This window comes from Chitinophaga sp. 01L420 (assembly GCF_056399985.1).
Map to the genome: position 1 here is coordinate 1 of NZ_JBFTSK010000054.1, position 55,157 is coordinate 55,157.

The following is a 55,157-nucleotide window of genomic DNA, read 5'->3' on the forward strand; positions in this document are numbered from 1 at the left end:
GTCCTTGTCCTACGACGCCGAATCCGAAAATGCCTAAATTGATGGTCTTGTTTTCCATACTTTTTTTTGAGCTTGCACCCTCAGCAATTAGTCTTTGGCAATTCAGAGATGATCAGTTTCTGAAGGCCAAAGTGGTGTGCTAACCACTAAGGGCTTTATTGTAAAACAGTAATTTGCTTGCCGGCCGGATGATTTAATTTATCCAGCGCCTGTTTCAGGTCGTTGATCAGATCTTCGGCATCTTCAATACCCACTGATAAACGGATACAGGAATCCTGTAAACCTGTTTTTTTCCGGAACTCTTCCGGTATGTTACGATGTGTCATGGTGGCCGGATGGGCCAGCATACTTTTCACGCCGCCGAAACTCTCAGCCAGTTTAAATAGTTTGGTAGCGTTTACAATGCGGATGGCATTTTTGATATTGTCGCTTTTCAGGGAAAAGCTCACCAGTGCGCCATAATTTTTCTGTTGTTTACGGGCAATATGATGATTTTTATGAGTAGCCAGTCCGGGATAATATACCTTATCGATAGCGGGGTGGGCGGCCAGCCAGTTAGCGATAGCGGTGGCATTGCTGCATTGTTTTTCCAGGCGCAGGTACAGTGTTTCAATACCGCGGATGGTCAGCCATGCTTCAAAAGGACTGAGGATGCTACCGGAAATATTCTGATTATAGCGGATCTGGTCTGCCAGTATTTTGCTGTTAACGACTACCAGTCCGGCAATCACATCACTGTGACCGGAAAGATATTTGGAAGCGCTGTGGATAACGATATCCGCGCCCAGTGTTAAGGGTTGTTGCAGTAAAGGCGTACTGAAAGTATTGTCTACTACCAGCAGGATATTATGTTGTTTGGCGATTTTGCTGATAGATTTGATATCAGAAATGCGCAATGTTGGATTGGTAGGGGATTCCAGCCAGATGATTTTTGTATTGGGCGTAATGGCGGCCAGTACTTTATCGATGTTGCTGGTATCTACGAAATTAACTTTGATACCGAAGCGTTCAAACATGTGGTTAAATATCTGGAAGATGCCACCGTAGGTATCTTCCACCGCCATGATCTCATCGCCGGTCTTTAACAGCTTCAGTACCGCATCTATGGCCGACATACCACTGGCAAACCCAAATCCGGCAAACCCTTCTTCCAGGTTGCAGATCAGGTCTTCCAGCACTTTTCTTGTGGGATTGTTTGCCCTCGAGAACTCAAAGCCTTTATTTATGCCGGGTGATTCCTGCACAAAGGTGGATGTTTGATAGATAGGCACAGAAATAGCGCCTGTCAGTTCGTCTATCGGAATGCTATGAATCAGTTGTGTAGCTGTTTTCATGTTATTAAGTATTTTTAATGATGTTCAATGTGCACAATTATCTGCTGCAACTTTATCATTAAAGATCAACTTAAACAACAACAAATCCATGAAAGGTGAGTGGGGAGGGCATAAAAAAAGCTCTCCCATGGTGTTGGAAGAGCTCCTTTAGAAAGTTATATATATCTGTGAAGTATTATCTCTGCCAACTTATCTTTCCCCGATTTGCACCGGGGCAGGAATTAGCACCTTTTTCCTGATCGTAAAATCAGGAAAGGTTGCTAAGGCATCGCAGGGCCAAGTCCCTCCGCCTTTCTGGATAAGTGATGTGTAAGAACTGGCGCAAAGGTAATATCACTTTGATCAGATTTCCAAATTGAATCGGGAATTTATTTATTAAACGATGTTTTATTACCTTTAGCTGATATTATTTTACACCCAACCATGTCTTTATGTTTGTTAACCCGCTGCTCTCTGAGGAGCTATTCCAGCACATCTGGGCGTTCCGGCTATTTAAGCAGGACCATCTTACCACTACCAGTGGAGAACCCGTTCAGATCTTATATCCAGGACTTCATAATCATCACAGTGGACCTGATTTTTCGGCTGCAAAAATCAGGATCGGCACTACTTTATGGGTAGGGCAGGTAGAGCTGCATCTGAGAACTTCCGACTGGTTCCGGCATGGGCATCAACATAACCTGCAGTATGGGCGTATCATTCTGCATGTAGTGTTTGTACATGATATGCCGGCCGATCGTATTCCGGGAGTGCCCTGCCTGGAGTTACAGCAGTATATTCCCAAATTGTTGCTGCAGCGTTATGAGCAGTTGCGGGAGCTGACACCTTTTGTGCCCTGTGCGCCACATGCCGCGCTGGTACCACAACTGACCTGGCTTAGCTGGAAAGAGCGGCTGCTGGCAGAGCGCTGGGAGCGCAAGATGGGAGCCCTGCGCGCCTGGCTGCAAAGCAACCATTTTAACTGGGAAGAAGTCTGTTACTGGGCAGTGGCGCAGAGTTACGGCATGCCCATTAATGCCCTGCCCTTGCTGCAGGTGGCACAATCGCTGCCACATGTAGTGCTCATGCGGCACCGGCACCAGGGAATGCAGTTGGAAGCCCTGTTATTCGGACAGGCAGGGATGCTGGAGGAGCCGCATGCCGACGTATATGCTTTGCAGTTGCAGGAGATCTATTTTCACCTGCGCCACAAGTATAAGCTTTGTCCTATGCCGCCCCACACCTGGAACTGGCTGCGGATGCGCCCGGCAGCGTTTCCTAMTATGCGGCTGGCAGCTTTTGCGGCGTTGCTGCAGCACACCACCCACTTGTTTTCCAGGATACTGGAAGCCACAGAGGTAACGGCGCTGGAACAATTGTTTTTCGTACAGCCGTCTGCTTACTGGCATACCCATTACCGGTTTGGGCAGCAGGTGCTGCAGACGCACCGTCCGGGGAAACAGGCGGTGCACGGTATACTTATCAATACGGTATTACCGCTCCTGTTCCTGTACGGACAGCAAAAGAACCTTAAATATTACCAGGAGAAAGCCCTTCATTTCCTGCAACAATTGCCGGCAGAAAAAAACAGGATTACCAATAGCTGGGCGGAGTTGGGGGTAATACCCGAAAGTGCGATGGAATCACAGGCACTGTTACAATTAAAGCAGTATTACTGTGATGAGAAGCGGTGTTTGCATTGTGCAATCGGGGTGAAGATCCTGAGTAGCTGTTAGCTGTTAGCTTTTAGCTTTTAGGAAATGCAGCGAAGATCAGCATAATATGTTCTCCGCTGCATTTCCTAAAAGCTAAAAGCTAACGGCTAAAAGCTAAAAGCTAAAAGCTGTTTCACCAGTTAAAGGTAACATCCTGCACCAAATCAGGGTGTACACTTTTAGCTACCGGACAGGTATGGGCAGCTCTTTCAAGTATAGTTCTTTCCTTTTCGCCCAGGTTATGGCCTGCAGGGAAGTCGAATACGATGGTAACGCCGGTGATACGACGGGGTTCTGTGCCCATAATTTTCAGGACACTTACTTTGGTGCCTTCAATCGCCCAGTTGTTTTCCATCGCCTTGATCCCCATAATAGAGAGCATGCAGGAGCCCAGTGCGGTAGCCACCAGGTCAGTAGGAGAAAACCGTTCTCCCTTGCCTTTGTTATCTACAGGTGCGTCTGTTTCAATCACAGTGCCTGACCGTAAATGTGTGGCGGTGGTCCGCAGTTCCCCGTTATAGATGATAGATGCCGTTTGCATATTGTTTCTTTTTATGATCTAACCGTAAAAATAAATGTATTTTCAGTATAAGTGCAACATGGAAAGTGGGTGGGCTGTTAAACTAAAAAAAAATTAGCTACGTTTGTAATATATACATAACAATACCTTTGTTCAAGCGTTTATTTATTATAATAATAGCCCACTGTGAAAAAAATATACTTAATCCTGTTTTTGGCAATGATATCCGGCGGCTTGTTTGCGCAAACCACTAATACCACCAACACGACTACGCAAAAAAGCAAAAAAAGCGATAAGGAGCAGCGTAAGCTGAAGAAGATCTCTATTTTCCGTGAACAGGAAGAGGGGGAGAATGTGTTCCAGCGTGATTTTTCGGTGGGCGGCAGGATCACTACCGATGGCTGGGGTGGATTTGTGGAAATGGGGTATCGCAAGAGCAGAAAGAAAGTCAACTACTTCCAGTTTGAGTTTGGGGAGAAGAAAAGCGATAAAGAAGTAAAGAAAAGTGGTGGTTTTTCTTATACCCAGCGCCCGTTCATATATGGTAAACGGAATAATTTTTACCAGGCCAAGCTGGGCGTGGGGCAGCRCTATCTGATAGGTGGCAAAGCCAATAAAAACGGGGTAGAGGTGGACTTGATCTACTATGGAGGCATATCTCTGGGGCTGCTGAAGCCTTATTACCTGAATATGGTTACCGCAACCGGTGAGAATAAAGACGTAAAATATGACCCTTCTGATCCGGAAGCTTTCCTGAAGCTCGCCGACATCAACGGAGCCGGTGGATTTGGGAAGGGCTGGGATAACCTCAGTGTGGTACCGGGTTTACACGCCAAAGTGGGTATGCGCTTCGACTGGGCCCACTTTAACGAGGTGGTAAGTGCCCTTGAAGTAGGGGTAAATGGGGAAATGTATACTAAAAAGATCCCAATTATGGTGGTGTCGGAAGGTGTAGACTATAACAAACAGTTCTTTTTTGGTGGATATGTAAGCATCCAATTCGGGAAGCGCTGGAATAAGAGATAAGTGTTAACTTTGCTTTTCTAAAGAAAGGAATAAGCGATGCAAGAACTACCCGTAATAGCCGCCGAACCGGCTACAACAAGAGTAAAAAAGCCTGATTGGCTGCGCGTTAAATTACCGATAGGCGAGAACTATAAACAGGTGAGAAGCCTGGTAGATACCCATAAATTACATACGATCTGTGAAAGTGGTAACTGCCCTAATATGGGTGAGTGCTGGGGAGCTGGTACTGCTACCTTCATGATCCTGGGAAATATCTGTACCCGCAGTTGCGGTTTTTGTGCCGTAGCTACCGGCCGCCCGGAAGCAGTAGATTTTGACGAGCCTCAGCGCGTGGCGGAAGCCATTTACCTGATGAAAGTAAAACATGCCGTTATCACCTCTGTAGACAGAGATGAGCTGAAAGACGGTGGTTCTATCATCTGGGCCAATACCATCAATGCAGTCAGGGCTTTAAATCCTAACACCACCATGGAAACGCTGATCCCGGATTTCCGCGGTCAGTGGGAAAACCTCCAGCGCATCATCGATGTGGCGCCTGAAATAGTATCTCATAATCTGGAAACAGTAGAACGTTTAACCAAACAGGTGAGGATACAGGCAAAATATCACCGCAGCCTGGAAGTGATCCGCCGCCTGAAAGAAGGTGGAATGCGTACCAAAAGCGGTATTATGCTGGGTTTGGGTGAAACCAAAGAAGAAGTAGTACAAGCCATGCAGGATCTGTACGACAACGGTTGTGATGTCATCACGCTGGGTCAGTACCTGCAGCCTACGCCTAAGCACCTGCCGGTAGTACGCTTCGTACATCCCGATGAATTTGCCGAACTGCGCGAGATAGGTTACAACATGGGACTGGACTACGTAGAGTCCGGACCGTTAGTAAGATCGTCTTATCATGCAGAAAAACATATTGTCAGCGGTCGTAATAAAGGATAACCGGAACTGACTTTCACTTAATTGTTAAAATCCACCCAAAAGGGTGGATTTTTGTTTTCATAACATTATCTTAGCGCCCGAATTGATTTTACCTAACAACAAAATGTTTGTTGTCTAACCTACTTCTCTGTTATACGTTGTGTTCAAAAATTTGGAACCACACCTGGAAACCGTGCTGCTAATGTTTCAGACGATTTTGAATAAGCAACTCTCTAATCAACCTGCCTGTTTGCTGTAGCGATTACGGCTTAACATGTTTTTGCGGTAATTAATACTGTTATAACGCCTATGGCTATATAACAAATAAAGAATAATGATGCAATGCCGGTAAAAGGCGTTTAGCGCCTAGCTTTTAGCTGTTAGTCAAATGCAGCGAAGAAGATAAAAAGCCAACTCCTTTTTTGTGCAGGCATTATTTTCTTTCGATTGGTACAATGATGAACTGAATGTCAAAAGCCTTTTATGAAAAGAGCATTTTATTTGTTAGCTGTGTCCTGCGGATTGTTTATTTCCCCGCAGCTATTTGCACAGCAATCTACTGACTCCCTGTTAACCAGCGCTACCCTGCAGGAATGTATCCGGTATGCCATCTCACACCAGCCGGTCATACGCCAGTCGCTTATTGATGAAGCGATTACCGACAGAACAGTGAAGAGTAAGCTGGCCGACTGGTATCCACAGATCAATCTGGACTATAATATCCAGCATTACCTGAAGATACCCACCACTATCTTTAATGGTAGTCCTGTGCAGCAGGGCGTGGCGAACTCCTCTGCCGCGCTGTTTGGGTTAAATCAAAACATCTTTACCCGGGATCTGTTGCTGGCCACAAATACGGCCAGGGATGTACGAAAACAGAGCCAGCAAACTACTGCGCGCAATCAGATAGACCTGGTGGCCAGTGTGAGCAAAGCCTATTATGATGTGCTGCTGACCGCAGAACAAATAAAGGTGCTGAGCGAAGACATTACCCGCCTGGAACGCAGTCTGAAAGATGCGAATAACCAATATGCGAGTGGTGTGGTGGATAAAACAGATGCCAAGCGTGCCACCATTTCCCTGAATAATGCCCGTGCCCAACAGAAGGCTGCCCGCGAGCTGCTGACAGCCAAGCAGGCTTATCTGAAGGAATTGATGGGATACCCAACTAATGCCGGCGATGTACCACTGACATCCGATTCTTCCGCGGTAGCATCGCAGGTAACTGGTGAGGATACCTTGCTGACGGCAGACTATAAAAGCCGCATAGAGTACCAGTTACTCCAAACACAAGAAAGCTTGTTGCAGGCCAACCTGAAGTACAACAAATGGAGTTATCTGCCTACTGTATCTGCATTTATCAACTATTCCTTTGCTTACCAGAGTCCTGACTTCAATAAACTGTATAGTCATGATTATCCGAACTCTTTAATGGGGCTCAAATTATCGCTGCCTATTTTCCAGGGAGGAAAACGGGTGCATAATATCCGGATGGCGGAACTGCAGTTGCAGCGTACACAATGGGATTATGCAGCTTTGAGAAGCCAGATTAATTCGCAGTATGCGCAGGCCATGGCTACTTACAAGAGTAATTACAACGACTATCTCACACTAAAAGAAAATGTGCAGATGGCAAAGGATGTATATGATATGTTGCAGCTGCAGTATAAAGAAGGTATTAAAACGTACCTCGATGTACTGGTGTCTGAAACAGAGCTGCGCTCTGCACAACTGAATTTTTATAATTCCATGTACCAGGTACTGTCCAGCAGGATAGATCTGCAAAAAGCATTAGGAACCTTAACAGCTAATTATTAAATGGTAACCGGAACGGATATGAAAAAAATGAACAACATTGTCTTAATCAGCGCTGCCAGTATCCTGGGCTTATCTGCCTGCAGTGGTCCTGCTAAGAAAACGGCGCCTGTAATTCCCCCTACACCGGTAAATATTACAGCAGCATCTGTAGCACCGGCCGTTTATTACGATAAATACCCTGCCTCTGTAGTAGCGTTGAACCAGGTGGAACTGCGTTCTCAGGTAGGCGGATTTATTACCGGTATTTTCTTTAAAGAAGGGGAAGTTGTGCAGAAAGGAAAAACCCTGTATGAAATAGATCGTCGTAAATATGAAGCGGCTTACTTACAGGCACAGGCCAATGTAGCCAGTGCAAAAGCCAGCTTTGAAAGAGCGAGGAAAGATGACGACCGTTACCAGCGCCTGGCCGACCAGGACGCGGTTGCCCGTCAGATCCTGGATAACGCGAAAGCTACCCTGGAAACTTCCCGTAGCCAGCTCGCGGCGGCAGAAGCCAGTCTGGCCTCTGTGCGTACTGACCTCGACTATTCCCTCATCAAAGCACCGTTTACCGGACGCATTGGTATTTCCCAGGTGAAACTGGGCGCTCAGGTGAGTCCCGGCACTACCCTGTTGAATACCATCTCCAGTGAAAATCCGATAGCAGTGGATTTTGTGGTAACAGAAAATGATATTCCCCGCTTTGCTGCCATGCAGGGCAAGGGTGACGCCAACGATAGTACGTTCCGCCTGCAGTTATCTGACGGTACAGCATATGTACATACCGGTAAAATACTTGCGATTGACCGTGGTGTGGATAACCAAACCGGTACTATCCGCGTGCGTATTGAATTCAATAACCCCGATGATAAGCTGAAAGATGGTATGAGCTGCGTGCTGCGTGTACTGAATGAACAATCCGGCGACAGGCTGATCATTCCTTACAAAGCCATCACAGAGCAGATGGGCGAATACTTTGTATTTATTGCAAAAGATTCGGTAGCTGCCCAGCAGAAAGTACACCTGGGGCCTAAACTCGGCGACAAAATAGTGATCATGGACGGCATCCAGGCGGGTGATCAGGTCATTATTGAAGGTTTCCAGCGTTTACGTGATGGTGGAAAAATACAGATTGGAATACCAGCCGCACCACAAGGCGCGCCTGCGAAGAAATAGTTTATCAGTAGAATCAACAGCGAAGATCATGATTGCAGATACTTTTATAAAACGACCCGTAACGGCAATAGTGATATCTATTGTACTGGTACTGGTGGGGATATTGGCGATGATGAACCTGGCCATTGGCCAGTATCCGGAGATTTCACCCCCTACCGTACAGGTAACAGGTACCTATACCGGCGCGGATGCACAAACGGTGGAGCAAACAGTTGCTACCCCCGTGGAAGTGCAGGTGAATGGTACGCCGGGCATGACCTATATCAACACCAACAATACCAGTAGCGGACAAATGAGTATGACGGTAAACTTTGAAGTAGGTACCGACATCAATATTGCTGCCCTGGATGTGCAGAACCGTGTGGGTATTGCACAACCTACCCTGCCACAGGAAGTACAGCGTTTAGGCTTAACCGTTAGGAAGCGTAACCCCAGCATCCTCATGCTGGTAGCCCTGTATTCTCCCAAAGGCACACACGACATTACCTTCCTGGRTAACTATACCAACGTATACGTAAAAGATGCGTTGCTGAGAGCAAAAGGAGTAGGTGATATCTTTACCCGTGCAGATGATTTCAGTATGCGTATCTGGCTGAAACCCGATAAGCTGGCCGAAATGGGCGTTACCGCCGATGACATCCGCGCTGCTCTGGCAGAACAGAACGCGCAGATCACTGCGGGTTCTGTAGGTGCGCCACCACAGCAAACCGGGCAAACATTTGAATACAACATCTTCACCAAAGGCCGTTTATCTACGCCGGAGGAATTTGGAAATATCATCGTGAAAACCCGCCCTGCGGATGGAACACTGGTATACCTGAAAGATGTAGCCCGCGTGCAGCTGGGTAAATTTAACTATGCTGGTAACAACTACGTAGATGGTAAACGTGCCGCTTATCTGCTCGTATACCAGGCGCCTGGTAGCAATGCGCTGGAAACAGCTGCCAATGTAACCGCCGCGATGGAAGAGCTGAAAAAGCAATTCCCGCAGGATGTGGATTATGTAGTACCGTTTGAATCTGTATCAGTAGTAAAAGTATCTATTGAAGAGGTAGTACATACCCTGGTGGAAGCCCTGATACTGGTGGTGATTGTAGTGTTCCTGTTCCTGCAGAGCTGGCGCGCTACTTTGATTCCTATCCTGGCCATCCCGGTATCTATTATCGCCACCTTTATCTTCTTTATACCACTTGGATTTACCATTAACACTTTAACGCTGTTCGGTTTCGTACTGGCTATCGGTATTGTGGTGGATGATGCCATTGTGGTGGTGGAAGCGGTGCAACATAATATTGATCATGAGAAAATGACGCCGAAAGATGCGACCACACAGGCCATGAAAGAAATTTCCGGACCTGTTATTGCGATTGCATTGATCCTGGCAGCGGTGTTTGTACCGGTAGGATTTATACCTGGTATCGTAGGTCGTTTATACCAGCAGTTTGCGATCACCATCGCCATCTCTGTAATGATCTCCGCTTTTGTGGCGTTGTCATTAACACCGGCGTTGTGTATCCTGTTGCTGAAGCCGATGCACCTGGACAAGGATTCAAAAGGGCTGAACAAGTTCTTCTTTAAATTTAACCGTTGGTTCGGACATACTACTTCCCGCTATTCTATGGGGGTGAAGAAAAGTATTCGTTACTTCCGTTTTGCTATGGTAATCCTGGTCTGCATTTTCGTAGGTACGATGATGTTATTCAAGGCGAAGCCTACCGGGTTTATTCCTACGGAAGATGAAGGCCGTTTGATCATCACTTTTGACTTACCGGAATCTTCTTCTACGGAACGTACCGTAAACGTAATGTCGCAGATGATGAAAGACCTGGAAAAGATACCGGGTATTGCGCACTATGCGGCATTAGGTGGTTTGAATGCGGTGAGCTTCGCTACCAAATCCAACAGTGCCACGATTTTCTGTTCACTGAAGCCATGGGCGGAACGTAAAGCGGATTCGCTGCAGATCACCGGTATGGTGGCTAAAGTAAGGAAAACGTTGAGTAAGTATAAAGAAGCGAATGTGGTGGTAATTCAACCGCCGGCTATTCCAGGTCTGGGACAAACTGCCGGTTTCTCCTTTGTATTACAGCAAAGAGGAGCAGGTGAAATCAAGGCCTTTGAAGGGGTGTTACAGAAGTTCCTGGCCGCAGCTAATCAGCGTCCGGAAATAGCCCAGGCATTTTCCTTCTTTACCGCGCGTACGCCGGGTTATCAACTGGACATAGACCGGGAAAAGGCGAAGAAAATGGGTGTGAAAATATCCGATATCGCCTCTGCATTACAAACGTATATGGGTAGTGCGTATATCAATGACTTCACTATTTACGGCCGTAACTTCCGCGTGGTAACGCAGGCGGATTCTACCTACCGTGGTGATATCAAGAACCTGAATCAGTTGTTTGTACGCAATGCAGCCGGTTCTATGGTGCCGTTGAGTACACTGACTTCTTACAAGGTTATTGAAACCGCACCGGTGATTTCTCACTATAACCTGTTCCGTTCTGCGGAAATAAATGGTGGTCCTGCTCCGGGCTATAGTAGTGGTGATGCTATCAAGGCATTGAAAGAAGTGGCAGCAGAAACATTACCGGATGGATACGGGTATGAGTTTTCCGGTTTGAGTCGCGAAGAATTATTATCGGGGTCTAAGACGGTATATATCTTTGCCCTGTCAATCATCTTTGTGTTCCTGTTCCTGGCCGCTTTATACGAAAGCTGGTCCGTACCATTCTCAGTGCTGTTGGCAGTCCCTATTGGCGCCTTTGGTGCCATTACGGTGCTGACCTTCCTGCCCAAGCTGAGTAATAACGTATATGCACAGATCGGTTTGATTACCCTGATTGGTTTGTCGGCCAAGAATGCGATCCTGATCGTGGAATTTGCGAAAGAACGTGTGGATAGGGGCATGGACCTGGTAACAGCGGCAGTGGAAGCAGCGAAGCTGCGTTTACGTCCTATTATCATGACTTCCCTGGCCTTCCTGCTGGGTATCCTTCCGCTGGTGTTTTCTTCCGGTGCGGGTGCGGAAGCACGTAAAACCATGGGATGGACTGTATTAGGTGGTATGTTTACTGCTACCTTCCTGGCGATCTTTATTGTACCGGTGCTATACGTGGTGATAACACGTTTGGCATATGGTAAGGAAAAGCTTCGTAAAATGAAGGAAAGCTATCAGTCAGTACCTGAACATGATATACAGGGGAAACTGTAAGTGAAGCGGATGTTTTAAAAGTAGGGTTTATAATTACATATGCAGAGAGGCGTTGCGCAAGCAGCGCCTTCTTTGTTTTATTCGGGAAGAATACGTTTACCGTCTTTATCGAAATGCCGGGTTAACTGCCACTCTGTGTCTCCCACCATATACATGGTACCTGCTACTACTGCGCCTACGGTGATATAAAGGAACCAGTCAGACTGGCTTTCAAATATCAGCGCACAGGCGATGCCCGTCGCCAACAGGATGACACCTATCCGCCGGGAAATATAGGCCGCATATTCATTGGCGGAATGCCACATTTCGGGTGTTTTGGTAGAGAGGAAACTACGGTAACCATACCAGGATTTCGTGCTTTTAGGCGGAAAGCGGTGAATAATATATCCCATCAGAAAGAATATTACACCGGCGAAGATCGCAGCATTACAGTAGGTTGTATGGAGGAAACGCAACAACATGGTCCGGGGGTTTGGTTACCATAAGTTACGGAAAAATTGGGAATAACAGGATCAGGGTAAGAGATTTACGCGGAAGGGATCCGCGTAAATCTCTTTCAGCCTGTATTTAGTGTTTGGTAGTATCGGTGTTATTGGTTTTCTTCTTAAACAGTCCGTTCAGTGTGTTCTTTACAGATTCACCAGCTTGCTTGCCTACATTTTCCAGTGGTTTGCCGGTAGTTGTTGTAGAATCTTTTTTGCCGCTGAGTTGATTTTTCAATTCATTTTTCAGCGAATTCACTGCGGTGTTTTTGATCTGGTTAAGACTGTCTTTTACGGTCGATTTTACAGAATCTACTTTATTTTTCACCAGTTCAGCGGCCTGTGCTTTCAGGTTGTTGGCCGTTTCACGCAGATCTGTTTTTACACTTGGTTTGAGGATGTTACCCCCCATTAAAACCTGCAGGTGTACGCTATCTCCCAGGTTTACAGGGATGCCTTTACTTTGCGCCTGCGATGCCAGGTTATTCACCAGGGTGTTACCTGCGGAGCCCATCATACTGCGGGGCAATGCAAGTTGCAGGGTGTAATCGAGTGACTGGTCAAACCCATGTGAACCGCCAATATTCATTTTGATACCGGCTACTGTTACGTTGAAGGGATTGATTTTTACGCGACCATTTTCAAAAGCAAAGTAATTTTTAATATCGCGGAGGGAAAGATCTTTCAGCTGTGCCACATTCAGGGTGTTGGCCAGTTGGTCTACCGGTGCAAACTGTTTCAGAAAACCCTGTATCAACAGGAGGTTCCCGTCGCCAGTGAGTGTGCTCAGGTCGGGCGACATATCCTTCCCTAATTTGCCATGCATGGTTAGCTGGGAGGTAATTTTTCCGGAAAGGAATTTACCGATTGGCATTAACTTCTGTACGGTATTAAAGGTGTTGAATGTTTGTTGTACATCCAGGTTTTGCACATTGTACGCCAGGTTAATATCCGGATTGTTTTTGCTGGCTTTGGTGCTGTAGCTGCCGTTGATTTCCATAGTCCCCTGGAGTGCATTGGCTTTGAGCTGTTGCATGGTTACTGTTTCATCTTTCACCAGCAGGTTGCCGCCTACGTTAGTCAGATCAGCTTTATCGTAGTGTATTTTATTGACGTTGGCCTGTAAGCTCAGATTCAGATTGGCGGGAACGGCAAAAGGCGTAGCGGCGGCTGAGTCTTTTTTAGCAGTAGCCGGATCGGCAGCAGTAGGCGTAGTGCCCATCCACTTATCCAGGTTTATTTCATCTGCCTTGAAGTTGAGCTTACCATCGAGTGGTGCATTTTTAAACGTATAGGCGAGCAGGTTATTCACTTCTCCGTTTGCTTCGAAGTTAGTACCCAGGTATTGTCCGTTCAGGTCTTTTACCGTTACGTTTTTAGGGTTAAACTGTAAAGAAAGATTATTCACTTTTACGCCATCGGGGTAGTCTTTGCTTTTGTAGAGCATATTGCTCAGTTGCAGGGTGCCGGCGGCATAGAAGCGATCGTATTGTTGTTTTTCGATGGCACTCATATTGCCTTTGGCACTGATATCCGCATCCAGCAAACCGGATAGGTTGGTGCCGGCTTCCAGTTTTACGAACTGGGTGATTTTAGAGAGATCCAGTTTTCCTTTGGCGGCAGCATCCACATACAGATCAGATATCGGCGTTTTAACAAGTAAGCGGAGATCCAGTGGCGTGTTATCCATTTCCAGGTGACCGGTAGGCATATCTATTACCGTGTGATCAGGTACACCGTCCGGGTTACTGATCTTCATGGCTATCTGTATATTTTTTACTGGTTTTGGCAGATCAGGATATTGGAAGAAGCCATCTTTTACGGCCAGGTCCAGTCCGAAAGAAGGCATCTGTACAGGGGAGTAGTTGCCTTTTACGAATCCATCAAAAGCAGCAGTACCGCTGGTTTTTATCTTATCAAAATCTGTTTTGTATACGGCGGGTACTAATGATAACAGGTCTTTAAAATTAGTAGAAGGTGCTTTAAAGCTCATATCCATTCCATAGGTGGAATCATTTACCAGCTTGAAAAATCCTTGCAGTGCCAGTTCCAGGTTGTTGATAGATGCTTTACCGTCTTTAAACGTATAGGTGCTGCTGTTATTATCAACCTGGATAGCGGCATCCAGTTTGGTTTTAACCTGGGATAGGTAAGGGATCAGTCCATATCTGAAGGTGATGCCCTCTGCTACGGTGCTGGTTTGTAGGAGGAACTGGTCCTGTGTGAAGTCGCCTTTACCCTGATGGGTTAGGCCGGTGATGAGTAACGCCATGTTACCCTGCCGGTCATCGTAGCTGATCCAGGCGTCTTCAATTTTATATTGCTGCAGGCTGAGGGCAAATTTACTTTTGCTGGTATCAGCGGGCGTGGCGGCGGCGGTATCGGGTTTGGTAATATTCCAGTTGGCGGCGCCGTCTTTATTTACGATAGCGTGTATCCGTGGCTGTATAAGGGCGATGTTATAGATATCCATCTTATCTCCCTTAATTACACTCATGAGGTTAAGGGCTACATCGATCTGTTTTACTGCGAGGAGGGTATCCCCTGCAAATTCACCGATGCCTACTACCTGCAGGTCTTCCAGGCCAACAGCCAGGCGTGGGAAATGACGGAATAGACTGATATCCACATCTTTGAAATCCACTTTGGCATTGAGACGGTTGTTAAGCTCCGTTTTTACTTTTGCAATGATCTTGTCTTTAAAGAAATAGGGTATGGCTATAGCGGCCAGTATCAAGACCACCATTGTGATACCCACAATTTTCAGGATCTTTTTGAGCATAGGTTAATTTTAATTTGGGGGTGAAGATAAGCAGAAAGCTCAAAGCAAAAAGCAAAAAGCTATGGTAAAGGAGATTAGCTTTTTGCTTTCTGCTTTCCGCTTTTTGCTATTTTTGCGGTATGACACCAGAAAGAAAAGAAAGGTTACTGTCGGTATTAAACAAACGGCAAGCTAATTTAACAGTGGTGCTGGAGGATGTACAGGACCCGCATAATGTGGCTGCAGTAATGCGTACATGTGATGCCGTGGGTATACAGGATATTTATATTATCACCTCAAAGCCGCCCCGGATAAAGAACTGGGGACACCGGAGCAGTAGCAGTGCCAAGCAATGGCTGACCATACATGATTTTGATAATGCAGCGGATTGTTTTAAGGAACTGCGTAAACATTATGATAAGATACTGACCACACACCTGGCAGCGGATGCGGTAAGTTTATATGATATAGATTTCAGTGGCTCAGTGGCACTGGTTTTTGGTAATGAACAGAATGGTGTGAGTGATCACGTAAGAGCGATGGCCGATGGTAATTTTATTATTCCGCAGATGGGTATTATCCGGTCATTAAATATATCAGTGGCCTGTGCCGTGAGCATCTATGAGGCCATGCGCCAGAAAACGCTGGCAGGGCACTATGAGCAACAGGGATTGCCGGATGCACAATATAATACCCTGCTGACGGAGTGGGGCTTTAAAGCAGAAGATTTACAGGAAGACGAGATTTAATTTTTCTTTATGGCATTAACAGGTAAACGTTTTGAGGTGCAACCACCACTATCGGATATAGTGAAGCACTTTTATGTAATGCAAACAGCTGCAGATGAATTGCCTGTTATTCAACATCTTTCGCCTAATTATGAAATGATGCTGCTCTTCAATTTCGGCTCACCGGTGAGGATTTCTTTCGCCGGAGAACTGTTGGGAGCCATGCAGGTAGATAAGGTAGGTGTATTGGGGCCATTGAGAAAAATGTTGAATTACGAAATGTTGCCGGACGCCGATCTGCTGATAGTGATATTTAACCTGGATGGATTTTACCGGTTGTTCCAGGTGCCGGTAGATGAACTGGATGGAGAAAAACTGCATGCGCATATTATTACCTCCGGTTACGAGGAACTGTTGCAGATATTGAGCAAAACAGCTGTTATAGAAGAGCGGATAGAAATACTAAGTGATTATATCCGCACGTGCATGCATGACGCAGAAGATGCGGCCCGGCCGCTGCTGCAGGGAGCGGAATATTTTAAAGATCCGCTTATTCAGCCAGCTAAAGCGATTGCAGCAGATGCAGCATTAACAGAACGTTCCATACAGTTAAGATTTAAAAAGTATGTAGGATATTCTCCTAAAGAGATGTTGCGTTTTCTCCGTTTCAAACAGGTGATTAACAGTATAGAAAACAATTCGGGTACAGAGATCGACTGGTATGACCTGATCCATGATTTTGGGTATCATGACCAGAGTCATCTGATAAAAGACTTTCATCATTTCCTGGGTACCACACCGGAAATATTTATCAAACAGATAGCAGGTAAAGCGTTTTGCACCACCGGACCGGGAAGGCATTACTCCTGAAAAGGCAGCCCGGTTGACTGTTGCTACACGGAAAGAATAATTGTGTGAAACATTGGCATTTACTATATTAGCACAGATACAGGATTGATTAGTAATGTCTGCCTACCTACCATTTGATGAAATAGTATTGCTCCGGCAACTGTCCAATAACGACAGAAGAGCATTCGAAACAGTGTATAACTATTATTTTCTGCTGGTGTTCTCTTTTTCGCTGAAATTTGTGGAAGACAGGCAGGTTGCGGAAGACATAACGTTGGAAACGTTTGTGAAGCTATGGGATAAACGTAGTAATCTGACTACGTACTCCAATATCAGCCCATTATTATATACTATTGCCAGAAACGCATGTCTCAATCATCTGAGGGATGAAGATCGCATGAACCGTCGTCACCAGGAGTTAGCCAGACAACAATCAGATGAACAACTATCGCTGGAATCATTCAGTGATGTAAGGGAGGAAATCTACCGACACCTGTACCTGGARATCGAGAAACTGCCAGGAAAAATGGCCAATATCCTGCAATTGAGTCTTAAAGGGTTTAAAAATGCTGAAATTGCGGGCCAGACGGGGATTAGCGAAAAAACGGTCAGAAACCTTAAAACCGCGGCTATCAAACAATTACGCACGAAATTGTTAAAGAATGAATTATTGCATCTCCTTATTTTCCTATCTCACTAAAAAAAAGAAAAAAAACCGGGACAATTTAGCATCGGTGGTGTTTATCTAATACAACCAGTACTAAATCGCGCTCAATGTCGCCGGAACAGGAACAAATAACAGCTCTCCTCCTGAAATATCTTTCAGGGGAAATCACCGTTGAAGAACAGGTGCAATTGGATACATGGTTGAATGCCGATGTTGAAAACTATGCATTGATGGAGGAGTTTCGCAACGAAGCCGTTGTCAGGCAGGAGTTGCAGGACATCTATCATACCAAAACAAGGATATGGCAACAACTGCAGGAATATACAGTGACTAATGTTCGTTCGGTCCGTAACTACCGCAGGATAGCACTGTATGCCGCCAGCGTTTGTTTATTGGTGGCGGGAGCATCTGTTTACCTGGTTAATCGCTGGCGTACACCTACGCTAATACCGGTAGCCACCACCCGGAAAGAGCGCATAGACATTCCTTCTCCAGCCACCAGCAGGGCTTATGTAACGTTAAGCAATGGTAAAAGAGTGTACATAGACAGCTTGCAGACTGGTGCCGATATTGTACCGGGTGGTAACCTTGCACAGAAATTATCGCAGGATAAAATTGAATATGCGTACAATTCCCGGGCAGCTGCCCCGGAACTCAATACCATCACAGTTCCCAGGGGGAGTAAACCATTGCTCATTGCCCTGCCGGATGGCAGCCAGGTATGGGTAAACGTAGCATCCACCATTTCATTTCAGGTGCCTTTTGCCGGAAAGGAGCGACTGGTCAGCGTTTCCGGAGAGGCATACTTTGATGTAGCCGCTGCCGCAACTCAGCCTTTTATTGTAAAAAGTAAGGGCCAGGAGATTAAGGTGTTAGGAACGGCATTCAATATTAAATCATATGAAGATGAGTCAACCATAAAAACAACATTAGTAAAAGGAAAAATTCAGATCAGCCAACATAAATCAGGAACAATGAAAACGCTGACTGCCGGACAACAAGCCATTTCACCACCAGATGGCCAGTTATTAATAAACCAGGACGCTGACATGGAAGAAGCGCTTGCCTGGAAAACAAATGTATTTCAGTTCAGAAATGAAGACCTGAAATCTATTATGCAGCAACTGGGTCGATGGTATGATGTGGAAGTTGTATACCAGGGATCAGTACCTAACCGCTTCTTCACCGTAAAAATTTCACGAGACAAAAGCCTGACGGCTGTATTAAAAATTATGGAGCTATATGGGATAAATTTCCAGCTCGAAGGTAAAAAGCTGACGGTGCTGCCTTAGCATCCTGCCACAAAAACTGCTATGAATAAAAAAAGCCGGAAGTCCTGGTAAGACCTCCGGCCTGGTTCAGGCATGCGCAAACATTTTGATCGTAAACACGGCTTCCTGGTAAGAAGCTATTTTTTGACACGCCTAAAAACAAAAGTATGATTTTCTTGTATTCCTCTCAAAAAAGGGAATTCAGCCAATGGTCTTTACTAAAGAAGCTATTGATTATGAAACTGACAGTGTTATTCCTATTATCTGTCTGCCTGCAATTGTCAGCCAAAACGAGCGCTCAGAATGTGACAATTACCGCAGATAAAATTTCATTGGAGAAAGTCCTGCGGTCTATCACCAGGCAAACAGGCTACGATTTCTGGTTCGACAGCCACTTGTTGGAGCGCGCCAACAAAGTAGAACTTACCATCCGCGACATGCCGATGGAAAAGGCATTGGCCTTATGTTTCATCGGGCAGCCGTTTGATTATAAGATCTACGAAAAAACAATCGTGATCAAAGAGCGGGCAACACCTCCCCATGCTGCGGAAGTATTGGGTGATATCATTATCAGGGGGCGTATTACAGACGAGAAAGGTCAGGTACTTCCCGGAGCTACTGTATCGCTTAAAGGTACCAATAAGGGAACCGCCGCGGATGCCACGGGCTCCTTCACACTTCATATCCCCGACAAAGGAGGGACATTGGTCATCACCTTTGTAGGCTACGACCCTATGGAGATACCGGTGACAAAATCCGGTAATCTCGACATCGTGTTGAAACCGTCTGATAAAAAAATAGATGAGATTGTAGTGGTGGGATTTGGTACACAAAAGAAGACCAATCTTACCAGCTCTGTGAATACGGTTAAAATGGATGAATTGGCTGGTAACCGGCCTGCCAGTACTGCTGGTACACTTTTACAGGGTATTGTTCCTGGTTTGCAGGTTACCTCAGGTACCGGTGAGCCGGGCGGGAATTTTTCTTTCAATATCCGCGGTACCACCAGCATTAATGGTGGCAGCCCTTTGATTCTTGTAGACAATATCCCTTTCAGCGGACCTGTCAATATGCTGAACCCCAATGATATTGAAACCGTTACTGTATTGAAAGATGCTGGCTCCGCTGCCATCTATGGCGCACGCGCCGCTTTTGGCGTTATACTTATCACCACAAAAAAAGGATCAAAAAACAGTAAGGCAAGATTCGATTACAGCAACAACTTTACATTTTCCACCCCCAGTTCTATCCCTAAGGCAGCCAGTCCGCTGGCTACTGTACAAGCCTATAAAGACATGGGCTACGGCGCATACTGGACAGGTCAGAATGTGGATAAATGGCTGCAATTGCTCAATGATTATAAAGCAGATCCTTCCAAATTTCCACTGGGATATGCCACAGATGCAGGTGTAAGATACCAGCTGGCCCAGTCAGATGTTATCGGCCAGCTATTCGACAACGCAGGTATACAACAGATGCATGATTTCGCCGTAAGCGGAGGTTCAGAAAAAACAGCCTACCGCGTTTCTCTTGGTACTGTAAAAGAAGATGGTATCATGATTTCCAATGCCGACTCCTACAAACGTTATAACGTAAAGTCTTATCTCAGTACCGATGTTACAAAGTGGCTGACTACTCAACTGGATGCGAGTTACTACAACTCCGTTAAATCGGATCCCAACAGCGCCTGGTTGTGGGGAACCGCCAGCAACAGCCCTTCTTATGTACCAACGGTGGATACCATGACTATCGGGGGCGTGCTGTATCCAACCGGCACACCAAAGAATCTCCTGTTGAATTCAGTACCTACAAAAGACCGGTTTGACGATATCCGGTTAATGGGAAAGGTAATTGCCAAACCAATACAGGGGCTTACCATTACGGGTGAATACCTGTATGAAAATCTCCGGGAAACGGTTACCAGCTACAACAAGTCTTTTAACTACGCTGATATTTCTGAATTTGTGGTGAAAACAACGGTACCTCCCAACAATGCCGGTTTCTATAAGTCCAACCAATCAGACGATCGCCGCACATTGAATGTTTACGCGAACTATAATAAATCATTCAAGAACCACAACTTCACGGTGATGGCAGGTTATAATCAGGATGATTTTCATAGCGAAGCGCTTTGGGCAAACAAGACACAGATGATATCTGCCGATCTGCCTTCGATTTCTACTGCTGTGGGCAATCTTACAGCCGATGACAATTATCTGGAATGGAGTGTACAAGGGTTCTTTGGGCGTATTAACTACGATTATAAGGGAAAATATCTGCTGGAAGTAAACGGTAGAACGGATGGATCTTCCAAATTCCCTACCAGCCGCAGATGGGGTTTCTTTCCTTCTGCTTCCGCCGGATGGCGCGTATCAGAAGAAAATTTCATGCGCCGCCTCAAGCCTGTATTATCGGAGCTGAAATTAAGGGCTTCACTGGGTGAAGTGGGTAACCAGGATATTGCGCCCTATCGCTTCCTGGATGCGATGAATCCGGCATTGACTGGCTGGATGGTGGGCGGTAGCCGGCCTACCACCTTAAGTACGCCGGGACTGATCAGCCCTAATTTTACCTGGGAAACTGTCAGAACGCTGAACTTCGGTATCAATGCTGGTTTCCTGGATAACCGCCTGAATTTGTCGGCCGACTGGTATAAGAGACAGACATTGAATATGCTTACCAGCGCTATTCAATTGCCGGCAGTATTAGGAACCGGTGCTCCGCTGCAAAATGCTGCCAACCTGCAATCACAGGGGTATGAACTGTTGTTGGAATGGAGAGATAAGGTGGGAGAATTTAACTACTACATCTCCGCCAACCTCTATGACTTCAAATCAAAAATTACCAAATTCGATAATAACAAGGCGGGGTCTCTGAGTACTTATTATGTAGGGAAAGATATGACCGAAATCTGGGGATATACCACCGACCGGTTATACCAGGAATCAGATTTCGACAATGGTGTCATTAAGTCCGGTATTGTTAAGCAGATAAGAAATGGCTCGAACCTCGTGACGCCTAACCCCGGAGATGTGTTGTATAAAGATTTTGATGGCGATGGTGTGATTACCAACGGTCAAAATACGCTGGCTAATCGCGGCGATATGTCAATAATAGGTAACAACCGGCTGGCCCTGCAGTATGGTATCAATGGAGGCGTTGGGTATAAAAACTGGAACTTTTCTTTTGTTCTTGCGGGAGTTGGTAAACGTGATCTCTGGCTCAGCAACAACCTGACATTCCCCTACAACTATGAGTTTGGAACGATATTCCAGCATGAGCTGAATTATTGGACGCCTACTAATACCGATGCACATTACGCGCGTATTTATGCCAAAGCGGCCGGTAACTCTGCTACTAACAAATTCGTGCAGACAAGGTATCTCACCAATGCCGCATATATGCGTGTAAAGAATCTTAGTCTTGCTTACAGTCTTCCTGAATCCATGTTAAAAAGGATTTTATTCAACAAACTACAGGTATTCTTCAGTGGTGAGAATCTTTTTACCTTCAGCAAATTCCCTAAAGGTTTAGATCCAACATCTACTGATGACAAAGGCTATGGTATTAATTACCCGATGATGCGAATGTTCTCCTTCGGTGTTAATGCTTCCTTTTAATGACTGATTATTTAAAATGCGTGTAATGAAAAGAAATACATTTCTACTACTGTCTTTGCTGGCTACAGCAGCCTGTAATAAAGACTATCTCGATAAATTACCATTGGATCAGATGACGGAAGCTACTTCCTTCAAGACAGCTGATAATTTCAAAACGTATATGTGGGGTTGTTATGAATATCTGCCCTATTATGATATTGATGTGCCGGGAGGGGAATTCAATTCAGATAATTTTGTAAACAGTTATAACGTTGCCAATAAATCACCTTATGCTTTTCAGTTAAAGATTATCCCTGCTGTGACTTCGGGTACACAATGGGATTTCAGTTTCATACGCAGGGTTAACATTGCATTGGATAATATTGATCAGTCTTTGATGAATCAAACAGATAAAGATCATTGGAGGAGCGTGGGATATTTTTTCAGGGCGATGAGATATTACGATTTGCTGGCAGCATATGGGGATGTTCCATGGATTGAGCATAAGGTATCAGATACTTCTACCAGCGTGTTGTATGGTAGCAGAACCCCCCGGGATCAGGTAGCAAAAAACATCCTGGATAACCTGGTATGGGCGGAGTCGCACATCAAAACAGATGGCGATGGTCCCAACACAATTAATGTACATGTAGTTCGGGCATTGTTATCTCGCTTCGGATTATTTGAGGGCACCTGGCGTAAGTACCGGAATATGCCGGACGCAAGTACCTACCTTAATGCGTGTAAAACCTACTCAGAGAAGTTGCTGGCTTCCTTCCCTAATGTGATGGGCAGCTATGATGATGTATTTAATTCAGACGAACTGGTAGGGAAACCGGGTATCATCCTGGCTCGTCAATACATTACTGGTCAGGTGGGTCACAATGCTGCACGTTATGTGCGTACTTCCTCATGGGGTTCTGATTTATCAAAGGACGCAGTAGAAAGTTACCTCTGTGCGGATGGTAAACCCATTTCCACCACTATTACCGGATACAGCGACTCTACGATGAATGCAGAGTTCAGAAAGAGAGATAGAAGACTATACTTTACCGTACTGCCCCCCTACCGGGTAATTGCATCCGGTCAGGTAACAACGTATACCCGTACCAGTAATCCGGCTGACAATGAATTTATTGATTTCATGGCTACGCTGCCAGGTAATGATGCCAACAGGAAAAGGTTGCCTGTTGCAAACTGGGCAGGGTATTACCTGTACCGGGCGCCACACTTTCTGAATGATAAAACTGCCGGTGCCCAGGGCTTTATGAATACCTCTACCGGATATTATTACTACAAACCGTATAATACTTTTACCGATGTAAGTACTACTGGTGTAGCCACTACCGATTTTCCTATTTTCAGAGTGGAAGAGACGATGCTTAACTATGCAGAAGTGATGTGGGAACTGGGACAGTTTAATCAGGGTATTGCGGATATGACGGTTAATAAATTACGTCCAAGAGCCGGACTTCCCAACATGCTGGTCGCTGATATAAACGGCGCCTTCGATAATAAAAGAGATGCTGGCATAGATCCGGTTTTATGGGAAATCAGGAGGGAAAGACGGATAGAGCTGATGGGAGATGGATTCCGTTTTAATGACTTAAAAAGATGGAAGAAGGGTGAATATTTCAACAAGCAATTGCTGGGTGCCAAAGTAAAAGTATCGGATTACGGCGCGGGAACACCTATTGCCTTAAATAGCAATGGATCGGTGGTGTTTTACCCTGTACCGACAGGCTGGTTGGATAAATACTATTTGGAACCGCTCCCATCGGAACAAATACAACTCAATAGTAATCTGGCACAAACGGATGGATGGAAGTAACACTGAGCATTTCCTTTAGTAACAGAAATGCCGCCTCTTACTCAGGGGCGGCATTTCTGTTACTAAAGAAGATCATATGTATTTAGTAGCCTGGATTTTGATATAGGGTTGAACAGAGATTGGGCTCATTTTCCTAACCCTATCTGCTGCATCAGCGATGCATTATCCCARAACAATATTTCCTCGCTCATTTTACCACCTTGCCAATGTCCTACCGTACACATGCTGAGTTTAAAAGATTTACCGGTAGGAGGAATTGTTTTTCCGTTGGCAATCGGCATTGGCTTAGAGAAGGTGCCGGTCATTTCACCGATGACACAGGTCCAGTCGCCGGAGCCAAATTTTACCGGATGGGTATTTATTTTAGTATCAGGAGCAAATACAAACAGTGGTTCCAGTTGTTTAATATGGTCGGGGAGGCCTTTCGTCTGGCTGCCGCCGGGGTAGGTGACCACTATGTCAGCGGCGTGGCTGATGCTTAGGGAGTCCCATTGCTGGTGGCTATAGAAATCGAAGTCCAGGGTGTCGAAGCGTTGCAGGCGCTCTGCGGTGATAGTTTTGTCGGCAGTGGCCTGTTGCAGGGCATTTTGCAGCGAATCTACTTTGGCTTGGAGGTGGCTGTCATTTTGTTGGCAGCCAAGCAAAGAAAGCGTCAGAAGGAAGAAGAAGTAGTTTTTCATAATAAAGGGGATTGAAGTAATATAACAATGCAATGCTGGATAGGTTCTTTTACGGACACAAAAAAATCCCTGGCCATTCAGCCAGGGATTCGCATTTATACTTACATAAACCCTTATGCACTACATGTAACGCAACCTTCTTCCATGGTGCAAACTGCACCTACGATGATTTCTTCTTCTGCGCTGTCGCCACCGGCGGCAACCACAGGTTGCATTTGCTGACCACCTTGTTTTTCCACGGTAAACTGTACTGCCTGAGTGGCAGCCTGAGTACGCAGATAATACATGCCTGTTTTCAAACCTTTTTTCCAGGCGTAAAAGTGCATAGAGGTAAGTTTCGCGTTGGTTGGGGTATCAACAAACAGGTTCAGTGACTGAGACTGGCAGATGAAAGCACCGCGATCGGCTGCCATGTCAATGAGGTTACGTTGTTTGATTTCCCAAACTGTTTTGTACAGTTCTTTAATATTTGCTGGTATTTCGGCAATGTTCTGGATAGAGCCATTGTGCGAAATAATCTTCGTCTTCATTTCATTATCCCACAGGCCCAGTTCTACCAGGTCTTTCAACAGGTGTTTGTTAACGATTACAAACTCACCACTCAGTACACGGCGGGTGTAGATGTTGGAAGTGTATGGTTCAAAACACTCGTTGTTGCCAAGGATCTGGGAAGTAGAAGCAGTCGGCATTGGTGCCAGCAACAGGGAGTTGCGGATACCATCTTTTACGATTGCTTTTTTCAGTTTATCCCAATTCCAGCGTGCGGAGGGTTTTACATCCCACATATCAAACTGGAGGATACCTTTGGAAGAAGGGGAGCCAGGGAACGTTTCGTAGGCACCGTCTTTCTTAGCCAGGTCGTTGGAAGCGCTTAAACCGGCGAAGTAGATGGTTTCAAATATTTCGCTGTTCAGTTTTTTTGCTTCAGCACTTTCAAACGGATACCGCATGAGGATAAACGCATCAGCAAGACCTTGTACACCTAACCCTACAGGGCGGTGGCGCATGTTGCTGCGTCTGGCCTCTTCAATAGGGTAGTAGTTATTGTCGATGATTTTATTCAGGTTCAGGGTAGCCTGGTAAGTTACTTCGTATAATTTGTCATGGTCAAATTTACCATCAATTACAAAGCGTGGCAATGCGAGAGAAGCCAGGTTACATACGGCTACTTCGTTTGCATCAGTGTATTCGATGATTTCTGTACACAGGTTGGAACTCTTGATGGTACCCAGGTTCTGCTGATTGGATTTGCGGTTGGCAGAATCTTTATACAGCAGGTATGGATTACCGGTTTCGATCTGTGCATCCAGGATGGCAAACCAGAGGTCCTGTGCTTTCACGGTTTTGCGGGCACGGCCTTCCTGTTCATATTTGGCATACAATGCTTCAAATTCTTCTCCCCAGCATTCGTGCAGTCCTGGTGCTTCATGCGGGCAGAATAATGACCAGTCGCCATTGGCTTCTACACGTTTCATGAACAGGTCTGGCATCCAGAGGGCGTAGAACAGATCACGGGCGCGCATCTCTTCTTTACCATGGTTCTTACGCAGATCCAGGAATTCGTAGATGTCGGCGTGCCATGGTTCCAGGTAGATAGCGAAAGCGCCTTTACGCTTGCCACCACCCTGATCTACGTAGCGTGCTGTATCGTTGAATACGCGCAGCATAGGAATGATACCATTGGAAGTACCATTGGTACCACTGATATAAGACCCTGTAGCACGGATGTTATGAATGCTTAAACCGATACCGCCGGCACTCTGGGAAATTTTAGCCGTTTGTTTCAGGGTATCGTAGATACCTTCGATGCTGTCGTCCTGCATGGTAAGCAGGAAGCAGGAAGACATCTGTGGTTTTGGAGTGCCTGCGTTGAACAGGGTAGGCGTGGCATGTGTAAACCAGCGCTCACTCATCAGGTTGTATGTTTTGATGGCAGACTCAATGTCTTCTTTGTGAATGCCTACAGAAACACGCATCAGCATATGCTGCGGACGTTCCTGTATTTTACCGTCTGTTTTCAGCAGGTAAGAGCGCTCCAGGGTTTTGAAACCGAAGTAATCAAACGCAAAGTCGCGGTCGTAGATAATGCTTGAATCCAGGATGTCTGCATTTTTAGTAATGATCTCCCAGATATCATCAGACAGCAAAGCGGCTGACTTACCTGTTTTAGGATCAATATAATCATACAGTTTCTTCATCGTTTTGGAAAACGACTTAATCGTATTCTTATGCAGATTGCTTACAGCTATGCGGGAAGCCAGCAGAGCGTAATCCGGGTGTTTGGTCGTGAGGGAAGCGGCTGTTTCGGCAGCCAGGTTGTCGAGTTCACTGGTGGTTACCCCATCATATAAACCCTGTATTACTTTTTTTGCTACATCTATTGCATCTACATATTCTGTATTGAAACCGTAGCATAGTTTTTCAATACGGGCAGTGATCTTATCAAATTTCACTGCTTCTTTCCTGCCATCTCTCTTGATTACGAACATGGGTTTGTGAATTTAGGTTTTAGCTATTAGCAGTTAGCTATTAGCCAAAGGAGGTTAGTAAATTGTGTTTGTTCGCTGCATTTAACATAAAAGCTAAAAGCTAACAGCTAAACGCTATCTAAAAATCTTCTTCCAGGCTGAATGTCTGTGACTCTTTAGTACCACCCATTACGCCGGATTTCTGGTAATCTCCCACACGTTTTTCAAAGAAGTTGGTCTTGCCCTGTAATGAAATCATTTCCATGAAATCAAATGGGTTAGACGCGTTGAATATCTTGCTATAGCCCAGTTCACCGATCCATCTGTCGGCAACAAACTCAATGTATTGCGACATCAGGTCAGCGTTCATACCGATCAACCCAACCGGCAGGGCTTCTGTAATAAATTCTTTTTCATAAGCTACGGCGTCACGGATAATGCCATGTACAGCTTCTTCGCTCAGCTTATTTTCCAGCATGCTGTAAAGCAGGCAGGCAAATTCGCAATGAAGTCCTTCATCCCTGCTGATCAGCTCGTTAGAGAAGGTCAGACCAGGCATCAGGCCTCTTTTCTTTAACCAGAAAATAGAGCAGAAACTACCGCTGAAGAAAATACCTTCTACGGCTGCAAAGGCTACCAGGCGCTCTGCAAAATTGCCGTTCTCAATCCAGCGCAATGCCCATTCTGCTTTCTTTTTCACAGCAGGTACGGTGTCAATAGCGTGGAACAAACGATCTTTCTCTGCCGGATCTTTCACATAGGTGTCAATCAGCAAAGCATATGTTTCAGAGTGGATGTTTTCCATCATAATCTGGAAACCGTAAAAACAACGGGCTTCCGGGATCTGTACCTCACTCATAAAGTTTACCGCCAGGTTCTCATTTACAATACCATCGCTGGCAGCAAAAAACGCCAGTACATGAGATATAAAATGACGTTCACCATCATTCAGTGCTGCCCAATCCTTAAGGTCACTGCTTAAATCTATTTCTTCCGCTGTCCAGAAACTTGCTTCGTGCTTTTTGTATTGCTCCCAAATCTTCGGGTATTTGATCGGCAATAGCACAAAACGATCCTTGTTCTCTTTTAAAAGAATTTCATTCTCGTTACTCATTCTTAATTATTTTATGGGTACTGTCGAAGGTTTTTGGTTTTTCTGTTTGGGGTCAGCATACTGAAATCTACACTCTTCTCCTCACACAAATCATATTTCAACATTCTTGCATCCTAAAATCCATACGCTCAGGATTACAAATGTAAGCATCCAGTTATGGGTGTCACTTTTAAGTTTTCAACAGGTGTGGAAAAAGATAATGAACATTCTCGCAGTATAGTGGCATAGCATGTTTCACGGAATAAGGAGGTAGTGCATATGTAATATCATTCGCATGTGAAATGCACCTGCTCAGATACTGGCATATATGACATTTTTTCCCCTGTTGCCGCTAACCGCATGAACTTCAACCCCAAAAAAGCTCCGAAAAAAATATTTGTTAAAAAGCGCCTGCATAGTGTATATATATGCGTTAATTTTTCATATTTACATTTTTAAGCTATTACGTATGTCCGAACCGGTTATTGCCTTTCGCGCTGTTAAAAAGAACTACCAGGATGTGCCCATCCTGGATATTGCCCGACTGGAGCTGTCTGCTGGCATCTACTGGATGCAGGGCGAAAATGGGGCCGGCAAAACCACCTGCATGAAGGTGATGGCGGGTTTAATCCCTTTTAAAGGGGAAATAGTACTCCAGGGTAATGTGAGCAGCCGAGAACACCCGGTGGAGTTTCGCCGCTTGATCAACTACGGGGAAGCAGAGCCACTATATCCCTCTTTCCTTACCGGGCGTGACTTACTGGACCTGTACCTGAATACCAAAGGAGGTAATAGGGACGACATTCGTGAAATCAGTGAAAGCCTGGGTGTGGATATCTATGTTAATAACCCCGTAAGCACCTACTCCAGTGGTATGCTCAAAAAGCTGTCATTGTTGCTGGCCTTCACCGGTAACCCAGCCCTTATCCTGCTGGACGAGCCATTAATCACCATAGATACCCGGGCGCTGGCCATCTTGTATGACCTGATCCGCACGTATAGCGCCAAAGGCGTTTCTTTTTGTATCACTTCCCACCAGCCACTGGATGCGGAAGAATTAACGGTAACGGGCACACTGAAAGTTGCTCATAAAAACATTACGCTCAGTTAATATGCGTACCACTTCAGCGATACTCAGTAAAATATTTACCCAAAGGTTTTATATTCAGAATACCGGATTTTTCCTGGTATTGTTTTATGTCCTGTTCGGCGTCGTTAACGGCGCCAACCTCTTAGCCTATCATAAAGGATTAATGCTGGGCTTCCTCGGCAATTATACCTTCCTTTTCATTGTACTGTTGCTGTGGACCGCCTACGCATTGAAATGCAGCGGATTTATCCTGAAAACATTTCAAATACAGGGATTTGATTTTCTCTACCCCACCATGGGCAGTATTCATAAACCAGCCCGTATACGCATCTGGTTCCTGCTGCATACCGCTATCTATATGCCGGTACTGGTATATGCAGGTATTGCCTTCCTGTTTGCCATACAACAGCACTATTACATACCCGCTGCACTGATCCTGCTCCTTAATATCGCCAACTGCATATGGCCGTTAGCGTTATATGAAAGAAAACTGTCGCAGCCGGATATTATCTTTTTTACCGGTCACCTGCAACGCTGGATCAACCGGCATTTCACCAAACCACCCGTATTGTTTTTTCTGTACGAACTACTCTCCAATTTTCCGAAGCGCATTGTCAGTGTTAAATTGTTCTCTGCCGGCGTATTGTGGCTTACGTTCCTGGTAATGCGGCAAGGTGAATATTTCGACCTGCGTGGATTGCAGATAGGCGTGATGCTCAGCGTGCTGGTACATATGCAGCTGATGGTACACCACCGTGCATTCGATGATACCTATCTTAATTTCATGGAAAATCTCCCCATTAAATTATTCACGCATTATCTGCGGCTTATAGGTGTATATGTTATTATGTTTTTACCGGAGATGATTATGATTACTGTGAACGCCTATACGAAAACATCGGCCATAGGCCTCGTCACTGTTTTTGCCACTGCTTTGTCATTGCTCATCTTATTCCGCACCATGTTGTTTTTTCCGAAGATGAATCCGGAAGTACATGTAAGATATACCCTGCTCACTTCTTTCATTGTATTATTCATGATCCTCCCACATTACGAATGGCCGGCTATCTTTTTGTTACAGACAGCATCGGCCATTATATTCTTTAAAAAATATCGTCAGTATGAACCTTATATAGAATTAAATTCCTGATGACATTTTATCACTCAACTTTGCAAGCGATTCCAGTAACAACGGTAATTGTTTACCGATAAATTCATCGGTGAGATTACCGGATGCATCAAATTTGTTTTGTGCATGACCAATCATGATCTCTGGCTTGTTGATCACATAAGCATTCAAAAATACCATCACCTGCCGTAAATGATATTGCATCCTGGCTGTACCTATCTGCCCCTGCGATGCACCCATAATAGCCACCGCTTTTTCACTGAACGGTTTGTCAGGATGCCTGGACACCACGTCTATGAAGTTTTTCAGCGCACCGGGAATAGAGTAGTTATATTCCGGAGAAACAATGATCACTCCATCTGAATCTTTAATCTTTTTTACCAGCGGCACCACTTCTTCCGGTAATTGTTCTGTATGCAGATCCGCATTATAAAAAGGGATATTATCGAAATGCAGCTGCTCAATTTTAATATGAGAAGGAGCATGCTGCTGCAGCGCTTTCAGCGCCATGGTGTTATAGGAACCTTTACGGAGACTGCCGGAGATGGCAACAAAATGGTATTCTTTTTCAACGGACATATGATCATAGATTTATGTCCGCTAATATAGATTTTCCCTCCGAGAAAAAAGTATCTATATCCGTTTCTCTTTATTCACAAATTTGCGGTGAATTACTTCCTGTACCGGGATACTTTCAATTTTACTTTCCAGCCAGGAAATAATATCCAGGTAAAGAAAGGAACGGCGTTCGTAAGGGTCCTGCGAAATCTGTTCCAGCCTTTGTTTCAGGTCTACGAATGCATTACGCAATGCTTTTGGATTGGCATAAATATACCGGCGTAAAAACTTCATAATTTCTTCCATCACCAGCCCAAGATCTTTATGTTTGGAAATGAAATGATACACGGATTTAATCAGGTATTCTACCAGGCTGTAATTCTCCAGTTCATAATGTGCAATCAGGTGCAGGATGCGGGCAAAGCATTGTATATCTGCCCGCAGGTTACCAATTTTCAGGTTAATGATTTTATTGAGATAGACAATGGCTTTACTGTTATCTCCGCTACCAAAGTACAAACAGGCTATCTTATAATAGAATACCAACACCCGGTGCTGATCTATTTTCAGTGTATGGTTACTGATCTCGGTTTCCAGTTCCGGTACCATGGCCAAACCCTGACTGAATGTGCCTTCCAGGAAGTAGCGGTTTATTTTGGCTGTATATAAATATACAAAAGCAGAGGTGCGTGTGTTTTCGTGAAAGTTGTCCTGGTTTGCCTGAATAAAATCTTCCAGGTCCTGCAGGGCTGACTTGAACTTTTCAGAATTGGATGTGTAGAAATGTGCGGTTAGCAGGTTATGCTGCGCTTTGATGTACAGGTCCATGTCCGTTTGCTGCAGGGAAGGATATTTGCGGAACAGGTCCACCCATTTCTGGGTGTAACGGTAATACATCACAAAGTCCTGCAGAATATAGTAATACCAGCTGGAAGCCTGGTACATATACACTTTCTCGTAGAAGCTCATATGAGCGTGTTGTAACGCCGGCAGCTGACTTTCGAAAAATGACTTCACCATTTCACCATCGCGTTCATTTCGGGCATGTCCCAGTTTCAGGTACAAGCCATACATACGCAGGGAAAGGGTGGAAAGGCGGCTGATGTTGGTGAGCTGTTGCTCTATCTGTCTTGATTCTGCGCTGAGCACCTCCGCGCGGTTTTCCAGGCTGCGGGTGATGTGGCGGGACTCAATCAGTTTTTCAAACTCCACGATTTCATATGTCAGCATCACCTCTTCCTGCTCCAGTGCCATTGTTTTGGCTTTGGCCAGTATTTTCAGACTCTGGTTGTATAACCCTTTGTTGTAAAGTACCCGGGCATGATCCAGTTGTTCCCGGAGGTCGATGAGTGGGTCTTTTTGTTTATATAACTGCCGCAAACTGGACAATAGGTGTTTGTAAAGATGTGCTTTTACGTTAGACAGCTGTTGTTTCTTGATATCAGTGATTTTCTTTAATATCTGTTCCTCATCATACTCCTTCATTTTGTCCAGGGTAGTGAAAAGCTGGATGAATAGTACGTCTTCCTTGGTGTTGTTTTTATTGAACGCCAGCTGAAAATTGCGCTTTTCCGCTTTGGTTAGTGTTTTTATTAATATGAATAAGGCGTCACTTTGACTGTTGGGCATCGTTATTAAAATCTTGTAAATGACTGATAAACAATATATTAATGTATATCTAGGGCTGTTAAAGGTTGTAATTAAAGCAAATTTAACGATATGGCAATTAATTAATGACCGTTAGATTTGAAGGTATAAACAATTCTAAAAGGAAGCAAAAGGATGGGAAAAACGTTATTTGATAAAATCTGGGATGGCCACATCGTGGTGAGTAAGCCGGGGCATCCCGATGCCGTGTATATCAACACGCACTTTATTCACGAGGTAACCAGCCCCCAGGCATTTGACGGACTACGGAAACGTGGTATCCCCGTATTTCGTCCCGCTAAAACCAGGGCCACAGCGGATCACAACGTACCTACCCTACACCAGGACCAGCCCATTAAGGAAACATTAAGCCGCCAGCAGGTGGAAATGCTGACTAAGAATACGTCAGAATTCGGCGTAGAACTGTATGGTCTGGGTCACCGGTTCCAGGGCATTGTGCACGTGATAGGACCTGAGCTGGGCATCACCCTGCCAGGCATGACCATCGTATGTGGCGACAGCCATACCAGCACCCATGGTGCTTTTGGCGCCGTAGCTTTTGGTATCGGTACCTCAGAAGTAGAACAGGTACTGGCTACCCAGTGTATCCTGCAATACAAGCCTAAGCGCATGAAGATCGAAGTGAACGGCCAGCTGGGCAAAGGCGTACTCTCTAAAGACATCATTTTATACATTATCTCTAAAATATCCGCTTCCGGAGCTACCGGCTACTTTGTGGAATATGCAGGAGAAGCGATCCGGAGTCTCAGTATGGAAGCACGCATGACGATCTGCAACATGAGCATAGAAATGGGTGCGCGTGGAGGATTGATTGCACCGGACGATACCACCTTCGATTATATCAAAGGCCGGGAATTTGCACCTAAAGGAGCCGACTGGGATCAGTCCCTCGCCTTCTGGAAAACGTTGTATTCCGATCAGGACGCCGAATTTGACAAGATACTCACCTTCGATGCCGCCGACATAGAGCCACAGATTACCTATGGCACCAACCCGGGTATGGGCATGGGCGTTACCCGCCACATTCCTTCCCTGGAGCAACTGGAGGAGAAAGAAAGACCTTCTTTCAAAAAATCACTGGAATATATGGACCTGGAACCCGGCGCAGAACTGCTGGGTAAAAAAGTGGACTATGTTTTCATTGGCAGCTGTACCAATTCCCGTATTGAAGATTTACGCCTGGTAGCAGATTTCGTGAAAGGCAGACATAAAGCAGATGATGTGGTGGTATGGATTGTACCGGGGTCTAAACAGGTAGAAGCACAGGCTAAGGAAGAAGGGATCGATAAGATCTTTGCGGCAGCAGGCTTTCAGCTGCGTGAACCAGGTTGCTCCGCCTGCCTGGCCATGAACGAAGACAAGGTGCCTGCCGGCATGTATTGCATCTCTACCTCTAACCGTAACTTCGAAGGTCGTCAGGGGCCCAATGCCCGCACCTTCCTGGCAAGTCCGCTTACCGCTGCTGCTGCTGCGATTACTGGTAAGGTAACAGATGTAAGAGAGCTATTAGCTATTAGCTGATAGCCATTAGCTTTTAGCTAACAAGCTTTCCGGACAGTATCAAAGAAACATGGCGTGCCTGTCACACACCAGTTGAAGACACACTAACAGCTAACTGCTAAAAGCTAAAAGCTATATGGATCAATGGAACGCAGACTTATATAAAGAGAAACATGCCTTCGTGTTTGAATATGGTAACAGCCTGATTGACTGGTTGCAGCCGCAGGCCGGAGAAGCCATACTGGACCTGGGTTGTGGTACCGGCGAACTGACGGCGCAACTGGCGCAGAAAGGGACGATCGTTACTGGCATAGATGCTTCTGCAGCGATGATAGAAAGCGCCAGTGCTCATTACCCGGAAGTATCTTTTGCAGTAGCGGATGCCACTACATTTGCCTTACCACAACAGTTTGATGGCATCTTCTCGAATGCAACGCTGCACTGGGTACGTGAAAAAGAAAAGGCGATAGCAAGGATGTATACACACCTGAAAAAAGGCGGCAGACTGGTGATTGAAATGGGCGGTAAAGGCAATGTACAGCGTATTCTGACTGCACTGGAAAAAGCCATGCAACAACGGGGATATACCTACGAACCATTCTGGTATTTTCCTTCTCCCGCAGAATATATTACCCTGCTGGAAAAGGCAGGATTTAGAATAGACCGGGTACACTTCTTTGATCGCCCATCCAAGCTGGTAGACCCGGAAACGGGCATCAGCGACTGGCTGGAGATGTTTGGTGGTCACTTTTTTGCCGGCGTACCGGAAAAGGATAAAGGTGCTATTCTGCAGCAGGTACAGCACGAGCTGGCCCCGAAGCTGATGAGAGACGGAGATCTGTATGCCGACTATGTTCGCTTACGTGTAGCTGCCACAAAAATTTAAACAGTAAAATTCATCATGAGTAAAATATTTCAACACCTCGTTTCACCTGCGGTACCTGTACCCATCGAAAATATAGATACAGATCAGATCATCCCGGCACGCTTCCTGAAAGCTACTACCAGGGATGGTTTTGGCGAAAACCTGTTTCGTGACTGGCGCTATAATGCCGACAATACACCTAAAACAGACTTTGTACTGAACAATCCTCTCTACAGTGGTAAGATCCTGGTAGCAGGTAAAAACTTCGGTTGTGGTTCCTCCCGTGAACACGCTGCCTGGGCCATTGCAGATGCAGGTTTTAAGGTAGTAGTGAGTAGTTTTTTTGCAGATATCTTCAAAAATAACGCCCTCAATAACTTCATTCTGCCGGTACAGGTATCCGATGACTTCCTGGATAAAATTTTTAAAGCCATAGAAGCCAATCCCAACGCTGAACTGGAAGTAGACCTCGACAACCAGTTTATTAAAATCGTGGGCAGCGGCGAAAAAGAAAGCTTTGATATCAATCAGTATAAAAAAACATGCCTGCTGAACGGCTACGATGATATTGATTACCTGCTCAGTCTCCGTCAGGAAATTGAACAATACGAATCCACAAGACCATTTAATTTCTAACAATCTTTACCGGAGTATCCGCTAAAGACTAAAAGCTAAAAGCTAAATTCTAAAAGCTATATGGGCGTTGAGAAGAAAATACTAGTAATACCCGGCGATGGGATCGGACAGGAAGTGACAGCATGGGGCCAGAAAGTGCTGATGACCATTGCAAAAAACTATCATCACACTTTCACCTTCGAAGAAGGTATCATGGGACACGTAGCGATTGAAGCTACCGGGGATCCCCTACCGGAAGAGACATTGCAGAAAGCAAGAAATTCAGATGCGATCCTGTTTGGAGCTATCGGTCATGCTAAATATGACAACGATCCTACACTGAAAGTAAGACCAGAGCAGGGATTGCTGAAGATCAGGAAAGAACTGGGATTGTACGCCAATCTTCGCCCGATAAAATTATTTGATGAACTGCTGGAAGCATCCAGCATTAAGCCCGAAATATTGCGTGGTGCAGATATCCTCTTCTTCCGGGAGCTGACCGGTGATGTATATTTTGGCGAAAAGATCAGAACTGCTGACCGCAATACAGCTTCTGATCTGATGATTTATCACCGCTATGAAGTAGAACGTATTGCCCGCAAAGCTTATGAAGCAGCGCGTTCCCGCCGCAAAAAGCTGTGCTCCGTGGATAAAGCAAACGTATTGGAAGCCAGCCGTCTCTGGAGAGAAGTGGTACAGGAAATTGCGAAAGAATACCCGGACGTGGAAACAGAACATATGTTTATCGACAATGCCGCTATGCAGCTGATCAAAGATCCTAAACGCTTTGATGTAGTCGTTACCGGTAACCTGTTTGGTGATATTCTCACAGACGAAGCTTCTCAGATAGCCGGTTCTATGGGTATGCTGGCTTCTGCCTCTATAGGCGACAGCATCGGTTTCTACGAGCCTATTCACGGCTCTGCACATGATATTGCCGGTAAAGGCATCGCCAACCCGCTGGCCTCTATTTTATCTGCTGCCCTCATGCTGGATATTTCTTTTGGCCTGAAAACAGAATCACAAAGAGTGATTAAAGCAGTGGAAGCTACACTCAGACAGGGTTATAGGACCATGGATATCGCTAACAAACATATTGTGAACGATTTCGTGATGGGTACAGACGCTATGGGTGCCAAAGTATTAGAGAATCTGAATTAATCATTCAATAAAATTATTACACTTATCATGGATAAAAATCGTGTATACGTCTTTGATACCACCTTGCGTGATGGAGAACAGGTCCCCGGCTGTCAGCTGACTACCGTAGAAAAAATTGAAGTAGCAAAGAAACTTGAGGCATTAGGCGTAGATATTATAGAAGCAGGTTTCCCCATCTCCAGCCCCGGCGATTTTCAGAGTGTGGTGGAAATTTCCAAAGCTGTTACAGAACCGGTTATTTGTGCATTAACCCGTGCCAATACCAAAGATATAGATGCAGCCGCTGACGCATTACGTTTTGCAAAACGTGGTCGTATACATACCGGTATCGGGTCTTCCGATATGCACATCAAATATAAATTCAACAGTACCCGTGACGAGATCCTGGAGCGTGCAGTAGCTGCTGTAAAGTATGCCCGCAAGTTTACRGATGATATAGAATTTTATGCAGAAGATGCAGGCCGCGCAGACAACGAATACCTGGCCCGCATGATCGAAGCCGTTATTGCTGCAGGTGCCACCACCGTCAACATTCCGGATACCAATGGCTATTGCCTGCCGGATCAGTATGGCGCTAAGATCAAATACCTGGTAGATCACGTATCCAATATCGATAAAGCGATTATCTCAGTGCATTGCCATAACGACCTTGGTCTGGCTACAGCCAATACCATTGCTGGCGTAATCAATGGCGCCCGCCAGGTAGAATGTACAATTAACGGTATCGGCGAACGTGCCGGTAACACCTCCCTGGAAGAAGTAGCGATGATCCTGAAAACGCATCATGCGCTGGGCTATCATACCCAGATCAATTCAAAAGGAATTTACGAGATCAGTAATCTGGTAGAAACGATGATGCACATGCCGGTGCAGCCCAACAAAGCTATTGTGGGCCGTAACGCATTTGCGCATAGCTCCGGTATTCATCAGGATGGGGTGCTGAAACACCGCGAAAACTACGAAATCCTGAATCCGGAAGACGTAGGGATCAATTCCAACTCCATTATCCTGACTGCCCGCAGCGGACGTCATGCGCTGAAACATCACCTTTCCCGACTGGGCTACAACCTGGAACGCGTAAATGTGGACGAAGTGTATGAGCGCTTCCTGCTGATGGCCGATACCAAAAAGGAAATCAGTGATGCCGATCTGCTGGAACTGATGGGCGATGGAGATGCCAAAACATATGAAGAAAACGCCATTAAGGTAGTATTACTGCAGGTGGTTTGCGGTGATCCGCTGCGCCCCATGGCTACCGTGAAGCTGCGCATCAACGGCGAAGAAAGAGAAGCCAGTGCCGCAGGTAATGGTCCGGTAAATGCAACTATCAACGCTATCCACAATATCATCAAGGATGATATTGAACTGGATGAATTTAATATACAGTCTATGCGCGGAGGTAGTGATGATGTGAGCAAAGTGAATATGCGCGTAAAACATAACGGACAATCCTATTATGGCTTCGGCATATCCACAGACATTGTGAACGCTTCTGTACACGCCTATGTGGATGCATTGAATAAGATATACTAGAAAAAAGATCGCAGGGGGGAATAGGAAGGTAGTGTTGCTCACCCGGGTAACACTAAATTCATATTCCCCTCAGTAACTTTTACCCCTACAGCCCGTTCTACTTGATAATAATACTTTCGGCTGATGAGAACGGTGCTTATACTCTTCCTGGTGTTGCTGATCTTCCCTGCCTGTAAAAAAGGGGGAGACAGCTGTTCACAATATCAACTAACTAATATCAAGAGTGTGCGGTATATGGGTACTTCTGCATCCGGTATACGCGGGCAGGATGGGGCTTTCTTTGATGTGGCCTGCACGTTGGGCAGCAGTTGTTATTCTATTAATAAGATGGTGGAGTCAAAGACGGGCAACGTTGTTACCATAAAAGCGGAATCGGTTTTCAATGCCTGTACTGTCTGTCCGGCGATGACGGTGACGCTATCCAAAACTTATGTATTTATTCCCCCCGATGCAGGTATCTACTACCTTAAATGGGAGGGTGTTCCGAACCGGACAGATACCGTTGTTATCCGGTAGTTTTAGAAGAAGATATCCATCAGCGGATATTTTTTATAATCAGGAAGATAATAATGCCACCATTCTGTGGTACTTCCTTTAAAGCCAAATCGATTCATTGTATCCCGCAGTAATTTGCGGTTAGCTGCTACCACCGGATCTGCGGGGTTATAGTTCTGATGTGCTTTTGAGGTAAAGTCATCGAAGTCCGTAGGCATGGCCACGGGCTTATTTGTTTTCAGGTTTACCATACTCAGGTCTACCGCCACGCCGCGGTTATGTCCCGATCCTTTCCTGGGGTCGGCAGCGTACAGGTCGTTTGGAACGATCTTAAACATGGCTTCTGTGACGTGATAAGGCCGGTAGGCATCATAGATCAGCAGGCCATATCCTTTCTTACGCAGTACTTCCTGTACGGCTTTCAGCGCTTTGGCGGCAGGTAACCGCATATAGATATCTGTTTTGGTATATAGCTTTTGTTTGGTGAAATTGTTGGTGGTAGCATACCGGACGTCTTTTTGAATGCCCGGTATATAATGTTCCAGGTTCACCAGCAGTTGATTACTGTCGGCTTTTATCAGTTGATCATATTGCTGCCGGGTGCTGAGCACAGCCAATCCGTATTTATTAACTGGTATTTTTTGTGCATTGGCCTGGCTTAAAAAGGCACATAGGAGCGTGAGTATCCCGAATATTCTCATGGGCTTAAAATTCCGGAAAAAGGCCCAAATTCTTGCGTAATTATTGAATTTTGCAAAAATTAGGCAAGAAAGTATGAAATACAGTGAAAATACAATTGCAATCACCTTATATTAATAGGTATTTTAGAACCCTTAAAATTTTTATGATGGAACTGTTCAGATTAGATAATAAAGTGGCAGTTATCACAGGTGGTGGTAGCGGTATAGGACAGGCAATAGCGAAGACATTTGGATCTCAGGGTGCACAGGTGCACATTATAGAGCTGAATGAGGAAGGTGGTAAAGCTACGGCGGAAGAAATCAAAGCAGCAGGTGGTGAAGCGACCGTGCATGCCTGCAACGTAGCCGACCAGGCCGCAGTGATAGGTGTGATGGATGGTATTGTGAAAACAGCTGGCAAACTGGATATCCTGGTAAACTGTGCAGGTATTGCCCATGTGGGTAACCTGGAAAATACAGGTGAACAGGACTTCGACAGGGTATACCAGGTAAATGTAAAAGGTACTTATAACTGTATGTATGCAGTTATTAAACAGATGAAAGCACAGGGTGGCGGTGTGATCCTCAACGTAGCATCTATTGCTTCCAGTGTGGGCATACCGGATAGACTGGCTTATTCTATGAGTAAAGGCGCGGTGCTGACGATGACCTTGTCTGTAGCAAAAGATTACCTGGGCGCTAATATCCGTTGCAACTGTGTATCCCCGGCAAGGGTGCATACACCGTTTGTAGATGGTTTTATCGCTAAAAACTATCCGGGCAAAGAAGCAGAAATGTTTGAAAAGCTGAGCAAAACACAACCGATTGGCCGTATGGCGAAACCGGTGGAAGTGGGTCATCTGGCTTTATTCCTGTGTTCCGATGAGGCCGGATTTATTACCGGTACCGACTATCCGATTGATGGTGGATTTATCAGGCTCAATAATTAATGTAATGACCGTTTCAAAGTGCGGACGATTACCCGTATCTTTCAAGTTATTCATTCATTAATTTTTACTTACATCATGCAACATTTTCGAGTAGGGCTGGCAATAGCAATAGCCGTATTATCTGCTTGTAATTCAGGGAATCAAAATGCTAACGGTAACGCAACAACGGATGCAGCCGTACATCCAGCCACACCGGCAGGAACAATAGCAGTAACGATTAAAGACCGTGAAAAAGATACAGCGCAGGTAACCATTAAGTTTAAAATAAATGGTCAGGAAAAGGAAAAAACCTTTGAACAGAGCCTGTTAAGCAACGCCGCAGATGCAGACCTCTATAAGGTATTATGGGATGCACCCAACAGTTGCTATGTAGGGGTGATGAAAGCGAACCATCAGCCACGTTATTATCACGCATCCGTGAGTGAAAAAAACGACCTGAAAATATTATGGTTTGCTTCTCCTGATAAACGTATCTGGAGCTATATGGAAGATTCCATGGGGCTTGGTAAAGTAACCGCAGGTGGTGAAATGCTGCAGAAGTACAGCAAGAATTTCCAGTCGGGAAAAATCCTGGCAGATTTTATTGCAGAAATTAAACGGGATGCATCACCAGACAGCGTAGAGCTGTATGTAGAATACGGTGGGATCAGAAAGAGCATGTATATGCCTGTTCCAAAAGGATCTAAAGCAGTGATCCAGCCAACAGGAGAGGTGGATCATGTATACTTCTCTTTTGTAGCGGATGGTAAAGCAGAACCCGTGATCGATCTGCATGTGGAAAACGGAAGATTGCAGGTGAAAACATTGAAAGAAATAAAGTAAGACTAACAATAAAAAAATATTGAAATGAAACTGATCAGGTTTGGTTTACCGGGAGAAGAAAAACCGGGTGTTGTAACAGATGCAGGTATGTTAGACGTAAGTGCATTTGGTGAAGATTTCGGAGAAAAATTCTTCGCCACTGATGGACTGGCCCGCCTGTCCAAATGGTTTTCCGCACATGCCGGCGAATGCCCGCAGGTGCCTGCCGGTACCCGTTTGGGATCGCCTCTTCAGCGCCCATCCAAAATTATCTGTATTGGTCTTAACTATGCTGATCATGCCCGGGAAACCAATGCGGCTATTCCGGCAGAACCTATCGTATTTTTCAAAAGCACTTCCGCACTGGTAGGTCCGAATGATGACCTGGTGATTCCACGCAACAGTCAGAAAACTGACTGGGAAGTAGAACTGGTAGTAGTTATCGGCAAAAAAGCCAGCTATGTAGAAGAAAAAGATGCGTTGGATTATGTAGCCGGTTACTGTTTGCATAACGACTATAGCGAAAGAGCTTTCCAGATCGAAAGAGGTGGTCAGTGGGTGAAGGGTAAAAGCTGTGATACGTTTGCTCCCCTGGGTCCATGGCTTGCTACCAAAGATGAAATAGCAGATGTAAACAATCTTCGTTTATGGCTGACCGTTAATGGTCAGAAAATGCAGGATGGTAACACGTCTAACTTCATTTTCAATGTTCCATTTGTAGTATCTTATCTGAGCCAGTTTATGACCCTGCTCCCGGGAGATATCATTTCTACCGGTACACCGGCAGGTGTGGGCCTGGGTATGAATCCACAGGTATTCCTCAAAGCGGGTGATGTAATTGAACTGGGTATCGATGGCCTGGGTACTTCCAAACAAACAGCCGTAGCATATAAATAGTAATTATGAAAAGATATTGTCTGGCACTGGACCTGGTAGATGACCCGCAGATGATCAGCGAATATGAAGCGTATCACCGCAACGTATCTGCTGAAATTAAGAAGAGTATCACCGACAGTGGTATTACCGTAATGGATATTTACCGTTCCGGTAACCGCCTGTTTATGATCATGGAAGTAGACGATACCTTCTCTTTTGAACGTAAAGATGCCATGGATGCCGCTAATCCTGCCGTACAGGTATGGGAGCAGCTGATGTGGAAATACCAGCAGGCATTGCCGGTAGCGAAAGAAGGAGAGAAGTGGATTATTATGGATCAAATCTTTGCATTATAGGATATGAATCACGAATTACAAATTACGAATTACGGATCTGTGCGGAGATAGTAAACGCGAAGGTCGCTTATATCTCCGCACAGATCCGTAATTCGTAATTTGTAATTCGTGATTCTCAATTCAATCTTTACATGGTTATTGACGCACACCAACATTTCTGGCAATATGAGCCTGTCCGCGACGCCTGGATAGATGATTCCATGCAGGTGATCCGCCGGGATTTTTTACCGGAACATCTGGCGCCGGTGTTGGAAGACAATGGTGTCCATGGTTGTGTTGCCGTACAAGCAGATCAATCAGCAGATGAAACCGCCTTTTTATTGTCGCTCGCAGAAAAGCATGATATCATTAAAGGAGTGGTAGGCTGGATAGACCTTCGCGCCGATAATATTAATGAACAACTGTTACAGTATGCAGCACATCCGAAGCTGAAAGGCTTCCGCCATATTGTACAGGGAGAAAAAGATAACCGGTTTATTCTGGGAGAACATTTTTGCCGTGGTATCAAAGCGTTATCGCAGCATCGGTTTACTTATGATATTCTCGTATATCCGAAACAGTTACCTGCAGTAGAAGAATTTGTGTTGCAGTTTCCGGAGCAGGCGCTGATCATAGATCATCTCGCCAAGCCGGATATAAAAGCCGGTGAACTGGCAACATGGGCTGCACATATGCGCCGCATTGCACAGTCGCCGCATGTATACTGCAAGCTGAGTGGTCTCGTAACAGAAGCCGACTGGCAGCAGTGGGAGCCGGCACATTTCAGGCCATTCCTGGAAGTGGCGCTCGAAGCTTTTGGTGCCAACAGATTGCTGTATGGTTCTGACTGGCCCGTGTGCCTGTTGGCAGCGGAATACCACGAGGTAAAAGGAATTGTTACCCATTTTATCAGCACCTTATCAACAACAGAACAAAACCAGATAATGGGAGGAAACGCGCTCTCATTTTATCATCTATAAAAAATAATATCATACATACTATGGATTTAGGATTACAGGAGAAAGTGATTATTGTTACCGGTGGCGCCAAAGGAATTGGAGAAGCAATATCCAAACTGATCACGGCAGAAGGTGGCATTGCTGTCATTGCCGGCAGAAGCACGGCGGATAACGAAAAAACAGTAAACGAAATTATCGCCGCTGGCGGTAAAGCACTCGCTATTACTGCAGAACTTGGGAAAGTGGAAGACTGTAAAAAAGTGATCGCTGAAACTGTAGCCACGTATGGTAAAATTGATGGCCTGGTAAACAATGCCGGTGCCAATGATGGCGTAGGCCTGGAAAGCGGTAGCCCGGAAAAGTTCATGCAGTCACTGCAGAATAATTTATCCCACTACTACAACCTGGCTCATTTTGCATTGCCTTACCTGAAAGCTACCAAAGGAAACATTGTAAATATCGGATCTAAAGTAGCCAGCACCGGACAGGGTAACACCAGCGGTTATGCAGCTTCCAAAGGAGCGATTAATGCATTGACCCGCGAATGGGCAGTAGAAATGCTGCCATACTCCATACGCATCAATACCGTGATTCCTGCTGAAGTGTGGACGCCACTGTATGAAACATGGATCAACTCTTTACCAAATCCACAGGAGAAACTGGCTTCCATTACCGCCAAAATTCCATTCGAAAAAAGAATGACTACCTCCGCGGAAATTGCTAACACTACAGTATTCCTGCTATCACCACGTTCATCACATACAACCGGACAAATAGTATACGTAGATGGCGGTTACACGCATCTCGACAGATCCATCAGCTAAGGATAAAGAGCCAATACACGTTATCAATATACATTCACCTGAAACATTAAATTCTTCGTTATGGCCGGAGGCGCAGTAAGTAATTCCACCTATACCAGCAGTAAAGATACCGGCGTTAAACCGGGTAGCTACCTGTTCCCGTTTATTTTAGTAACCAGCCTGTTTTTTTTATGGGGCCTGGCCTATGGTTTGCTGGACGTGCTGAATAAGCACTTCCAGGAAGTATTGAACATTACGACCAAGCGTTCCACATTATTACAGGGTGCCTATTTTGGCGCTTACTTCCTCATGGCATTGCCGGCAGGTATGTTCATGAACAAATTCGGCTACAAGAAAGGAATTATCCTGGGTTTGTTGCTGTATGCTATCGGTGCCTTTCTCTTTTATCCGGCTGCCAGTGCGCTTAATTTCGATTTCTTTTTGCTGGCATTATTTATACTGGCCTGTGGATTAGCTTGCCTGGAAACGGCTGCCAATCCTTATGTAACGGTATTGGGTGCTAAAGAAACTTCTGAGCAACGTTTAAATTTATCACAGTGCTTTAATGGCCTAGGTTCTTTCCTGGGACCTATCATTGGCGGTAAATTATTTTTCGGTAGCGGCAAAGGAGATCTGACTACTGTGCAGTTGACCTATATCGTAATTGGTATCGTTGTTTTGCTGATTGCAGCTTTCTTCTATAAAACACCTTTACCGGAAATTAAAGAAGCAGAGCAGGAAGGGAAAGAAGTAATGGAAGATACCCGCCCGCTTTTTGCTCACCGGCATTTTGTGCTGGGCGTGGTGGCGCAGTTCTTTTATGTTGCAGCACAGGTAGGTGTGGGCGCATTATTTATTAACTATGTAACTGCTTACTGGCATGGTATTACCACTGAAAAAGCATCTTACCTGTTAGCAATAGGGATGGCGTTATTCATGGGTGGCCGCTTCGTAGGTACAGCGCTGATGCGTAAAATTGCTCCTAATCACTTACTGGCACTATATGCATTTATTAACGTGGCATTATGTGCTTTTGTAATGACTGGTAGCGGTGCGGCGTCTGTATATGCGTTAATCGCTGTTTTCTTCTTTATGTCTATTATGTTCCCCACTATTTTTGCGTTGGGGGTAAAAGATCTGGGAAAACATACCAAACGTGGTGCTTCGTTCCAGGTAATGTCAATTGTAGGTGGTGCTTCCGTACCTTATATAATGGGTATTGTAACGGAATGGCAGTCACTGGCTGTCTCTTACGGCATCCCTACTTTCTGCTTTGTCATCGTATTCCTGTACGGCTGGAAAGGCTACAAGAGGATCTAATCAATTGATTTCTTTTTAATACATAATCCGCAAAAACATGTAACTTCCTTACACAAAAGAGGACACCATGGTTTTGCGGATTTTTATTGTCTATGCTTGTTGTTTCCTGCTGGTAAACAACCTGTTTGCGCAGACATCTCCTGATAGCCGCCGGGCATCTTCTTCCCTGCAATTATCCATCAAACATATGATGGGACAGCAACCTCTGGTAAGAAATCAGATAACTTATACCAATGCTGCCGGAGAACCTTTTACGATCAGCCGTTTCCGTTATTTCCTCAGTAATTTTTCATTAGAATCCGTCAGTGGTGATACGGTAGTTTTACCGCCAGCTTATTTTCTGGTAGACGATGCTRTAGATACTTCTAAAACAATACGGTTGGATAGCGTCCCCGCCGGGCAATATAAGCGCATCCGGTTCCTGATCGGGGTAGATAGCATCCGTAATGTGAGCGGCGTACAATCAGGCGCATTGTCGGTGGAAACAGGCATGTTCTGGACCTGGAATAGTGGCTATATTATGGCGCAGATAGAAGGACATTCCACCGCTATTAATTCACCTACCCAGGAATTCTTGTTTCATGCAGGCGGCTATAAATCCAAAGACCAGGTACTGAAATATGTATCACTTCCATTTCCACAGACCGTTACTATCGCTGCCGGCAATCGGTCCTGCATTCACCTGAGCGCCGATGTGGAGAAATGGTTTTTACCAGATACCGTAAGTTTTAAAAATATTGCGGTGATCATGGCACCAGGTGTGAAAGCAAGACAGGTAGCTGGTAATTACCAGCACATGTTCCAGGTAAATGGTATTACTAATGTCAACACTATTAAGGATTGAGGCGTAAAGCAATATATATCGTGGGGGCTTTCTGCCTTTTGCTGATACTGGTGCAGGCTGGTACCAGGAAGAATAGTGCCGCCGGCCCGGAGCCTTACCTGTTGCAACTGCCTCCCAACTTTCCCCGGCCGGTATATGATTTTTCCCGTAATCCGCTCACCAAACCAGGCGTGGCGCTGGGGCGGTTTATGTTTTATGATTTCCGCCTTTCAAAAGATAGTACCGTTTCCTGCGGGTTCTGTCATCAGCAGTTTGCCGCCTTTGGTCATTTTGATCATGCGCTGGCGCATGGTGTAGGTGGGCAACAGGGAAACCGTTCCGTTCCGGTACTGTTTAACATGATCTGGCAAAAAGCATTTATGTGGGATGGTGGTGTAAATCACCTGGAAATACAGCCACTCACGCCACTGACAGACCACAATGAAATGGCGGTGGACCTGAAGGAGCTGTTACAAAAAATGCAGGCCGATACCGCCTACCGCAGCAAGTTTAAAGCGGCGTTTGGCTCGGAAGAAATTACCAGTGAACGCATGTTCAAGGCTTTTACGCAGTTTGTTGCCACCATGGTATCTGCCGGTTCCAGGTATGATAGCGTGATGTTGAAACTACCGGGTGCTGTTTTTACGGAAGAAGAAAAGGCGGGGTATACCATTTTCCAGGAAAAATGCGCGGGCTGTCATAAAGAACCGTTGTTTACGGATTTAACCTACCGGAGTAACGGGTTGCCTTACCTACCGGCATTGAATGATGTGGGTAGAATGAAAATCACAGGTAATACAGATGATAATCTTCGTTTTAAGGTGCCTTCCCTGCGCAATATCCTAAAAAGCGCTCCTTATATGCATGATGGTCGTTTCTTCGATATTTACCAGGTATTTGACTTCTATGATCATGGTGTAAAGACTACCACCACTACCGACCCGCTTGTGAAGAATGGTATACCGCTGTCGGACAAGGAAAAAAGGCAGTTGTATTTCTTTTTGAATACACTCACCGATTATGCATTTATCAGTAATCAGGGGTTGAGTGAAATACTGATTAACTAGTAAGCGGGGTATCTTGTTGCAGACACGCCCGCTTACCGGAAATTATTTTTTTGACTTGTGCTTCTTCCAGCAATCTTCCAGATGATCATCTACCATTCCGGTAGCCTGCATATAAGCATAACAGATAGTAGATCCCACAAATTTAAATCCGCGTTTCAGCAAATCTTTACTCATGGCGTCTGAGATAGCTGTCTTCGCAGGAACACCTGACATGCCTTTGTAATGATTCACAATGGGCTGGTGGTTTACAAATGACCAGATATACTTGTCGAAGCTGCCGAATTCTTTTTGCACGGCAAGGAAAGCCTTGGCATTCGTAATAACGGAATTTATTTTCAGGCGGTTGCGGATGATGCCTTCATTCAGCATTAGTTGCTCCACCTTTTTTTCGTTATACTTTATTATTTTTTTGGCGTCCCATTTATCGAATGCTTTGCGGTAGTTTTCTCTTTTTGTCAGCACGGTATACCAGCTCAGGCCGGCCTGTGCGCCTTCCAGGCAGAGCATTTCAAAAAGATGCTGATCATCATGATTAGGAGTACCCCATTCTTCATCGTGGTAGTCCTGGTATAATTTGTCTTTGGTGGACCAGCTGCATCTTATTTTTTCTACAGTTCCCATTCGGCTATAATTTGGTTAACCTTTGTTTTATAGTCAGCAAGATCGGAAATTGTCTGTTTAATAAAGCTATTATCTTCCAGGCTACCTATTACGGCATTCATTTCTTTTTCGCTTTCATATGCCAGCTGACGGAACGGATTTTTATAATCTTTTTCCCTGGAGCGTTTTATCTGTGCCGTGATCCATTCCATGGTCGCGGCGGAGTCGTTCATCCATTGTGCCAGATCAGCGGTGGTCATATTTTTCAGGGCTACTTCTTTGATTTCGAGTAAACAGGCCACTGCATGTTGAAGTTTATCTGCTGCATATTCATTTCCTATTTCTTCGTATGCCGTATGTAGTTGAGGCCAACCACTGATCTTGTTCTTTTTAATTTTTGTTTTAAGGAGAGCTACCGTTTCCGCCTTCATTAACTGTCCACCTATATTGAGCCAGTCGCCGCGTTTAGCGGTTTTTACCGCCGCCTGTAATGCCAGGAAAGAAGGTTTGTTGGCAGCCAGGATGTTTTTGATGCCATATAGCACAATCATCTCCTGGAACAGTGGATAGGCACGATGCACTTTCAGCAGTTCCACATCGCGGGAACTGTTTTCGAAACCTTTGGTGAGGATGGTGAGTTTAGCTACTTCTTCCAGGTTGTTTTTAAGTAGTTCCTTGCCTTTTTTGCGTATATCCTTTTCCGTTAGTTCTTTCCTGGACGCATTTTCCGGTAGCGCATACCAGGCCTTACCGGTAGCGGTTTCCATGATAGCCAGTGCCTGGAATAATTCTTCTACAGAATCAGGTGCCAGGTAATCGTATTCAATGTGTTGAATTTTGTCGGTGCGTTTATCACGGTCTACATATTTCCAGGAGTTTCTGGCAATAGCATACATATTATACAGGAACCAGTAGGCAGGCATTACTTTCAGCCGGTCAGCATGTTCGTCATTTACCACCAGGCTAAACGGAATGGGGATGTTCAGTTCTGACATGTAATTGCCTTTGGAGATCAGCGTGAAACTGGCAAAGCGGGAGTTATGTTTCAGACTCACACAGAGGCCGGGCCAGAACCCTCTGCCGGCAATGATTTCACCATCTGCTCCGCGGGAATTGTGATTGGATCCAATGGTAGCACCTGCCGCCATATTACTTTGTCCCATGATCAGTGCTGCACAGAGGAAAGAGTTGTTATGGTGCTGCTCATGTGCAGGGAAGATCAGTGAATTCAATACTTCGCAGCAGGATATAGTGGCATTGTTACCGAGGTAGGAGTTGATGAGACGGGCGCCATATTTCAGTTGCGAATGAGAGGCCATCACAAAGCGCACTGCTTTTACGCCGTAAAACACCCGGCAGCCGAAACCTACTACGCCATTCACCATTTCGCAGCCTTCTCCGATTTGTGAAGAAGCTTCGCTGTTACTGTTGATGGTAAGATTTTTCAGTTTGTTGGCGCCTTTCAGGTAAGCATCCGTACCAATGGTAACGTCTTTGATCATTTTACAATTCTTGATCACGGTACGATCGCCCACCATGCCATAGTAGCCGCGTCTTTTGTCAAATTGTTTTTCGGTAAACAGTTTGAACTGATGTTGTAATTGTTCATCATCGCGGTAGCGGGTCCACAGGTAAGCATCTCCGGGGAGCATACCATCAAATGGCATCACACTTCTGCCGCCGTTTTCGTTGCACAATTCCATCCATATGCGGCCACTTTCCTGCTCTCCTTCTTTCAGAATACCATTACCAAATTTGGCATAGTCTGTTGTTGCCATTTCGTTTACGTTGGCTACGATGACTTCATTACCAAGTATATAGTGGGAGAGATAATTAACGTTATGTACCACTACGTTATCCCCGAAATCGCAGGCGCAGATCGTGCTGTTATATAAGCCTACCGGCATGCGCAGGTTATGGAATTCCAGGTAATATGGCTCCAGTTTCCCGATACGCACCATGCCGAAAAAGTGGCAGTGCTGCACCAGTTGCGGATTAAATTCGTTGGATACAAAAATAATATTCCAGTCGTCAGAAGTATTGTCGTTGCGTACCAGCGCCTCTACTTCATATGCCGTTAATTTCCTGTACTGATCTTGTCTGCTCCATTGTTCATTACGGAGATAATATTCGTCTTTGCCTTTCGGTAACGTGGTTTCAATAAAGTTATACCCCAGATCGGAGAGGGGTCTTTTTTGGATATTGTTCATGAGGATACATCTTTGGAGCTTTTAGCCATTAGCTTTTAGCTTTTAGTAAATGCAGCAAAGATTATGTTATTTGATATCCGCTATATTTATTTAAAGATAAAAGCTAATGGCTAAAAGCTATTTATTCTACTGTAACAGATTTTGCAAGATTCCTGGGCTTATCTACGTCCAGGCCTTTTAGTACGCCTATATGGTAGGCGAGCAGCTGTAAGGGTATTACAGAGATGATGGGTGCTACCATTTCATCTGCAGCAGGTACAAAAATTACATCATCCGCCATTGGGGGAATGGTGTTGTCACCTTCTGTTACAACTGCTATCACCTTGCCTTTGCGGGCTTTAATTTCCTGGATGTTGGAGACTACTTTTTCGTAGTAGCTGTCTTTTGTGGCGACTATCACTACTGGCAGATGTTCATCCACCAGGGCAATGGGACCATGTTTCATTTCGGCAGCAGGATAACCCTCTGCGTGTATGTAGGAAATCTCCTTTAGTTTGAGCGCTCCTTCGAGGGCTACCGGGAAGTTATATCCGCGGCCCAGGTAAAGGAAGTCGCGTGCATCTTTATATTTGGCGGCCACCTCTTTGATTTGATCATCGAGTTTCAGCGCGGTAGCTACTTTTTCAGGAACCTGGTCCAGTTCATCCAGCAGGTGCTGAAAACGTTGTGGGGTGATGGTACCTTTGTCAACAGCCAGTTTCAGGCCTACGAGGCAAAGAACTGCCAGCTGGGCGGTAAATGCTTTGGTGCTGGCAACGCCAATTTCAGGACCAGCATGTGTATAGGCACCCGCATGCGACAACCGCGCAATAGAAGAACCTACCACGTTACAAACACCGAGGATGATGGCGCCTTTTTCTTTGGCACTTTCAATAGCTACCAGTGTATCAGCTGTTTCGCCGGACTGGGATACTGCAATGATTACATCACCTTCTCCTACTACCGGGTTACGGTAACGGAATTCAGAAGCATATTCTACTTCAACCGGAATACGGCATAATTCCTCAATCATGTATTCTGCTACCAGCCCTGCATGCCAGGAGGTACCACATGCAACAATGATAATGCGTTTGGCATTGCTCAGGATATCAGCATACTCCCGCATACCACCCATGGTAAGTGTACCATGTTTGGCATCCAAACGACCACGTAAGCTATCGAAAATAGTTTGTGGCTGTTCAAATATTTCCTTCAGCATGAAATGATCATAGCCACCTTTTTCAATAGCAGCCAACTCTATGTCCAGCTTCTGTATGTAAGGTGTTTGTCTTTCATTGGAAATATTTTTCAGGATCAGTTCATCGGCTTTGATGATCGCTATTTCATAATCGTTTACATACACTACTTCTTTCGTGTATTCAACAATGGGAGAAGCATCTGATGCAAGGAAGTGTTCTCCTTTACCCACGCCTATTACCAGCGGGCTTCCCTTGCGGGCAGCAATGAGGGTATCCGGATTATCTTCATCTATCAGTACAATCACGTAAGCGCCTACCACGCGTTTTAACGCGATGCGCAGTGCTTCTTCCAGCGAGCACTGATTTTGTTTTTTGATTTCCTCAATGAAGTGCAGCAGTACTTCTGTGTCGGTATCGCTCTTAAACGTATGGCCCTGTTTTACCAGTTCCTGTTTCAGCTGAATATAGTTTTCAATGATGCCATTATGGATCATGGCCAGTTTGCCATCACCTGATAGGTGAGGATGTGCATTGCGGTCACAGGGTTCGCCATGTGTTGCCCAACGGGTATGCCCGATGGCAATATGACTCCGCATGTCTTTACCTGCCACGAATTCTTCCAGGGCAGCCACTTTGTCTTTTCTTTTGTATACCTGCAACCCATTGTTGATCAGGGCTACACCCGCGCTGTCGTATCCGCGGTATTCCAGTCTTTTAAGGCCTTTCAATACTACCGGGTAGGCTTCTCTCTGCCCGATATAAGCTACTATTCCACACATAAGGTTTTTGGATTTGTGCTAAGGTTTATCATTGCAATATCGCATTAATTGTTAAAATCACATCAGAAAATGTGAATATTGTTTAAGTTAAAGATATGGTCAGCATGGCATTCTACGTGGTCCGAATGTAAAATGAAAAAGGGAATACAGAAACGATTCCGATGAAAATTAAGATATCTTAACATTCACCTGACATCATTCACTGTATTCCCCTTTTGTATTTTTTTTATTTAGTGACTAAATAAAAAAATTTAAAATGCTCCATTATTTCAAGAGCGTACTCTCGAACAACAAAAGTATTCTTTTATATTCATCTGTCCAGCTACTGGGCGTAGTAAATCCGTGATCTTCTACCGGAAAAACTGCCAGCTCCCAGTTATTTTTTCCTAATTCAATCAAACGTTGTGATAAACGTACGATGTCCTGGAAGTGCACATTGGTATCTATCATTCCATGACACATCAGCAATTTACCTTTCAGTCCATCTGCATAATAGATGGGAGAGGAGCGGCGGTAAGCAATACTATCTGTAAATGGTTCATTCAGTATATTGCTGGTATAGCCGTGATTGTAATGTGCCCAATCAGTTACGGAGCGTAAAGCTGCTCCGGCAGCAAACACGCCAGGCTTCGTAAACATGGCCATCAATGTCATGAAGCCACCATAACTGCCGCCATAAATACCGATGCGCTGCGCGTCCACCTGCAATTTTTCGGCCAAATATTTTGCACCATCTACTTCATCATCAAGATCCTTTCCTCCCATATAACGATAAATACCGGTGCGCCAGTTGCGGCCGTAACCCGCACTGCCACGGTAATCCAGGTCAAGCACCGTATAGCCTTTATCCGTTAGCAGGTTATGAAACATATACTCCCGGAAATAACTGCTCCACCATTTATGTGCATTCTGCAGGTAACCTGCCCCATGCACAAAGATGACAGCAGCCCCGTTATTTTTGGCCGGGTCCGGTGTATATAACCGGGCATATACCGGCTGTTGGTCGCGTGCCGTAAAAGTGACAACCTGCGGATCACGCCAGTGGTATGTTTTAAACTCGTCCGATTGTGCCAGGTTAGTAACCTGCACCGCCTTTGCTCCCGGCGTATTAGGCTGCAGATACAGCTCCCAGGGCTTATTGGAATAAGAATAACGGAAGGCCAGCCATTTACCATCAGGGGAAACACTTACTTCATTAGCGCCAGGTAAGGTGGTAATCCTTTCGGCTTTGCCACCGGAAATGCCTATACGATAAAACTGTTTTTCTCCCGGATGTACTTCGTTGGTGCTGAGATAAAAATATTTTTTATCGGGAGATAGTTGTGCATCCTGTACTTCATAATTACCACTGGTCAGTGGGGTAACCGTTCCATTATTTACGTTGCTGGTATACAGATGAGAATAGCCGGTGGCTTCAGATTGAAACCAACAGGTATTTTCATCTATCCAGCCAATGTTGGCGCCACCCATGGTCCAGCCAATACCGGGACCAGCCACCCAGGCTTCATCACGTTGGCGGTTCAGTGTTTTCAAGGTACCGGTAGCTGCATCGAGCAATACGATCCAACGGTCTTTGTTATCCAGTGAACGGATATCTGCTATGGCATGAGTGCCCTGGTCTGACCAATAAGGACCATTAATCACCACGTCTCTTACATGGGGTGTGTCTTTTTTCGTATAGTCTTTTACGTAGTCCGGGAGGTCTTTGATCCCAGGCAGGTCGGTTGTTTTAACAGGAAGCACGGTGTCGCGCTGCCGGTCGTATACATAGCTTTCGAAAGTGCCCTGTGGTGCGCCTACCTTATCGCGGGAAGGGATATCCGTTGTATAGCCGGAAGCTGTTACAAATTCCGGTACAATGGTATTGTGGGCATCGGCAGGAGCGTTGAACAGGCTGTAGGTAATGAAACGGCCATCAGGACTGATTTGCAGGTTCATTAATCTTTTGCCCTGCAGGTACAGGTGCTTTAATGTTTTGTTTTCATGCGCTTTATTAAAGGCAGTAGCCGCGTCTTTGCGGGCTTTCTTATCACGAACTACCTCCATCAGCTCCAGTTGCTGGGCTTTCAGGAATTTCTCTTCTGCGTTGCCTTTCTGGCTCTCTTCTTTTTCAACAGGCTTGCTGCCGGTGTCAAAGCTGGTCAGCTGGCTGATGAGGCCAGATGCACGATCCCAGGCATACAGGTCACGGTTTTGCTGAAATACCACCTGTTTACCACCAAAGCTGAATGCCGGATTGAGAGAAGTGGCGGTGGTATTGGTGATACGGGTGGTCTTACCGGTTTTTATCTCCAGTAAATAAATATCCCCCTCATAGCTATATGTTAGTAATGTTTTATCGGTATTGTAAGTGCCACCTGACCGGGAGGTGATGAGTGCGCGCTCATCTGCAGCCGTTTTGCGGGGAGTATTGTTTTTAATACCGGTGTAGTAAAGGGAGTCAGTCAGATTTTTATCGGGATTCCAGCTGAAATAGACGGTCTGATTGTCAGTGCCCCAGAAGACATTATCAGGAGAAGTTCCTATCCATTTAGGATCGCGCATAATCTTTTCTACAGTAAGCGGGCCTGCCTGTTGGGCATAGATGCGGTTGGCTGATAAAAAAATAATGGCGGGTAATACCCATTTTCTCATATCGGTTCATTATTTTGTTGGGGAATAAATGTAACGGTTTAATCATAAATTGCCGTAACTTTTGGATGGACGTACTGCGGTCATCTGCTCTAAATCCGCTCTATGCGCATACTGCCAATCTTATTTTCCCTCTTGCTCTTTGTGGCCTGTAAGCCCGGAAGACCTGCCCGGCAGCCCGTGTTGGTATCAGAAGATACGACCTTTTTAACCGGTACATTTTATGTGATCAGGCATGCAGAAAAGAACCCCGGCCCGGATTCTACTTTAACGATAGCCGGTCAGGAAAGAGCAGGGGCACTATACCGGTTGCTGAAAGATTCCGGTTTGAATAAAATCTATATTACGCCTTATAAAAGATCGTTGGCTACGGCCGACAGTCTCCGGATTCACTTACACCTGGATACCTGCTTCTATGCCGCCGATACC

The 55,157-nt window shown here is 45.4% G+C and carries 44 protein-coding genes and 1 riboswitch; of the genes, 30 read left to right on the forward strand and 14 right to left on the reverse strand.

Features of this window, described 5'->3' with window-relative positions:
- Window positions 1-155: 155 nt before the first annotated feature.
- Complete coding sequence (locus tag AC1DP6_RS31930; RefSeq protein WP_441577346.1) at window positions 156-1,334, reverse strand: trans-sulfuration enzyme family protein; 1,179 nt, start codon at window positions 1,332-1,334, stop codon at window positions 156-158.
- 186 nt (window positions 1,335-1,520) lie between these two features.
- A riboswitch (SAM riboswitch) is annotated at window positions 1,521-1,639 on the reverse strand.
- Between the two features lie 126 nt (window positions 1,640-1,765).
- Between AC1DP6_RS31930 and AC1DP6_RS31935 the strand changes: the two genes are divergently transcribed.
- Window positions 1,766-3,049, forward strand: coding sequence for a DUF2851 family protein (locus tag AC1DP6_RS31935; RefSeq protein WP_477058492.1), 1,284 nt, complete (start codon window positions 1,766-1,768; stop codon window positions 3,047-3,049).
- Window positions 3,050-3,161: 112 nt separating this feature from the next.
- On the opposite strand, the gene AC1DP6_RS31940 is transcribed toward AC1DP6_RS31935, so the two are convergent.
- Window positions 3,162-3,569 (reverse strand): OsmC family protein, encoded by a 408-nt coding sequence (locus tag AC1DP6_RS31940; RefSeq protein WP_477026558.1) that lies wholly within the window; start codon window positions 3,567-3,569, stop codon window positions 3,162-3,164.
- 192 nt (window positions 3,570-3,761) lie between these two features.
- On the opposite strand from AC1DP6_RS31940, the gene AC1DP6_RS31945 reads away from it, so the two are divergent.
- The 5 genes from AC1DP6_RS31945 (at window position 3,762) to AC1DP6_RS31965 (ending at window position 11,673) form a co-directional block, all read left to right on the forward strand.
- Window positions 3,762-4,574, forward strand: coding sequence for a hypothetical protein (locus tag AC1DP6_RS31945; RefSeq protein ID WP_477058493.1), 813 nt, complete (start codon window positions 3,762-3,764; stop codon window positions 4,572-4,574).
- Window positions 4,575-4,610: 36 nt separating this feature from the next.
- On the forward strand, window positions 4,611-5,510 hold the full coding sequence (lipA, locus tag AC1DP6_RS31950; RefSeq protein WP_477058494.1) for a lipoyl synthase: 900 nt from the start codon (window positions 4,611-4,613) through the stop codon (window positions 5,508-5,510).
- Window positions 5,511-5,972: 462 nt separating this feature from the next.
- Window positions 5,973-7,307, forward strand: coding sequence for a TolC family protein (locus AC1DP6_RS31955; RefSeq protein WP_477058495.1), 1,335 nt, complete (start codon window positions 5,973-5,975; stop codon window positions 7,305-7,307).
- 18 nt (window positions 7,308-7,325) lie between these two features.
- Window positions 7,326-8,462 (forward strand): efflux RND transporter periplasmic adaptor subunit, encoded by a 1,137-nt coding sequence (locus AC1DP6_RS31960; RefSeq protein WP_477058496.1) that lies wholly within the window; start codon window positions 7,326-7,328, stop codon window positions 8,460-8,462.
- Window positions 8,463-8,490: 28 nt separating this feature from the next.
- On the forward strand, window positions 8,491-11,673 hold the full coding sequence (locus tag AC1DP6_RS31965) for an efflux RND transporter permease subunit (protein WP_477058497.1): 3,183 nt from the start codon (window positions 8,491-8,493) through the stop codon (window positions 11,671-11,673).
- Window positions 11,674-11,750: 77 nt separating this feature from the next.
- Here the strand turns inward: AC1DP6_RS31965 and AC1DP6_RS31970 are convergent, their stop codons facing one another.
- Window positions 11,751-12,134, reverse strand: coding sequence for an SdpI family protein (locus tag AC1DP6_RS31970; RefSeq protein WP_477058498.1), 384 nt, complete (start codon window positions 12,132-12,134; stop codon window positions 11,751-11,753).
- Between the two features lie 106 nt (window positions 12,135-12,240).
- Window positions 12,241-14,937 (reverse strand): hypothetical protein, encoded by a 2,697-nt coding sequence (locus AC1DP6_RS31975; protein ID WP_477058499.1) that lies wholly within the window; start codon window positions 14,935-14,937, stop codon window positions 12,241-12,243.
- A 119-nt stretch (window positions 14,938-15,056) separates the two neighbouring features.
- Between AC1DP6_RS31975 and AC1DP6_RS31980 the strand changes: the two genes are divergently transcribed.
- From AC1DP6_RS31980 to AC1DP6_RS32005, 6 genes are all read left to right on the forward strand, one after another.
- Window positions 15,057-15,665, forward strand: a complete 609-nt coding sequence (locus AC1DP6_RS31980; RefSeq protein WP_477058500.1) for a TrmH family RNA methyltransferase — start codon at window positions 15,057-15,059, stop codon at window positions 15,663-15,665.
- A gap of 9 nt (window positions 15,666-15,674) precedes the next feature.
- A complete protein-coding gene (locus AC1DP6_RS31985; protein ID WP_477058501.1) occupies window positions 15,675-16,514 on the forward strand; it encodes a helix-turn-helix domain-containing protein in 840 nt (279 codons plus the stop codon).
- 94 nt (window positions 16,515-16,608) lie between these two features.
- On the forward strand, window positions 16,609-17,193 hold the full coding sequence (locus AC1DP6_RS31990) for an RNA polymerase sigma factor (protein WP_477058502.1): 585 nt from the start codon (window positions 16,609-16,611) through the stop codon (window positions 17,191-17,193).
- 74 nt (window positions 17,194-17,267) lie between these two features.
- Window positions 17,268-18,452: a FecR family protein gene (locus AC1DP6_RS31995; RefSeq protein ID WP_477058503.1), complete on the forward strand. Its 1,185-nt coding sequence runs from the start codon at window positions 17,268-17,270 to the stop codon at window positions 18,450-18,452.
- Window positions 18,453-18,667: 215 nt separating this feature from the next.
- Window positions 18,668-22,051 carry a SusC/RagA family TonB-linked outer membrane protein gene (locus AC1DP6_RS32000; RefSeq protein WP_477058504.1) on the forward strand — a complete coding sequence of 1,128 codons (3,384 nt, stop codon included), beginning with the start codon at window positions 18,668-18,670 and terminating at the stop codon, window positions 22,049-22,051.
- 25 nt (window positions 22,052-22,076) lie between these two features.
- Window positions 22,077-23,861 carry a RagB/SusD family nutrient uptake outer membrane protein gene (locus AC1DP6_RS32005; RefSeq protein WP_477058505.1) on the forward strand — a complete coding sequence of 595 codons (1,785 nt, stop codon included), beginning with the start codon at window positions 22,077-22,079 and terminating at the stop codon, window positions 23,859-23,861.
- 125 nt (window positions 23,862-23,986) lie between these two features.
- Here AC1DP6_RS32005 and AC1DP6_RS32010 read toward each other — a convergent pair whose 3' ends face one another.
- The 3 genes from AC1DP6_RS32010 to AC1DP6_RS32020 form a co-directional block, all read right to left on the reverse strand.
- Complete coding sequence (locus AC1DP6_RS32010; RefSeq protein WP_477058506.1) at window positions 23,987-24,541, reverse strand: ester cyclase; 555 nt, start codon at window positions 24,539-24,541, stop codon at window positions 23,987-23,989.
- 113 nt (window positions 24,542-24,654) lie between these two features.
- Complete coding sequence (locus AC1DP6_RS32015; RefSeq protein ID WP_477026570.1) at window positions 24,655-27,030, reverse strand: ribonucleoside-diphosphate reductase subunit alpha; 2,376 nt, start codon at window positions 27,028-27,030, stop codon at window positions 24,655-24,657.
- 118 nt (window positions 27,031-27,148) lie between these two features.
- Entirely contained in the window at window positions 27,149-28,123 is a 975-nt protein-coding gene (locus AC1DP6_RS32020) for a ribonucleoside-diphosphate reductase small subunit (RefSeq protein ID WP_441577330.1), read from the reverse strand.
- Window positions 28,124-28,571: 448 nt separating this feature from the next.
- Between AC1DP6_RS32020 and AC1DP6_RS32025 the strand changes: the two genes are divergently transcribed.
- Complete coding sequence (locus tag AC1DP6_RS32025; RefSeq protein ID WP_477058507.1) at window positions 28,572-29,213, forward strand: ABC transporter ATP-binding protein; 642 nt, start codon at window positions 28,572-28,574, stop codon at window positions 29,211-29,213.
- Between the two features lies 1 nt (window position 29,214).
- The gene (locus tag AC1DP6_RS32030) at window positions 29,215-30,342 is read left to right on the forward strand and encodes a hypothetical protein (RefSeq protein WP_477058508.1); all 1,128 of its coding nucleotides are present in this window, start codon (window positions 29,215-29,217) and stop codon (window positions 30,340-30,342) included.
- Here AC1DP6_RS32030 and AC1DP6_RS32035 read toward each other — a convergent pair.
- A complete protein-coding gene (locus AC1DP6_RS32035) occupies window positions 30,331-30,900 on the reverse strand; it encodes an NADPH-dependent FMN reductase (RefSeq protein ID WP_441577327.1) in 570 nt (189 codons plus the stop codon). The two genes, AC1DP6_RS32030 and AC1DP6_RS32035, sit on opposite strands and share 12 nt — an antisense overlap.
- A gap of 54 nt (window positions 30,901-30,954) precedes the next feature.
- Window positions 30,955-32,508 carry a hypothetical protein gene (locus tag AC1DP6_RS32040; RefSeq protein WP_477026574.1) on the reverse strand — a complete coding sequence of 518 codons (1,554 nt, stop codon included), beginning with the start codon at window positions 32,506-32,508 and terminating at the stop codon, window positions 30,955-30,957.
- Window positions 32,509-32,661: 153 nt separating this feature from the next.
- Between AC1DP6_RS32040 and leuC the strand changes: the two genes are divergently transcribed.
- The 6 genes from leuC to AC1DP6_RS32070 all read left to right on the forward strand — a co-directional run bounded on the left by leuC (window position 32,662) and on the right by AC1DP6_RS32070 (window position 38,737).
- Complete coding sequence (gene leuC / locus AC1DP6_RS32045) at window positions 32,662-34,068, forward strand: 3-isopropylmalate dehydratase large subunit (protein WP_477058509.1); 1,407 nt, start codon at window positions 32,662-32,664, stop codon at window positions 34,066-34,068.
- 115 nt (window positions 34,069-34,183) lie between these two features.
- A complete protein-coding gene (locus AC1DP6_RS32050) occupies window positions 34,184-34,933 on the forward strand; it encodes a class I SAM-dependent methyltransferase (RefSeq protein WP_477058510.1) in 750 nt (249 codons plus the stop codon).
- Window positions 34,934-34,948: 15 nt separating this feature from the next.
- Window positions 34,949-35,548: a 3-isopropylmalate dehydratase small subunit gene (gene leuD / locus AC1DP6_RS32055; RefSeq protein WP_477058511.1), complete on the forward strand. Its 600-nt coding sequence runs from the start codon at window positions 34,949-34,951 to the stop codon at window positions 35,546-35,548.
- Window positions 35,549-35,608: 60 nt separating this feature from the next.
- Window positions 35,609-36,688 carry a 3-isopropylmalate dehydrogenase gene (leuB, locus tag AC1DP6_RS32060; protein ID WP_477058512.1) on the forward strand — a complete coding sequence of 360 codons (1,080 nt, stop codon included), beginning with the start codon at window positions 35,609-35,611 and terminating at the stop codon, window positions 36,686-36,688.
- Between the two features lie 27 nt (window positions 36,689-36,715).
- The gene (locus tag AC1DP6_RS32065; protein ID WP_441577321.1) at window positions 36,716-38,221 is read left to right on the forward strand and encodes a 2-isopropylmalate synthase; all 1,506 of its coding nucleotides are present in this window, start codon (window positions 36,716-36,718) and stop codon (window positions 38,219-38,221) included.
- 123 nt (window positions 38,222-38,344) lie between these two features.
- On the forward strand, window positions 38,345-38,737 hold the full coding sequence (locus AC1DP6_RS32070; protein WP_477058513.1) for a hypothetical protein: 393 nt from the start codon (window positions 38,345-38,347) through the stop codon (window positions 38,735-38,737).
- Window positions 38,738-38,739: 2 nt separating this feature from the next.
- Here the strand turns inward: AC1DP6_RS32070 and AC1DP6_RS32075 are convergent, their stop codons facing one another.
- Window positions 38,740-39,417, reverse strand: coding sequence for a M15 family metallopeptidase (locus AC1DP6_RS32075; protein WP_477058514.1), 678 nt, complete (start codon window positions 39,415-39,417; stop codon window positions 38,740-38,742).
- Window positions 39,418-39,560: 143 nt separating this feature from the next.
- On the opposite strand from AC1DP6_RS32075, the gene AC1DP6_RS32080 reads away from it, so the two are divergent.
- The 9 genes from AC1DP6_RS32080 (at window position 39,561) to AC1DP6_RS32120 (ending at window position 47,330) form a co-directional block, all read left to right on the forward strand.
- Window positions 39,561-40,346 carry an SDR family NAD(P)-dependent oxidoreductase gene (locus AC1DP6_RS32080; RefSeq protein WP_477058515.1) on the forward strand — a complete coding sequence of 262 codons (786 nt, stop codon included), beginning with the start codon at window positions 39,561-39,563 and terminating at the stop codon, window positions 40,344-40,346.
- 75 nt (window positions 40,347-40,421) lie between these two features.
- Window positions 40,422-41,168: a hypothetical protein gene (locus AC1DP6_RS32085; protein WP_477058516.1), complete on the forward strand. Its 747-nt coding sequence runs from the start codon at window positions 40,422-40,424 to the stop codon at window positions 41,166-41,168.
- Between the two features lie 24 nt (window positions 41,169-41,192).
- Window positions 41,193-42,044, forward strand: coding sequence for a fumarylacetoacetate hydrolase family protein (locus tag AC1DP6_RS32090; protein ID WP_477058517.1), 852 nt, complete (start codon window positions 41,193-41,195; stop codon window positions 42,042-42,044).
- Between the two features lie 5 nt (window positions 42,045-42,049).
- Window positions 42,050-42,379, forward strand: coding sequence for an L-rhamnose mutarotase (locus AC1DP6_RS32095; RefSeq protein WP_477058518.1), 330 nt, complete (start codon window positions 42,050-42,052; stop codon window positions 42,377-42,379).
- A gap of 131 nt (window positions 42,380-42,510) precedes the next feature.
- Window positions 42,511-43,338, forward strand: a complete 828-nt coding sequence (locus tag AC1DP6_RS32100; protein ID WP_477058519.1) for an amidohydrolase family protein — start codon at window positions 42,511-42,513, stop codon at window positions 43,336-43,338.
- A gap of 20 nt (window positions 43,339-43,358) precedes the next feature.
- On the forward strand, window positions 43,359-44,141 hold the full coding sequence (locus AC1DP6_RS32105; RefSeq protein ID WP_477026586.1) for an L-fucose dehydrogenase: 783 nt from the start codon (window positions 43,359-43,361) through the stop codon (window positions 44,139-44,141).
- A 60-nt stretch (window positions 44,142-44,201) separates the two neighbouring features.
- The gene (locus AC1DP6_RS32110) at window positions 44,202-45,440 is read left to right on the forward strand and encodes a sugar MFS transporter (RefSeq protein WP_477058520.1); all 1,239 of its coding nucleotides are present in this window, start codon (window positions 44,202-44,204) and stop codon (window positions 45,438-45,440) included.
- A 67-nt stretch (window positions 45,441-45,507) separates the two neighbouring features.
- Complete coding sequence (locus tag AC1DP6_RS32115) at window positions 45,508-46,284, forward strand: MbnP family protein (protein WP_477058521.1); 777 nt, start codon at window positions 45,508-45,510, stop codon at window positions 46,282-46,284.
- A 20-nt stretch (window positions 46,285-46,304) separates the two neighbouring features.
- Window positions 46,305-47,330, forward strand: coding sequence for a cytochrome-c peroxidase (locus AC1DP6_RS32120; RefSeq protein WP_477058522.1), 1,026 nt, complete (start codon window positions 46,305-46,307; stop codon window positions 47,328-47,330).
- Between the two features lie 42 nt (window positions 47,331-47,372).
- Here the strand turns inward: AC1DP6_RS32120 and AC1DP6_RS32125 are convergent, their stop codons facing one another.
- From AC1DP6_RS32125 to AC1DP6_RS32140, 4 genes are all read right to left on the reverse strand, one after another.
- Window positions 47,373-47,951: a DNA-3-methyladenine glycosylase I gene (locus tag AC1DP6_RS32125; RefSeq protein ID WP_477058523.1), complete on the reverse strand. Its 579-nt coding sequence runs from the start codon at window positions 47,949-47,951 to the stop codon at window positions 47,373-47,375.
- On the reverse strand, window positions 47,939-50,140 hold the full coding sequence (locus tag AC1DP6_RS32130; RefSeq protein WP_477058524.1) for a DUF4954 family protein: 2,202 nt from the start codon (window positions 50,138-50,140) through the stop codon (window positions 47,939-47,941). The genes AC1DP6_RS32125 and AC1DP6_RS32130 overlap by 13 nt, the downstream gene beginning before the upstream one ends.
- Window positions 50,141-50,261: 121 nt before the next feature.
- Window positions 50,262-52,097: a glutamine--fructose-6-phosphate transaminase (isomerizing) gene (glmS, locus tag AC1DP6_RS32135; protein WP_441577307.1), complete on the reverse strand. Its 1,836-nt coding sequence runs from the start codon at window positions 52,095-52,097 to the stop codon at window positions 50,262-50,264.
- Window positions 52,098-52,361: 264 nt separating this feature from the next.
- Window positions 52,362-54,731 carry a S9 family peptidase gene (locus tag AC1DP6_RS32140; RefSeq protein ID WP_477058525.1) on the reverse strand — a complete coding sequence of 790 codons (2,370 nt, stop codon included), beginning with the start codon at window positions 54,729-54,731 and terminating at the stop codon, window positions 52,362-52,364.
- A gap of 102 nt (window positions 54,732-54,833) precedes the next feature.
- Between AC1DP6_RS32140 and AC1DP6_RS32145 the strand changes: the two genes are divergently transcribed.
- On the forward strand, window positions 54,834-55,157 hold a 324-nt coding region (locus tag AC1DP6_RS32145), incomplete at its 3' end, for a phosphoglycerate mutase family protein (RefSeq protein WP_477058526.1).

Bases quoted from the DNA above. Each gene is read 5' to 3' on its own strand.
- AC1DP6_RS31930 (WP_441577346.1), bottom strand. From the start codon at position 1,334: ATGAAAACAGCTACACAACTGATTCATAGCATTCCGATAGACGAACTG.
- AC1DP6_RS31940 (WP_477026558.1), bottom strand. From the start codon at position 3,569: ATGCAAACGGCATCTATCATCTATAACGGGGAACTGCGGACCACCGCC.
- lipA (WP_477058494.1), top strand. From the start codon at position 4,611: ATGCAAGAACTACCCGTAATAGCCGCCGAACCGGCTACAACAAGAGTA.
- AC1DP6_RS31955 (WP_477058495.1), top strand. From the start codon at position 5,973: ATGAAAAGAGCATTTTATTTGTTAGCTGTGTCCTGCGGATTGTTTATT.
- AC1DP6_RS31960 (WP_477058496.1), top strand. From the start codon at position 7,326: ATGAAAAAAATGAACAACATTGTCTTAATCAGCGCTGCCAGTATCCTG.
- AC1DP6_RS31970 (WP_477058498.1), bottom strand. From the start codon at position 12,134: ATGTTGTTGCGTTTCCTCCATACAACCTACTGTAATGCTGCGATCTTC.
- AC1DP6_RS31975 (WP_477058499.1), bottom strand. From the start codon at position 14,937: ATGCTCAAAAAGATCCTGAAAATTGTGGGTATCACAATGGTGGTCTTG.
- AC1DP6_RS31980 (WP_477058500.1), top strand. From the start codon at position 15,057: ATGACACCAGAAAGAAAAGAAAGGTTACTGTCGGTATTAAACAAACGG.
- AC1DP6_RS31985 (WP_477058501.1), top strand. From the start codon at position 15,675: ATGGCATTAACAGGTAAACGTTTTGAGGTGCAACCACCACTATCGGAT.
- AC1DP6_RS31995 (WP_477058503.1), top strand. From the start codon at position 17,268: ATGTCGCCGGAACAGGAACAAATAACAGCTCTCCTCCTGAAATATCTT.
- AC1DP6_RS32000 (WP_477058504.1), top strand. From the start codon at position 18,668: ATGAAACTGACAGTGTTATTCCTATTATCTGTCTGCCTGCAATTGTCA.
- AC1DP6_RS32005 (WP_477058505.1), top strand. From the start codon at position 22,077: ATGAAAAGAAATACATTTCTACTACTGTCTTTGCTGGCTACAGCAGCC.
- AC1DP6_RS32015 (WP_477026570.1), bottom strand. From the start codon at position 27,030: ATGTTCGTAATCAAGAGAGATGGCAGGAAAGAAGCAGTGAAATTTGAT.
- AC1DP6_RS32020 (WP_441577330.1), bottom strand. From the start codon at position 28,123: ATGAGTAACGAGAATGAAATTCTTTTAAAAGAGAACAAGGATCGTTTT.
- AC1DP6_RS32025 (WP_477058507.1), top strand. From the start codon at position 28,572: ATGTCCGAACCGGTTATTGCCTTTCGCGCTGTTAAAAAGAACTACCAG.
- AC1DP6_RS32030 (WP_477058508.1), top strand. From the start codon at position 29,215: ATGCGTACCACTTCAGCGATACTCAGTAAAATATTTACCCAAAGGTTT.
- AC1DP6_RS32035 (WP_441577327.1), bottom strand. From the start codon at position 30,900: ATGTCCGTTGAAAAAGAATACCATTTTGTTGCCATCTCCGGCAGTCTC.
- AC1DP6_RS32040 (WP_477026574.1), bottom strand. From the start codon at position 32,508: ATGCCCAACAGTCAAAGTGACGCCTTATTCATATTAATAAAAACACTA.
- leuC (WP_477058509.1), top strand. From the start codon at position 32,662: ATGGGAAAAACGTTATTTGATAAAATCTGGGATGGCCACATCGTGGTG.
- AC1DP6_RS32050 (WP_477058510.1), top strand. From the start codon at position 34,184: ATGGATCAATGGAACGCAGACTTATATAAAGAGAAACATGCCTTCGTG.
- leuD (WP_477058511.1), top strand. From the start codon at position 34,949: ATGAGTAAAATATTTCAACACCTCGTTTCACCTGCGGTACCTGTACCC.
- leuB (WP_477058512.1), top strand. From the start codon at position 35,609: ATGGGCGTTGAGAAGAAAATACTAGTAATACCCGGCGATGGGATCGGA.
- AC1DP6_RS32070 (WP_477058513.1), top strand. From the start codon at position 38,345: ATGAGAACGGTGCTTATACTCTTCCTGGTGTTGCTGATCTTCCCTGCC.
- AC1DP6_RS32075 (WP_477058514.1), bottom strand. From the start codon at position 39,417: ATGAGAATATTCGGGATACTCACGCTCCTATGTGCCTTTTTAAGCCAG.
- AC1DP6_RS32080 (WP_477058515.1), top strand. From the start codon at position 39,561: ATGATGGAACTGTTCAGATTAGATAATAAAGTGGCAGTTATCACAGGT.
- AC1DP6_RS32085 (WP_477058516.1), top strand. From the start codon at position 40,422: ATGCAACATTTTCGAGTAGGGCTGGCAATAGCAATAGCCGTATTATCT.
- AC1DP6_RS32090 (WP_477058517.1), top strand. From the start codon at position 41,193: ATGAAACTGATCAGGTTTGGTTTACCGGGAGAAGAAAAACCGGGTGTT.
- AC1DP6_RS32095 (WP_477058518.1), top strand. From the start codon at position 42,050: ATGAAAAGATATTGTCTGGCACTGGACCTGGTAGATGACCCGCAGATG.
- AC1DP6_RS32100 (WP_477058519.1), top strand. From the start codon at position 42,511: ATGGTTATTGACGCACACCAACATTTCTGGCAATATGAGCCTGTCCGC.
- AC1DP6_RS32105 (WP_477026586.1), top strand. From the start codon at position 43,359: ATGGATTTAGGATTACAGGAGAAAGTGATTATTGTTACCGGTGGCGCC.
- AC1DP6_RS32110 (WP_477058520.1), top strand. From the start codon at position 44,202: ATGGCCGGAGGCGCAGTAAGTAATTCCACCTATACCAGCAGTAAAGAT.
- AC1DP6_RS32125 (WP_477058523.1), bottom strand. From the start codon at position 47,951: ATGGGAACTGTAGAAAAAATAAGATGCAGCTGGTCCACCAAAGACAAA.
- AC1DP6_RS32130 (WP_477058524.1), bottom strand. From the start codon at position 50,140: ATGAACAATATCCAAAAAAGACCCCTCTCCGATCTGGGGTATAACTTT.
- glmS (WP_441577307.1), bottom strand. From the start codon at position 52,097: ATGTGTGGAATAGTAGCTTATATCGGGCAGAGAGAAGCCTACCCGGTA.
- AC1DP6_RS32140 (WP_477058525.1), bottom strand. From the start codon at position 54,731: ATGAGAAAATGGGTATTACCCGCCATTATTTTTTTATCAGCCAACCGC.